Here is a 57671-nt window from a genome sequence, read left to right on the forward strand (position 1 = left end):
AGTTGCGGACCTTTGCGGCTGCGCAAGTCTTTCAATACGTCAACCAGATGCTCGACGTTATGACCGTCCACGGGGCCGGTGTAGCGGAAGCCGAAGTTTTCAAACAAAGACAGCGACTGCCTTGCCAAATCGTTGCCAACGCAGGCGGCGAACCCAGCGTGGTGGTGAACAAAGTGTTGGAAGGCAAAGGCAACTACGGTTACAACGCAGGCTCCGGCGAATACGGCGACATGATCGGAATGGGCGTACTCGACCCTGCCAAAGTAACCCGTTCCGCGCTGCAACACGCCGCGTCTATCGCCGGTCTGATGCTGACGACCGACTGCATGATTGCCGAAATCCCTGAAGAAAAACCGGCTGTGCCCGATATGGGGGGAATGGGCGGTATGGGCGGCATGATGTAAGCAATGCCGTCTGAAACCTTCAGACAACAAGCCGCACGGTCAACGCCGTGCGGTTTTTTTGCGAATAAGTGCGGCTAAGGCGCAAACCTTAAAAGTATAGCGGATNAACAAAAACCGGTACGGCGTTGCCCCGCCCCGGCTCAAAGGGAACGGTTCCCTAAGGCGCCCAAGCACCGGGCGAACCGGTTCCGTACCATTCGTACTGCCTGCGGCCCGCCGCCTTGTCCTGATTTTTGTTAATCCGCTATATTTCCCGCCATCCCAAAAACGAAGAGCGGCAGGAATTTATCGGAAAAACAGCACCTCTCCGCCGTCATTCCCGCGAAAGCGGGAATCTAGGAACTCAAAGCTGCAAGAATTTATCAGAAACAACCGAGACTTAAAAAAACGGATTCCCGTCTGCGCGGGAATGACGGGATTTTAGGTTTTTGTTTTTCTGTTTTTGCGGGAATGACGAATTTATAGTGGATTAAATTTAATCCACTATACTTCAATTCATAAAAGTCTTATATGCCAACAAACAAAAAAATAAAAAATTATATTTCAAAAAAATTAATTTAAATCGAGAAAATTGCCGTTTTGTTTCTGCCCGGCTTTTGTAAAACGCTAAAATGCCGTCTGAAAACGTCGGGCGGATTCGGTATGGTGTGTTAGAATCCGTTAACTTTATATCAAATCGGGCAAAGAATCATGTTTGCTTTCAAATCCTTACTCGATATGCCGCGCGGTGAGGCACTTGCCGTCGTCGTCGCTCTGATTGCCGCGATGGGCTATACCATCATTTCATTGGAGTGGCTGCCGCATATGTCCATTATTGCCGCCATCGTCGTGCTGATTTTGTACGGCTTGGCGCGCGGTTTGAAATACAACGATATGCAGGCAGGGATGATAGGTGCGTTGAATCAGGGTATGGGCGCGATTTACCTGTTTTTCTTCATCGGGCTGATGGTCAGCGCGCTGATGATGAGCGGCGCGATTCCGACGCTGATGTATTACGGTTTCGGACTGATTTCCCCGACTTATTTTTATTTTTCCGCCTTCGCGCTGTGTTCCGTCATCGGCGTGTCCATCGGCAGCAGCCTGACCACCTGCGCTACGGTCGGCGTTGCCTTTATGGGGATGGCGGCGGCGTTTCAGGCCGATATGGCGATGACGGCGGGCGCGATTGTTTCGGGCGCATTTTTTGGCGACAAAATGTCCCCGCTTTCGGATACGACGGGCATTTCCGCGTCCATCGTCGGTATCGACCTGTTTGAGCACATCAAAAACATGATGTACACCACCATCCCCGCGTGGCTTATCAGCGCGGCACTGATGCTTTGGCTTTTGCCGAATGTCGCCGCATACGATATGGGCAGCGTCGAATCCTTCCGCAGCCAGCTTGAAGCCACGGGATTGGTGCACGGCTATTCGCTGATTCCGTTTGCACTGTTGGTCGTTTTGGCATTGATGCGCGTCAATGCCGTCGTCGCCATGCTCTTTACCGTCATGGTTGCCGTTGCGGTAACTTATCTGCACAGTACGCCCGATCTGCGTCAGCTCGGCGCGTGGTTTTACGGCGGCTACAAACTCGAAGGCGAAGCGTTTAAAGACATCGCCAAACTCATTTCGCGCGGCGGCTTGGAGAGCATGTTCTTTACGCAGACCATTGTTATCCTCGGTATGAGTTTGGGCGGGCTGTTGTTTGCGCTGGGCGCGATTCCTTCCTTGCTGGATGCCGTCCGCAGCTTTTTGACGAATGCCGGGCGCGCGACGTTCAGCGTTGCTATGACTTCGGTCGGGGTCAATTTCCTGATTGGAGAGCAATATTTGAGTATTTTGTTGTCGGGTGAAACATTCAAACCCGTTTACGATAAGCTCGGACTACATTCCCGCAACCTATCGCGTACGCTCGAAGATGCGGGTACGGTGATTAACCCGCTTGTTCCGTGGAGCGTGTGCGGCGTATTTATCAGCCATGCGCTGAGTGTGCCGGTCTGGGAATATCTGCCTTATGCCTTTTTCTGTTATTTGAGTTTGGCTTTGACGCTTCTGTTCGGCTGGACGGGGCTGACCTTGAGCAGGAAGTAGCCGGTTGGGAAAATGCCGTCTGAAACCGTATCGGGTTCAGACGGCATTTGTTTTATGGGCAAACTTTATTTTACGCGTGTTGCCATCAGTGTATGCAGGCGGCGGTTGTCGGCGCGGGCGACGGTGAACTGCAAACCGCCGATAAGGACTTTTTCGCCGCGCACGGGCAGATGTCCCAACTCTTGAATGACCAGGCCGCCGATGGTATCGGCTTCTTCGCTGCTGTATTCCGTACCGAAAAAGGCGTTGATGTCTTCGATTTCGGTAGCCGCATGGATGCGCCAGCGTTCGGAAGAAACGGCGTGGATATTATCGGCACTGTCGTCTTCGTCAAACTCATCTTCGATGTCGCCGACGATTTGCTCGATGATGTCTTCAAAGGTAACTAAACCCGACGTGCCGCCGTATTCGTCGATGACGATTGCCATATGGTTGCGCTGTTCGCGGAATTCTTTTAAAAGCGCGTTCAGCGATTTGCCTTCGGGCACGAAGACGGCGGGACGGAGAATGGATTTGAGGTGGAACTGATCGGGGTTGAACATATATTTGAGCAGGTCTTTGGCGTGCAAAATGCCCAAAACTTCGTCTTTGTCTTCGCCGATAACGGGGAAGCGAGAATGGGCGGTTTCGATGACGTAGGCCGTGATGCGCTCGATGCTGTCGTTCTCTTTCAATACGTTCATGCGGCTGCGCGTAATCATCGCATCGCGCACTTCCAGCTCTGCAAAGTCCAATACTTTTTCCAGCCGGGTCAGTGTGTCGGCGTCAAAAACTTCCTGCTCGTGCGCTTGGCGCAGCAGGGTCAATACGTCTTCGGCGGAGTCGGGCTCGCCGGCAAGTCGGGAGATCAGGCGTTCGAAAAACTTGGGTTTCGACTGCGTACCGTCCATTTTAATATTCGTCCTCTTGGTAGGGGTTGGGGAAGCCTGCCGTCAGCATCAGGCGGATTTCTTCGGCTTCCATTATTTCGGCTTCATCGTCTTCGATGTGGTCGTAGCCCATCAGGTGTAAAGTACCGTGTATGGTCAGGTGGGCAAAATGCTGCTCGGGTGTTTTGCCTTGTTCGGCGGCTTCTTTCAAAACCACTTGCGGGCAAATCACCAAATCGCCATACAGGCCGTCTGAAAACTGGTCGGGCAGGATTTCGCCTTCGTTGAGCGCGAAACTCAATACATTGGTGGCGTAATCTTTGCCGCGATAGTCGCGGTTGTAGGCGCGGGCTTCTTCTTCGTCCAGAAGAATCAGGCTGATGTCGGCGCGGCGGTATTCGTTTTTCAAGGCAGACCACGCCCAGCGGTAGAAATCGCGTTCGCTTGGAAGGTTGGCGGCGGAAGAAGCGTTTTCAAAGTTCAGATGAAAACGTTGCCGCTGTAAGGATAAAAAAGGATATTGTTTGGCGCGTTTCATGTTGTCCAGAAAATTGGGTTTTTAGGTGTAAATATAACATATTCACCCTCATGCCGTCTGAAAAAACGCCCAAAATATGATAGACTTCATGCCGTTTTCCATCTTTCAGGCAACCATTATGAACCCGAAAAAACTCGTTATCGCCAGTCGCGAAAGCCTGCTTGCCATGTGGCAGGCAAAGCATATCCAAGGCCGTCTGAAAGCCCTGTATCCCGATTGCGAAGTCGAGATTTTGGGCATGACCACGCGCGGCGACCAGATTTTGGACAGAACTTTGTCAAAGGTTGGCGGTAAAGGCTTGTTTGTCAAAGAGTTGGAACAGGCTTTATATGACGGGCGCGCTGACTTGGCCGTGCATTCGATTAAAGACGTACCGATGGATTTGCCTGAAGGTTTTGCGCTTGCGGCCATCGGCGAACGCGCCAATCCGTTTGACGCGTTTGTGTCCAACCAATACGCGCGTTTGGAAGAAATGCCCAAAGGCGTGATCGTCGGCACATCCAGCCTGCGCCGCGAAGCCCAGTTGCGTGCGCGCTATCCGCATTTGCTTATCAAACCTTTGCGCGGCAATGTGCAAACCCGTTTGTCCAAACTCGATAACGGCGAATACGACGCAATTATCTTGGCTGCCGCCGGTTTGCAGCGTCTGGAATTGGATGAACGCATCCGCATGATTTTGTCGGAATCCGACAGCCTGCCTGCAGCCGGACAAGGCGCATTGGGTATTGAAATTGCAGCGCACCGCGAAGATTTGTACGAAGTTTTGAAACCCTTGAACCACGGCGTTACCAATGCTTGCGTTACGGCCGAACGTGCGTTGGCGCGCGCTTTGGGCGGAAGCTGCCAAGTGCCGCTGGCCGCGTATTGCACGGAAGAAAACGGCTTGCTGACCTTGCGCGGCTTGGTCGGACACCCCGACGGTTCGGTCATTTTGCAGGCGGACGCGCAAGCACCTGCCGAATACGCCGACGCGCTCGGACGCGCAGTTGCTAAGAAATTGGCGGACGACGGTGCGCGGGAATTGATTGAGGCAGTATTGAATACGGAAAATTGATTTTATCGAAAATTTATAGTGGATTAACAAAAACCAGTACGGCGTTGCCTCGCCTTGCCGTACTATCTGTACTGTCTGCGGCTTCGTCGCCTTGTCCTGATTTTTGTTAATCCACTATAAAGAAAATAATATAAGTTATTGTTTTTAATTAGTTTGTTTCATCAGTTTTACTTGCCTTATTTCGTCATTCCCGCGCAGGCGGGAATCCAGTTTGCTCGGTTTCAGTTGTTTTTAATCAATTCTTGCAGCATTGGGTTTCCAGATTCCCGCCTGCGCGGGAATGACGGCGGAAAGGTTTTTGTGGCTTCGGATAATACTGTGGCGTTCAAATTTTGAATTTGAGAATGATGATATTCGTATTTTTTATTTGAGTTCATCATATTGGGTTGATTTTATAGATGTTTTTAGCTTGTTTGAAATTGTTATAGTTTATTGTTTTTTAACAAAAAACAGATGCCGTCTGAACTGGTTAAGGTTCAGACGGCATTTTCATATGGCTGTGCTTTTACAGTACTTTCACGATGCTTTCGCACAGATAATCGATGTTGTCGTCGGTAATGCCTGCAACATTAATTCGGCCGGAGCGGACGGCATAAATGGCAAACTCGTTTTTCAGGCGGTCGACTTGTTCGGGAGTCAGACCGCTGAAAGAGAACATACCGTTTTGTTCTATAATGAAATCAAAGTCTTGGATTGCACCTTTGGTCTTGAGCAACGCAACAAATTTTTGGCGCATGGCTTTGATGCGGCCGCGCATTTCATCGAGTTCGGCAATCCATTGTGCTTTCAAATCATCATTTTTCAACACCAGCGCAATGGTGTTCGCACCGTGTGAGGCCGGATTGGAATACAAGGTACGGATGATGGTTTTGACTTGGCTGTGGGCGCGGGCGGCGGTTGCTTCGTCTTCGGCCACCAAAGTGAACGCGCCGACGCGTTCGTTGTACATACCGAAGTTTTTGGAATAAGAGCTGGCAATCAGCAATTCTGTATTGTGTTTCAAGAACACGCGCAAGCCGTAGGCATCTTCTTCCAAACCGTTGCCGAAGCCTTGGTAGGCAAAGTCAAACAGCGGCAGCCAGCCTTTTTCGGCAGAAAGTTTTGCCAGAGTTTCCCATTGTTCGGGCGTAGGGTCGATACCGGTAGGGTTGTGGCAGCAGCCGTGCAGCAGGACGATGTCGCCTTTTTGCGCCCGGTCCAAGTCTTCAATCATGCCGTCCCAATCCAAACCGTGTTTGGCGGCATCATAGTAGCGGTAAGGTTTGTCTTGGATACCGACCGCTTTGGCAATGGCGTTGTGGTTTGGCCAGGTCGGATTGGAAATCCAGATGGTTTGCGCGTTCAACTGGCGTTTGGCAAATTCGGCCGCAATACGCAATGCGCCTGTACCGCCAAGGCTTTGCGCTGTTTTGGCGCGGCGGCTGGCGATGATTTCGTGGTCTTTGCCGAACAGCAGGATTTGGGTTTGCTCGTTGTAGTCGGCAACGCCGTCGATGGTGAGGTAGTTTTTGGTGGTTTCGCTTTCCAACAGGCGTTTTTCAGCCTCTTTGACGGCTTTGACAATGGGTGTCGCGCCGGATGCGTCTTTGTACACGCCGATGCCGAGGTTGACTTTTTCGGGGCGGGTTTCGGCTTTGAACTCTTCGCCCAAACCGAGAATCGGATCGGCGGGGGCGGCTTCGATGTGCTTGAAGAACATAGCTTGCTCCTTGATGGGGACGGAAGGTTATTCGGGTTTGCCGATTTTACGCTGTTTTACACGGGCTGGAAACAGACGCAATCACGCCTGCCCGATATGGGCGAATGCCGTCCGGTTTGACAGGATGTGTTCTGCAAGCAGGGGCAGGTCTTGTTCGGCGGCTTCGGCAATATCCTTTAGCCTGCCGATGGCGTAAAATAGGCGCACGCCAACCACGCAAAGGAAAATCAAATGGACAATCTGAATCCGCAGGAAATTTCCGTGTTGCCGGAAAATCTGCCGCTGTATTGCTCGGGTCCGGACAACGAGCAGTGGAACGGACATCCGAGAGTGTTTTTGCCTTTGGGCGAAGGAGAATCGGGCAGCGTTTCTTGTCCGTATTGCGGCACGCGCTACCGACTTGACGGCAAGATGCCGCATCATCATTACGCCTGAATGCAAACGGCGGAAAAATGCCGTCTGAAGCCTTTTCCGGTTTCAGACGGCATTTGTTTGGCAGGGTGGGCTGTTCCGGCACCGGGATTCTGCCCGACGCGCCGCTCTGACGGGGAACGGCGGTTTCCGTTCCCCGCGTGCTGCCGCTATGGATGGCGGCGTTTCGCCTAGAGGAAGAAAATCATTGCCGTGACGACGGCAATCACGCCGTAAATCGCCATCGGGATAACGGTTTTCTTGATAATCGCACCTTCGGAATTTTTCACGTCCAATACGGTACATACGGCGATGATGTTGTTGAGGCACACCATATTGCCCATCGCGCCGCCGACGGATTGCAACGCCAGAATCAGGGTAACGGACAGGCCGGTATCCAAGGCGATTTGCTGCTGAATCGGGCCGAAAGTCAGGTTGGACACGGTGTTGGAGCCGGAGAAGAACGCGCCGATCGCGCCCAGATACGGCGAGAAATAAACCCAGTGTTCGCCCGCCATTGCGGCAAATTCCTTACCGATGATTTTCACCATCGAATTATCGCCGCCGACCAGCATCAGCTGAACCATAATCAGCGCGCCCATCAGGGCAAGCAGCGGTTTTTTGGTTTGATTGAAGGTTACGGCATAAATCGTCCAAGCATCTTTGAATTTGGTCTTATACAGCAGGATGCAGATCCAAACGGTAAAGACAAACGGAATCCAAGCGGGGACGTACAGCGTTTGGTAAGACGCGCTGACATCTTGTCCGAAAATATTGCCGAAGGTAATCGTCAGGGAGTCGCTGACGGTAATTTTGGACAAATCAAACGGCAGTTGGAAGCTGAACCATTCTTCTTTGCTGGTCAAAATGCCTTTGATGCCGATCTGTTTGATGCGCGTAACCACCAGCATGCCGATCAGCATACCCAAAGGGGCGAGTGCTTTGGCGACTTGGGCGAACGGCACTTTTTCGGCATTCGGGTCTTTGGCGTGGTCTTTGCTCAAGCCCCAGCCTTTATTAGCTGCAAATACGGAAAACATCAGACCGATTGCGCCGGCAACCAAAGAAGGAAATTCTTCGTTGACCATTGCCAATGCGACATAGGGAAGGGTACAGGAGAAAACGGCAATGGCGACGAAGCCCAAGTTTTTGCGGATTTCAGACCAAGGTACGATAAAACTCAAGCCGATAACGGGGATGACAAAACCTGCGAAGAAGTGCATCACGCCGGTCTGCCTGCCGATGGCGAGTATGTCTTCGGCACTCAGGTTCAGCGGTGCGAAACCGAACCAAGTCGGCGTACCGACCGCACCGAAAGAGACGGGGACGGAGTTCATCACCAAAGTGAAAATCGCCACTTTCAACGGATTGAAGCCCAAGCTCATCAGAATCGGCGCGGCAATCGCGGCAGGCGTGCCGAAACCGGATGCGCCTTCAATCATAAAGGCAAACGACCAGCCGATAATCATCAGTTGCGCTACGGGGTTCGGGCTGATGGTCGCCAGCCATTTGCGGATGACATCGATGCAGCCCGTGGTTTCCATCATACGGTTGAACATAATCGCGCCGAAAATCACGGTAATCGGCGTGAGCGTTTTGACGAGGCCGGAAGCGGCGGTGGCGTTGAGCAGCATTCCCGCATCGCCGAAGTAGAAAAGTTTGATGGCGTAAATCAGCACTGCGGTAATCGGCAGCGCGACGTAGGAAGGCATACTGTTTTTTTTCACCATCAGCCAAATCAGCAGGACGATGGGGAATATGCTGAGGAAAAGTGCCATAACGAATCCTTTTTAGGCATTTGCATCATAAGGCGCGTCGAGGTTTGGAAAGACGTTCAAATCCCGCACACCCGATATTTTGGTTAAAAGATAAATTGGTAAGACCAATTATTATGCGTTTGCACACTTTACGTAATCTTATGTAATCGGTCAAGCATTTTATCGATAATGGTTATTAATGCGGGTTAAGGATGGTGATGATGCGGCGGAGGGAGTGTGGGAAAGGGGCGTGTAAAAAAAGCCGCCCGAAAGGCTTCAGACGGCATTTTCAGCATTTTTCCAGCGGCACGAATACCGCGCCGTCCCCGTCCACGCGGAGGATTGAAGCATAGTCGTTATGCCAGTCGCCCAAAACGATGCGGGTAAAGCCGTTTTCGTGATGGATATGCTCGCGGTGAGTGTGTCCGTGTATCAGCCTTTCCGCACCGAAGGCGCGAACCTGCCGCGCGGTAAAGGCGGCATTGACATCCATAATATCGGCGGGCTTGACCTGTTTTTCCATTTTGCTGACACGCCTGATTTTGGCGGCAAGGCGTGTGCGCCACTTCAGGGGCAGCATCAGGAACAGTTTTTGCAGCCGCTTCCGATGCACGATTTTGCGGAAACGTTGGTATGCCTTGTCGTCGGTGCACAATGTGTCGCCGTGGCAGATGAGGGTTTTGCAGCCGAACAAGTCCAAAACCGAGTAATCCGGCAGTAGCGTCATGCCCGCACGCCGGCAAAAATCCTGACCAATCAGGAAGTCGCGGTTACCCCTGACAAAGAACACGGCAACGCCTTTGTCGGACAATTTCCTGATTTCACGCGCAACCGAAGTATTCAACTCGGAAACTTCGTCATCGCCCACCCAAAAATCAAACAAATCGCCCAAAATATAAACCGCCCGCGCCTGCCCGGCGGCGGCAGAACGTAAAAAACGCAGCAACAGCGCGGTCAGTTCGGGGTGCTTTTCGCTCAAATGCAGGTCGGAAATGAAATAGGCGGGTTTCATAGGTTGCTTTCCAATCGGGCGGATGTAGTGGCGGATTATAACGCGCCCGGCGGCGGGGCAATACGGCAAATGCCGCGCCAAGCATCGGGCGTTGGCGGAACCGGGGTTCGGGCGCGTTAAAAATGCCATCTGAAGGCTTCAGACGGCATCGCGGGTGCGGGATGCGGTAAGGTTTTGCCGAAAAGATATGGGGTGGTGCGGCGGGATTTCCGTTAAAATACGCTTCTTTTTTATTTTTTCCGACCATTATGCGCCTGACCCACATCAAACTCTCCGGCTTCAAATCTTTTACCGACCCGACCACGATTCATGTTCCGGGGCAGCTTGTCGCGGTTATCGGGCCGAACGGCTGCGGCAAGTCGAATGTGATTGACGCGGTGCGCTGGGTGTTGGGCGAGGCTTCGGCGAAGCAGCTTCGTGGCGAGAGTATGCAGGACGTGATTTTTAACGGTGCGGCAACGCGCCGTCCTGCACCGAGGGCTTCGGTGGAGCTGGTGTTTGACAACAGCGACCACAGTTTGCAGGGGGTGTGGGGGCAGTATGCCGAGGTGAGCATCAAGCGGCAGCTGACGCGGCAGGGCGAATCGACTTATTTCATCAACAATCAGACCGTGCGCCGCCGCGACATTACCGATTTGTTTCTAGGTACGGGCGTGGGTGCGCGCGGTTATGCCGTTATCGAGCAGGGGATGATTTCGCGCATCATCGAAGCGCGGCCGGAGGAGTTGCGCGCCTACATCGAGGAAGCGGCGGGCGTGTCCAAATATAAGGAACGCCGCAAGGAGACGGAAGGCCGTCTGAAAGACACGCGCGAGCATTTGCAGCGTTTGGGCGATTTGCAGAACGAGTTGGCGCGTCAGGTGGAAAAGCTGGAGAAACAGGCGGAAACTGCCGAACGCTACCAATCCCTGACCGCGCAGTTGAACCAACAACAGGATTTGCTCGATTACGCCCAATGGCAGCAATCGCTTGCCGCCGCCGACAAGGCGACCGCGCAGCATCAGTCTTTGCAGGCGCAGCAGGACGAAACCGCCGCGCAGGTACAGGCGTTAAACGACGAAGTACACGCCTTGCAGACCGCCGAGCAGTCGCAGCAGCAGGCAGTGCATGAATTGAGCAACAAACGCGGCGTGTTGCGCGAGCAGATTGCCCGTTTGGAAGAACAAATCCGCCATCAGCAAAACCTGCACCAACGCATCGAACGCGACAAGCAGGCGGCGCAGGCGCAGTTGCAGCGTATTCATCAAGAGCAGCAGCAAATCCGCGTGCAGCTTGAAGAAAACGAGTTGCAGGTCGAAGAAAAACAAACCGAGCTGGCGGAATGGGCGATGCAGGTTGCCGAACACGAGGAGCGTCTGCCCGAATTGGAAGAAGCCCAAGCCACGCTCAACGCCGCCTTCCAAACCCAGCAGGACGAGGCAAACCGCATCCGCCGCGAACTGGCGTTGAAGCAGCAGCAGCTTGCCCATGCCGAACAAACCGTTGCCAAGCACGAAGAGCGCAAAGGCCGTCTGAAACAGGAAAACCAAGCCCTGACCCTGCCCGACGAAGCCGAAACCGCCGCCGCGCAGGAGGCCGCTGCCTTGTTGCAAAGCCAGCAAGAGCATTACGAAGAACAAATCATCGCCGCCGAAGAAGCCTTGCATGCCGCCCGTGAGGCGTTTCAGACGGCCTCAAACCGCTTCCAAAGCCTGAAGCAGCAACACATCACCTTGCAGGCGCAGCAGCAGGCGTTGTCGCAAATCCTGTCGCAACAGCAGGAAGCCGCCGACTTCTGGCAGGTAACCGGCCACACCGCCGCGCCGCAACTGTGGCAACACATCACCGCGCCTGCTGAGTGGCAGCACGCCCTGTCCGTCATCCTTGCCGAACGCCTACACGCCCGCAGCGTACCGTCTGGCTTCGTTCCGCCCGCGCCTTTGCCGCAGGGGCGGGCGGCATGGCTTTCAGACGGCCTCTCCGGCGGCATCAAAAAATCCCTGCCCGTACAGGCATTGTTGAACCAAATCCAAGCGCAGCCGCCGTTTCAGACGGCATTGCACCACTGGCTCGACGGCGTATTGTGCGCGCCCGATTTGAGCTACGCCCTCGCACATCAAAACGATTTGGGCGCACACCAAATCTGGCTTACGCCCGAAGGCCATCAGGTCGACAAAGTCAGCGTCCTGCTCTATGCCAAACCGGCGCAGGAAAGCCTGATTGCCCAAAAAGCGCGCCTCGACGGCATCGCGTCCGAACTGGAAAACCTCGCCCCCGAACTCTCCGCCGCCGAAGCCGCGTTCAAACAGGCGGATGCCGCCGTGCGCTCGTCCGAAGTGCAGCACAAAAACCTGATGCAGCAGCAACAGCAGCACACGCGCCAATACAGTCAGGCGCAGCAACGCGCCGCCGAACTTCTAGCGCGCACCAACCAAGGGCAAATCCGCCGCGAACACATCGCCCGTGAACTGGCGCAATTGGCAGAAGAGCAAACCGTGTTGCAACACACGTCCGACGGGCTTTCAGATGACATCGCCACTTTGCAGGAAGCCGCCGCCGAACTCGAACACCAACAGCAAACCACCGCGCACAGCCGCCAAGAGCAGCAAGGTCGTCTGAAACAGGCGCAGCTTGCCCTGTTGGAAGCCAACCGCCAATACGGGCTTGCCGAAGTCGCCGTTCACAAGCTCAACCAGCAAAAACAAAACTACCAACAGCAAATTGCCCAGCTCGAACAGCAAACCCTGGACTGGCAGGAACGCCAGCAAGAGCTTGCCCTAGCCTATGAAACCGAGTTCCAAAACGACGAGCAGCACATCAAGCTCGACGAGCTGACCGAAGTCGTACAAACTTTAGATGAAGAGTACATCGCCGTGCAGGACAAACTCGCGCAGATTCAGGAGCAGGGTAGGGAACAATACGCCCGCGTACAAACCCTGCAAACCAAGCTGCCGCAGCTTCAGGCAGCCACCCAAACCGCCCTATTGCAGCAGCAGGAAGCCTTGATTAACGCCAAACGCTACCATCAAAACCTGACCGAACGTGCCGCCGATTTGGACGCGCTCGAAGCCTTGGCGAAAGAATCGCCGAAAGTATTGAACAACAGCATCGGCAGCCTCACCCAGCAAATCGAAGCCCTCGGCGCCGTCAACCTCGCCGCCCTGCAAGAACTCGAAGAAGCGCGCGAACGCGACGGCTACTACCGCAGCCAAAGCGAAGACGTGCAGGCCGCCATTACCCTTTTGGAAGAAGCCATCGCCCAAATCGACGACAAAACCAAAGCGCGTTTCAAAGAAACCTTCGACGCCGTCAACGGCAAAGTCCAAACCTTCTTCCCGACCCTGTTCGGCGGCGGCGAAGCCACTCTCAAAATGATAGGCGACGACCTACTGACCGCCGGTGTGTCCATCATGGCGCGCCCGCCTGGCAAGAAAAACAGCACCATCCACCTTCTCTCCGGCGGCGAAAAAGCCCTCACCGCCATGAGCCTCGTGTTCGCCCTGTTCAGCCTCAACCCCGCTCCGTTCTGTCTTTTGGACGAAGTCGACGCTCCGCTAGACGATGCCAACACTTCGCGTTTCTGCAACCTGGTCAAAGAAATGTCGGCGCAAACCCAGTTCCTCTACATCTCCCACAACCGCCTGACCATGGAAATGGCAGAGCAGCTCGTCGGCGTAACCATGCAGGAAAAAGGCGTATCGCGCGTCGTTGCCGTGGACATCAAGCAGGCATTGGAAATGGCGGAATCCGTTTGAAAGGCGTATCGGGATGCAAGAAATGCCGTCTGAACAGCGTTCAGACGGCATTTCTATAGATGGTTTAGGCACAATGCCGACTGCAACAGCCGGTCAGTCGAAGCTGGGGCAGGATTGGTTTGTACCGGAAGCGGCAATGATACCGCCGTCGTTGAGTGTAACGACGCAGGTTTCACCGTCGTTGGTGGTGGGATTGGGCGTTGCCTTAAGGGTGAAATGGTCGGGGCTGACTTCGCTTAAAGTGATATCGAAATATTCGTTTTGTTCCAGTTTCGTCTGATTGTAGTGTTCAAACGTTCCTTTTTGGCGGTAGTAACGTTCCATGGTCTGCGCGTTGTGCAGCAGAGTCGTCCTGACTTCCGTCAGTCGGACGCGCCGGGTGTAGGTTTTATAGGAGGGGTAGGCGATGAGCGTCAGGATGCTGAGGATGACGACGGCAATCAGCAGCTCGGTCAGCGTGAAGCCTTTTTGAACGTTTTTCATAGCAATGTGTTTCCATTTGGTTGTTTGCGGACGGCATTATAACGCCGTATCGGAAATGGCGGAATATGTAAATGGATTGAAATTTTAGGGAAAGCAGATTGTATAAGCCATTTAAAACAAATGGTTATTTTTATTGTCGGCAGTTTGCCTCCTTGGATGGGGCAGGGACTTGCGGTAGAATCCGCTTCCGATTTATGAGATTGGCGCATACAGAGAATTGAAAATATGGCAAAAATGATGAAATGGGCGGCTGTTGCGGCAGTCGCGGCGGCGGTTTGGGGCGGATGGTCTTATCTGAAGCCCGAGCCGCAGGTTTCTTATATTACGGAAACGGTCAGGCGCGGCGACATCATCCGGACGGTTTCTGCGACAGGGGAGATTTCGCCGTCGAATCTGGTATCGGTCGGCGCGCAGGCATCGGGGCAGATTAAGAAACTTTATGTCAAACTCGGACAACAGGTCAAAAAGGGCGATTTGATTGCGGAAATCAATTCGACCACGCAGACCAACACGCTCAATATGGAAAAATCCAAATTGGAAACGTATCAGGCGAAGCTGGTGTCGGCACAGATTGCATTGGGCAGCGCGGAGAAGAAATACAAACGCCAGGCGGCGTTGTGGAAGGATGATGCGACCTCTAAAGAAGATTTGGAAAGCGCGCAGGATGCGCTTGCCGCCGCCAAAGCCAATGTTGCCGAGCTGAAGGCTTTAATCAGACAGAGCAAAATTTCCATCAATACCGCCGAGTCGGAATTGGGCTATACGCGCATTACCGCGACGATGGACGGCACGGTGGTGGCGATTCCCGTGGAAGAAGGGCAAACCGTGAACGCGGCGCAGTCCGCACCGACGATTATCCAGCTTGCCAATTTGGATATGATGTTGAACAAAATGCAGATTGCCGAGGGCGATATTACCAAGGTGAAGGCGGGGCAGGATATTTCGTTTACGATTTTGTCCGAACCGGATACGCCGATTAAGGCAAANCTCGACAGCGTCGACCCCGGGCTGACCACGATGTCGTCGGGCGGCTACAACAGCAGTACGGATACGGCTTCCAATGCGGTCTATTATTATGCCCGTTCGTTTGTGCCCAATCCGGACGGCAAACTCGCCACGGGGATGACGACGCAGAATACGGTTGAAATCGACGGTGTGAAAAATGTGTTGCTTATTCCGTCGCTGACCGTGAAAAATCGCGGCGGCAAGGCGTTCGTACGCGTGTTGGGCGCAGACGGCAAAGCGGTGGAACGCGAAATCCGGACCGGTATGAAAGACAGTATGAATACCGAAGTGAAAAGCGGTTTGAAAGAGGGGGACAAAGTGGTTATCTCCGAAATGACCGCCGCCGAGCAACAGGAAAGCAGCGAACGCGTCATGGGCGGCCCGCCACGCTGATAAACGAATATGCCGTCTGAACACGGAAACGGTTTCAGACGGCATTTATCATACTGATTTACGGAATATTATGAGCTTGATCGAATGTAAAAACATCAACCGCTATTTCGGCAGCGGCGAGAACCGCGTCCATATTTTGAAAGACATCAGCCTGTCGATAGAGAAGGGCGATTTTGTCGCCATCATCGGGCAGTCCGGTTCGGGCAAGTCCACGCTGATGAACATACTCGGTTGTTTGGATACCGCCGGTTCCGGTTCGTACCGAATCGACGGCATCGAAACTGCCAAAATGCAGCCTGACGAACTGGCGGCATTGCGCCGCGAACGCTTCGGTTTCATCTTCCAACGCTACAACCTCTTAAGCTCGCTGACCGCAAGGGACAACGTCGCGCTGCCAGCCGTGTATATGGGTATGGGCGGCAAAGAGCGTTCCGCGCGGGCGGAGAAGTTGTTGCAGGATTTGGGTTTGGCAAGCAAAGAGGGCAACAAGCCCGGCGAACTCTCGGGCGGACAGCAGCAGCGCGTCTCCATCGCCCGCGCCCTGATGAACGGCGGCGAAATCATCTTCGCCGACGAGCCGACAGGCGCACTCGATACCGTCAGCGGCAAAAACGTGATGGAAATCATCCGCAGGCTGCACGAAGCGGGGCATACCGTCATTATGGTCACGCACGACCCCGGCATCGCCGCCAACGCCAACCGCGTCATCGAAATCCGGGACGGCGAAATCATTTCCGACACCTCGAAAAATCCCGAAATCCCCACAAGCAAGGTCGGGAGGATTCAGGAAAAAGCCTCGTGGTCGTTTTATTACGACCAGTTTGTCGAAGCCTTCAGAATGTCGGTGCAAGCAGTATTGGCGCACAAAATGCGTTCGCTGCTGACCATGCTCGGCATCATCATCGGTATCGCTTCGGTTGTCTCCGTCGTTGCATTGGGCAACGGTTCGCAGAAAAAAATCCTTGAAGACATCAGTTCGATGGGGACGAACACCATCAGCATCTTTCCCGGGCGCGGCTTCGGCGACAGGCGCAGCGGCAAAATCAAAACCCTGACCATAGACGACGCAAAAATCATCGCCAAACAAAGCTACGTTGCTTCCGCCACGCCTATGACTTCGGGCGGCGGCACGCTGACTTACCGCAATACCGACTTGACCGCTTCTTTGTACGGCGTGGGCGAACAATATTTCGACGTGCGCGGGCTGAAGCTGGAAACGGGGCGGCTGTTTGACGAAAACGATGTGAAAGAAGACGCGCAAGTCGTCGTCATCGACCAAAATGTCAAAGACAAACTCTTTGCGGATTCGGATCCGTTGGGTAAAACCATTTTGTTCAGGAAACGCCCCTTGACCGTCATCGGCGTGATGAAAAAAGACGAAAACGCTTTCGGCAATTCCGACGTGCTGATGCTTTGGTCGCCCTATACGACGGTGATGCACCAAATCACAGGCGAGAGCCACACCAACTCCATCACCGTCAAAATCAAAGACAATGCCAATACCCAGGTTGCCGAAAAAGGGCTGGCCGATCTACTCAAAGCGCGGCACGGCACGGAAGATTTCTTTATGAACAACAGCGACAGCATCAGGCAGATGGTCGAAAGCACCACCGGCACGATGAAGCTGCTGATTTCCTCCATCGCCCTGATTTCATTGGTAGTCGGCGGCATTGGCGTGATGAACATTATGCTGGTGTCCGTTACCGAGCGCACCAAAGAAATCGGCATACGGATGGCAATCGGCGCACGGCGCGGCAATATTTTGCAGCAGTTTTTGATTGAGGCGGTGTTAATCTGCGTCATCGGAGGTTTGGTCGGCGTAGGTTTGTCCGCCGCCGTCAGCCTCGTGTTCAATCATTTTGTAACCGACTTCCCGATGGACATTTCCGCCATGTCCGTCATCGGCGCGGTCGCCTGTTCGACCGGAATCGGCATCGCGTTCGGCTTTATGCCCGCCAACAAGGCGGCCAAACTCAATCCGATAGACGCATTGGCACAGGATTGAGGTTGGAACAAAGATGCCGTCTGAAGCTGCCGGACCGGTCATTTTGGAGCAGAAACTTATCGGACAAAACGGTTTCTTAGATTCTACGTTCTAGATTCCCGCTTGCGCGGGAATGACGGCGGCGTGGGTTTCCGTTTTCCCGATGATTGCACACAACGCTCAAATCCCGTCATTCCCGTAAAGACGGGAATCCGGTTCGTTCGGCTTTGCTTGTTTCGGATAAATCACGGTAACTCAATATTCCGGATTCCCGCCCGCGTGGGAACGGCGGCGGGGTTTCGTATTGTTCGATTCATTATTTTCAATTATTCAATGGGTTAGGATGTGTTTGTTGGCTTTCAGTGCGGATTGGTTTTCAGACGGCATTTTCCGCAAAAAAGGCTTGGAATTTTCCAAGCCTTTTGTTTTGCGGATGGATTATTGGTTTTTGCGGATGATTTCCTCCAGCTGGGGCATCGGGCTGTAGCCGCTTTGAGTGTGTCCGTTGGGGAAAACGACGGTCGGCGTGCCGTTGAAGCCGAACTGTTCGCCCAAGGAAGTGGTTTCCGCAACCGGATTTTCACAGTCGCCGCTACCGTTCGGGAACTGACCCTTACGCATCCAGTTTGTCCATGCTTTGACAGGGTCGGGTTGGCACCAAAGGATTTGTGCTTTGCGTTCCGCATCCGGGTGGAGGCTGGCAATCGGCATCATGAAGTTGTAAATCGTGATGTCGGTCATTTTTTCGAATTCGTGTTCCAGACGCTTGCAGAACGGGCAGTCCGGATCCGAGAAGACGGCAACCTGCAGCTTGCCGCTGCCGCGAACCTCTTTAATCGCTTTATCTAAAGGCAGGGAGGCGAAATCGATTTTGTTCAAATCGGCTGCGCGCATATCGGTCAGGCTCTGGCGGGAATTAATGTCGATAAGGTCGCCGACAATCATATAGTTGCCCTGAGCGTCGGTGTAGATGATTTGTTTGCCGCTGATAACGACTTCGTAAAGCCCTTGAATCGGTGTTTCACCAACACTCAAGACTTTTAGGTCTTGGGCTTCATAGGCTTTTTCAAGGCGTGCTTTGAGGTTTTCGGCAACATTGCCCTGTGCCGGTTTTTGCGCGGTTGCAGGCGTTTGGGCAGCATTGGAAACTGGGGTTTGACCGCACGCCAGCAGCGGGAGGACGGTAAAGGGGGTTAAGATTTTGATTAACTTGGTTTTCATATAAAGATGACTGCGCGTGTTGGAAAAGCGGCATTGTATCAAACCTCTGTTGCGCCTGCATTGCGCCGAGGCTCAATTTATCGTCTGAAAATAGCTTCCGGCTGTTAAAATACGCAAAAAATGATTTGCCTGCTTGTATGATTTACCACCGCATCGCTGTAAATATATGGCTAAGCGGACTTTAGTGCCGCTTGAGGTCGTCTGAAAGATTTGCTGCGGGCAACTGAAAGATTTTATCGACACTTTGAGAAAAATGATGAACCAACAAGAATACGCTGAATATCTGTTTAAGCTGCTGGGCGAAGAGCCGCAGGCAGCAGATAAATATAATGGCTGGGAAGATTATTTCTACGGTTTGTTTCAAGGTTTTATGCCCGACGGAGAAGGCGTGGCTGCGGTGTTTGAACCTTTGGAAAAGGGACAAGAATTGCTGGCGCGCATTATGCCTGTGTATCAAAGCACTACCGAACACAACCAAGAAATCTTCGACGGCGGCTATATTCCCGGCTATTTCTGCCCGCCTGCGCAAGATGAGGCAGAAGTAAGACAGACGGGTGAGCGTTTGTTGGAAGGGTTGCGCGAATTTGCCCGCTTTGTTGAAGACGAAGAGCTGATTGCAGCCTTGGCAGCGATTAAACAGATACGTTTGGGTGAGCCTGCGGAAGAGTTTGACGATACTCGGGATTTGTTGGGAGAGGTATTTGGCGAATGGCAGACGGGCAATACGGATGACAACAGCCCCGAACAAGTGTTGGACGAAGCCTATTATTCTATAAATTGCGATTATTACCTGTCCGCCTATCTGCAATATCCGCTTTACCGCAACAAGCCTGACAGCGATTTTCTCCGTCCTTATTTCGATTTGTGGAAACAGGGTTACGGCTTTACTTTAGGTAAAGACTGTTTGTATTTGTGCAAATAACTTCCGTTTTTTCAGACGGCCTCAAACATTTTTACACACCATGATCTACCACCGCATCGCCGTAAACGTGCCGCTTTCAGACGGCCTTTTGACTTATTCCTATTCCGAGCCGCTGCCGCAGGGAACGCGGGTGCTTGTGCCTTTTCGCAATAAAACTGTTGTCGGGATGGTGTGGGAAACGGATATTGCGCCCGATATGGATGCGGCGCGGATTTTGAGCGTTCAGACGGCCTTTTCGGACGAACCGCCGCTGCCTGAAAGCTGGCGTGATTTGCTCTCGTTTACGTCGCGTTATTACCACTATCCGACGGGGCAGGCGGTGTTTGCCGCGCTGCCGCAGGGTTTGAAGGAAACGCGCGCGGTGGAAATGCCGCAGCCGCCGTTGTTTTACGCNCTGAACGAAGCGGGCAGGGCGCAAACGCCGCCGCCGGCGCGGTTCAACAAAAAAGCGGCTCTGTGGGACGCACTGCTGTCGGGCGGGATGACGATGGCGGCGTTGAAGCAGGTAAACGCGCAGGCGGCGAAATTGATTGAGGATTGGGCTGAACAAGGCTGGATTGAAACGACGGAAGCGGCGAAACCTGTATTGAGATCGTACCACGGGCAGGCTTCGCACTCTGAATTTGTATTAAATGCTGACCAGCAGAAGGCTTCCGATGCCATTCAGACGGCATTGGGACGCTTCCAGCCGTTTCTCCTGTACGGCATCACCGGCAGCGGCAAGACCGAGGTGTATTTCGATGCGATGGCGAAAGTGTTGGCGCAGGGGCGGCAGGTGTTGTTTTTGTTGCCCGAAATCAACCTCACGCCGCAGCTTTTAAAACGGGTGGAAGACCGTTTTGCTGACGTACCGACCGCCGTGTTGCACAGCCAGATGGCGGCAGGCAGGCGCACGCAGGATTATCTGCGCGCTATGTTAGGGCAGGCGAAATTGGTCATCGGCACGCGGCTGGCGGTGTTCACGCCTTTGCCTGATGTTGGGCTGATTGTGGTCGATGAGGAACATGACGGCTCGTTCAAACAAGACAACGAATTGCGCTATCATGCCCGCGATTTGGCGGTGTGGCGGGCGAAGCAGAGCGGCTGCCCCGTCGTGTTGGGCAGTGCCACGCCCAGCTTGGAGAGCTGGCACAAGGCGCAAAGTGGCGCGTACCGCCTGCTGCAACTGACCGAGCGCGCCCATGCTTCAGCACAACTGCCGCAAGTGGAAATCCTCAACGTAGGCCGTCTGAAACTTGACAACGGCTTCTCGCCGCAAGCCTTGCAGCTTTTGAAACAGAATTTTGAAGCAGGCGGCATGTCGCTGGTGTACCTCAACCGGCGCGGCTTCGCGCCCGCGCTGTTTTGCGGCGACTGCGGCCATACCTTCGGCTGCCCGAACTGTTCCGCCAAAATGGTGCTGCACCAACGCTCCCGTCAACTGCGCTGCCACCACTGCGACCACCGCGAACCCATCCCGTACAAATGCCCCGACTGCGGCAATCAAGACCTGACCGCCGTCGGCCACGGCACGCAGCGCGTCGAAGAAACCCTGCGTGCCTTCCTGCCCAAGGCCGCCGTCGTCCGCGTCGACAGGGACAGCACCGCGCACAAAAATGACTGGGCGGATTTGTACCGCCGTATCGCCGACAACGAAATCGACATTCTGGTCGGCACGCAGATGCTCGCCAAAGGCCATGATTTTGCGCGGCTCAACCTTGTTATCGTGTTGAACGCCGACGGCAGCCTGTACAGCGCGGACTTTCGCGCGCCAGAAAGGCTGTTTGCCGAGCTGATGCAAGTGTCCGGCAGGGCGGGGCGTGCCGACAAACCCGGCAAGGTGTTGATACAGACCCAACTGCCCGAACATCCCGTCTTCGCCGCCGTCAAAGCGCAGGACTACGCTGTGTTCGCCGAAAACGAATTGAACGAGCGGCAAATGTTCGCCATGCCGCCCTTTGGTTTTCAGATTGCTGTCCGCGCCGATGCGCCGCGTGTTGCCGATGCGATGGAATTTCTCAACGCCGCCAAAGAAACCCTCGCCCCGCTGTTGCCCGCAAGCGTTTCCCAGTTCGGCGCCGCCCCCATGCTGATGGTGCGCCTTGCCGAACGCGAACGTGCGCAAGTTTTCCTCGAATCGACATCTCGACAGGATTTGCACCGCGCCGTGAGTTTGTGGGTGCAGGTGTTGCAGCAAAACCGCGACGGCAAAATCAGATGGTCGGTGGATGTCGATCCGCAGGAGACTTGATTATTGGCAATCCGATGCCGTCTGAAACCGTTTCAGACGGCATTTTTATTCTGGGTCGCCCGTAAACGCATTCGCCCGAAAGATCGGTACGAACGTCAACAGATAAAGCACGAACACGGAGGCGGTCAGAATCGCGGGGACGGTGATGAAGAATATCGGATTCACGTTCATTAAAACAGCGCGCGAGATGGCGGCGGCGAAGAGGATGGGGACGGCGATGCGGCAGAGNTTAGGGTAGTCGAGCTTGGTAAAGCCGCTGTGCCACAGTCCGGCGGTCAGCCACACCATCATCACGCCGCCCATCATGCCGCCGAGGGTAATCAGGTGCAGGGGCGCGGAGGCGGGCAGGTTTTGCAATTTCGCCGCGCCTGTCCACAAATAGCCTGCGGCGGCAAAGAGTTGGAGCAGGTAATAAGTGCGGACGTAGTGTTTGCGTAAGAGTTCGTGATGGTGAAGCTCACGCAGCTTGGCGAGCAGGATGAAGCCGACGGCGAGCGCGGTAAAACCGGCGGTTTGCGCGGGCAGCCAAAGTTCGGCGGCGGCGTGCAGCAGCAGGAAGGTGATGGCGATGTTTTTATAAACGGCGTTGGGGATGAATACGGGGTCTTTCAGACGGCATTCTTTCAGGGTTTCCGTGCCCAAAAGGACGCTGACGCGGACGGATACGAACATGACCGCCGCCATATTCAGATGCACTTGCGCACGCAACAGGTTCAAATCGCCGCTGACGGCATATGCCGTCTGAAAAACGGTAAACGCGGCAAGCAGCATTAAGAGGGCGAAGTTGTCAGTGTTGCGGTCGAGCCAAATCAGCCAGGCGCAGAACAGCAGCAACACCAGCCAATAGGCGGCAACGAAAAACGAGGCAGTTTGCGGCGAAAAGGGCAGTATGGCGGATGCGGCGAGCAATAATGCCGCCATCAAAGTAGCGACAGGTTTCAGACGGCCTTGATAGCCCGTCCATTCAAGCATAGCGGCAGTCAGAAAACCGCCGTATGCCGCAGGCAGCATGAGGTCTAAGAAGATTTGGCGGTGCAAAATGACGGCACTAGGGCTGATGAAAAACACCAACGCGCCGAGTATGGCAAGCACCGCCGCACCGACGAAAAACGGCCGCATGGGGTGGGTGAAAAATTTATTCATGGNTTGGCTTGATTCTGTATGAAGATGTTTTCGGATATGGATTTATTGGGCGGACAGGTCTGTATCTTTTGTTGAAGAGGCAAGCCTGCGGTTTGCCTGCCCTCTCCCTAGCCCTCTCCCACGGGGAGAGGGCTAGGGAGAGGGCAACGAACCGCAAGATTTGTCAGATACTCAAACTCCCGTATCATTCATATTATTGATATTATTGTTTGAATTGTATTATTTTCAATAATAATAAATAATCCTAAACCAATATAAATAACAGCCATTATCCAACGACTAAACTTCTCTACAATTTCACCAACACCTGAAATATTAGCCAATCTTTGTGCTGTATATACTAAAACAAAAATCAATATTAAAAATACAAGAAGAGTAACTAATAAGTCGACAAGATCTAAAGTCACAAAGTAAGGAACAAAAAGTCCAATATTATCTGCACCACAACTAGCAACTGTAACCAAAGCAACAATACCGACTAATTTTGACAACCCTTTTTCATCCAATTCTTTTTTAGCTCTTTTTTCGCCCTCACAATCGTCGTAAATAGCAACTTTAATACCTAAGTAAATCGGTATTAAACCTAATAAACCCAACACCCATTTTTCCGGAACATAATGCAAAACAAAAGCTAGAAATAAACTAACTAATATTAAAATTACAGAACCTAAATATTGTCCGATATAAATATCTCGATATTCTTTTCTAGTATTTGCTCTAGCAAAAAATATTAATAGTATTACCAACAAATCTACTGCTGTAGCAATATATAAAACAGAAGCAGTAATCACAGTCGAAAACATAAAGCACCTTATAATGAAAATCCCCTGCCCCCTTGGCACCACGGCTTTTTCAAAAACCGAATCGCGTTCGGATAACAGATTCGTATCTTTCGCTAAAGAGGCAAGCCTGCGGCTTGCTTACCCTCTCCCTAGCCATCTCCCGCGGGGAGAGGGAATTGGGCTGTCGAGCCTGAACATTTTCAGGTTTACCTGACATCTGATTCCCAATTCTACGGCTCTCTGATTTTGAGAAACCTGATCCCCTTTCTCCGTGGGAGAGGGTTAGTGAGAGGGCAACGAACCGCAAGGTTTGTCAGAAATTTAAATTCCTATCACTCATAATAATGAATCCCCTGAAACTCTCTTGCCACCACGGCTTCTTCAAAAGCCGAATCGCGTTCGGACAGCGGCGTAGGCAGGGTAATCACGTTTTGCACGTTCATGCCTTTCGGGGAGAGCAACATAATCTCGCGGCTCAGGCGCGCGGCTTCGAAGCGGTCGTGCGTTACCAGCATACAAGCCATGCCCTGCCGCTCGATTTTCTCCACCAGCATGGCAACCAAAATATCGCGCAAATCGCGGTCCAAACCGACAAACGGCTCGTCCAGTAAAGCAAGGTCGCAGCCGCACAGCAGCAGGCGCAAAAACGCCACCCGTTTCGCCATACCGCCGGACAATTCGGTCGGATATTTGTTCAAATCGCCCGCAGTCAGCCCGACTTTCGCCGCCAGTGCGATGATTTCGCCTTCATCGGGTTTGTCCATAAAAATCGCGATATTCTGCATCGCGGTCAGGTTTTCCGGCAGGCGGTTTTCTTGAAACAGAAAACCCGTTTTGCGGAAAGTATTGCGTATCGTGCCCGATTTCGGCGTTTCCAAGCCCGCGATCAGCCGCAAAACCGTCGTCTTGCCGCAGCCGCTCGGCCCGAACAAGGCTTTCACTTCGCCATGTTGCAGGTTCAAACTGAAATCGCGCACGATGGGATCGCGGAGAATTTCAAAACGCACGTTTTCAAGACAGAGCATCATCTTCTCCACGGCATAAACAAAATTTCCAAAGGCTTGGTAATCAGGTATTCAAACAGCGACACAAACACGATAACCAACACCACGTAAGCCATCACCGTCGAAGTCTCCAGCATCGCCCTCGCGTCCGCAATCCGCGCACCCACGCCTTCGCTCGCGCCCAAGAGTTCCGCCATAATCACCACCTTTACCCCCATCGCCACCGCCACGCCGATGCTGGAAATCACATAGCCCGTCAGATGCGGGATATACAGATAACGGATTTTTTTCAGACGGCCTAATTTGTAAGCGTCAAACAACTCCTCATGCTGCTTGTTCACGCTCGCCATCCCGACCGCCGCACTCGCAAACGTCAGCGGCGCAACCAACACAATGATGGTAAACAACACGCTCGGATTGCCGAAACCGAACCAAAACAGAGCCATCACCACCCAAATAATCGGCGGCATCGCCAACAAAACCGTAATCACAGGCTTAAGCAACGCCATCGCCGTCTTAAAACTGCCCGCCACCAGCCCCGCCGCCAATCCCGCTACCAGCGCAACCGAAATCCCCACCACCGACCGCCATAGAGAAATCCCAATTTCGTTTTCCTGAAAATGTTTCAATAAATCAAACGACTTTTGAAACACCTCCACCGGCGCAGGCAGCATAAACTCGCCGAACACGGCACTGCCCCACGCCCATAACGCCACCACCACCATCGCCACGCCCAGACCGGCAAAGCCGCTCCAAAGGTAGTCGATGATGTAAAACACCGCAGGCTGCGGTTTGCGGATTTTGTCGGTTTTAATCATGGTTTGGGTGTTGGTTTGTCGTTATGTCTAAAAATGCAGGTCGTCTAAAAACGGTAGGTCGGATACTTGTACCCGACAGCTTTGTTCAGCTATGCCGTAAAGTCGGATGCCGGAGTCTGCCCCACAGTTACCACCCGCCGTCATTCCCGCGTAGGCGGGAATCCACAAGTTTGACGTTGCTGCAATTTTAAAACATTCCTGCAATATCGAGGACTGGATTCCTGCCTACGTGGGAATGACTGCTTTGGGTGTATTGTTCCGACTGTTATCTGATAGGTCGTCTGAAAAAAGTAGCTACTGCCTTGGTCAGATGCGGGTGGCGGCAGGACGGTTTGTTGCTATGATACGGGAGTTCCGATATACAAAGTCGGATACTCGTATCCGACAGCCCCGTTTAACCGAAATGTCGGATTCAAGAATCCGACCTACGCCACTATAACCACGACGCGTCCTTACGGATGGTTTATCCGTTATTTTTTCAAATAAAGCTCTTGGTGCAAATAGAAACCCACCCGCCGTCATTCCCGCGCAGGCGGGAATCCAGAGGTTTAACGTTGCTGCAATTTTAAAACATTCCTGCAATATCAGAGACTGGATTCCCGCCTGCGCGGGAATGACGGCTTTTTGTGTACTGTTCTAACTATTATCTGATAGGCCGTCTGAAAAGAGTAGGTCGGATACTCGTATCCGACAACCCTTTTAGCTGAAATGTCGGATTCAAGAATCTGACCTACGCTGCTCTGATAATGTCCTGACAGGCCGTCTGAAAAATGATAAATCAGGTATTCATAACTACCATGCCCTTTATCAGATAACCTCTTTCCCTTTAAGCCAAGAAGAACCAGTTATCCGGCAGTTTGCCGCCCAAGAGTTTCAGGTTGAACTGCATCAGGATTTCGTAAAACTTCAAAATCTCGTCCTTCACTTCGCTGCCTTTGGTTACCGTTAGCCGCGCGCCGTCCAAGCCCATGACTAGGGCGGGTTCGGGGGCGGGGAGGTAGTTTTTGCCGATTTTCGCCGCGCTTTGGCGGTTGGTCAGTATCCAGTTGAGCGCGTTTTTCAAATCCTGATGGAAGAGGTCGAACTGTGCTTTGTGTGCGTGGAAATATTCTTCGTTGGCGATGATGCCCGCCATCGGAATCAGCGGTTTGGTGTCAAACGCCTGCCCCCATGCTTTTACCAAATCAAAACCGTGCACGACGTTTATACCTATGGTTTTGCCTTTCAGTAGGCTGGCGGTTGCCATCGGTTCGGGCAGGATGACGGCATGGTAACCTTTACTTGGAAATAGTCCGACTGCTTCGGGCGGTGTGGCAGCGTAGGTAATGCTGACTTTGTGTGCGTCGATTTTCAGTTTTTTCAACAAGGCTTGCAGCACGATGTCGGGCATATCGTTTTTAAACGGTACGAGGATTTTTTTGCCGACCAAATCCTGCGGCGAGGTAATCGCGCTGCCTTTGCACATCAGCTGCGTGATGCCGTTGGTCAAAATATTGACCATGCCGACTTTCTGCCCTTGGTTGCGCAGGTTCACGCCGACATTGCTCGGGCTCATCATTACTTTAAATTGTCCGCTCGCCACGCCCGCGCGCAGTTGGTCGGGCGAACGCCAGATTTTCAGCGACACGTCCGCCTGCTTTGCCAGCTTGCCCTGCAAAGCCGCTACGGCAATGGTTACGCTGGGCATTGCCGGTGCGCCGTACACGGTAAATTGTTCTTTACCGGCAGCCAACAATGAAGGCGAAACGCCTGCGGCTGCCAGCGCGGCGGTCATTTTTAAGAAATCGCGTCTTTTCATATCCATTTTTTATCTCCTAATTCTTAATAAGCCAGTGTAGGCATTTTTTCAGACGGCATGGTTTTAAAATGCCGCATGCAAACTCAACCAATATGTCCTGCCCGGTGCATACACTACGCTGGGGGATAGGGCGAGAACGTGGTCGCCGCTGATGTGTTCGGCGTATTTTTTGTTGAACACGTTGTTCACACCCAAGCGCAAGCCGTATTTGTCTTTGATGTTCATGCCGGCATACACGTCGGCAACGGTAAAGCCTTTGGCGGCTTCGCGTTTATCTATGCCCAGACCGCTTGCCATATCAAAATCACCGCGCGTTTGTTTGGCGACAAAGCGTGTTGCCGCGCCGATGTTGTAGCTGCCGTGGGCAAAGTAGTTTTTGTAGTCGGCTTGGACGGCGGCTTCAAACGGACGGATTTGATAGAGCGGCCTGCCGTCGGTTTCGTTGTGCCCGTAGTTGTAGGNGGCTTTGATGCCTGCCGCCCAATGCGGATTGAAGTTGTAACGCGCGTAGGCCTGCGCGGTAAACAATCGTGCGTCCACGTTGCGTGTGATGATGCCGCTGCCGTTGGNTGAAATACCGCGTTGTCCGCGTGCGCGGTCAAAAATAATCAGGTCTTTGACTTTGTCTGCCACAAGCGTGCCACCTACGTTCCAGCCCGCGCCTGCGAGCGAGTTCATATAGCCGTTGTAGTAGTCGTTGCTGCTGTCGGCGGTGAGCTTGATGCGGTTATGTTTTTCGGTTTTCAGCAGGGGATTGCCTGCGATGGCGGCGGCTGGATTTTGGTTCATGAGCGCGCCGTTCATGCGGTTTTGTACGATGGCGGCAAGTGAGTTGAAGCGTTCGGTGTTGTCGCCAATGCGTTCTAAGTGAGCAAGGGAAACGCTGTATTTTTGCGTTTCAGACGGCGTGAAATCGTATTTGAGTTCGCCTGAGAAGGCATGACGGCGCACTTTGCCGTTGAAGTCGTAGCCGTAATGGGTTTTCCAGATTTGCTGCGCTGAGGCGAAGGCGAGATTGCGGTTCATCGGATGGGCGGGCTGCACTGTATTTTTGCGAATGTCCGCTTCGTTGAGCTCGTAGCTTAAACCCAAGCTCAGTTTGTGTCGGTCGTCAAACTTGTAAGATAAGGTATCGGCAATGCGCCAGCGGTCGATGTGCACATCGGCGAAACGGTAGCCGTTGAGGAAGTCGCGCATGGCGGTGTGGGTGTTGCGCTCGCCGTTTTGGCTGTCGTTGCGGTAGCTGGCTGCGGCCGTGTTGTGGAACTTGCCGAAATCTGCGTCGTGTTTGAGCGAGAAATCATACACTTTGCGGTCAAGCTCTACGAACACTTGCTGCGGCGTATTGTTTTGACGCAGGGAGTAATTGTCGGCGCGGCGTTTGAGTTTGATGATGCCTGCTTCCGCGCTGACTGTATTGCTTAAATCGGCATTGCCCCAACGTGCGTTGAGTTTGGAGATGTGGCGTTCGGTGTCCAATGCGTCGTTGACGAACTGTGGCTGGCGGTCGTTGTTGATGTCGTCGTGCAGGTAGGTAAGGCGGTATTCCTGATTTTCAGACGGCACGAAACCAAGTACCAAAGCCTGATTGAAACGGCTGTATTTCCAATCGGTATCGCGCCCGCCGCCGTCTTTATAGCCGTTTGCCTTGGTGTGATTGAGGTTGGCTACGCCGTATACCTTCGCCCCGCGTGCTTGCGCGGTAACGGAGTTGTAAAAGCTTTTGCCGTAAAAGCCGCTGTTTGCCTTCAGCGGACGGAAGGCTTGGTCTATGTTTTCAGTAACAAAGTAATGATCGCTGCGGTCGGTGCGGTCGAATTGGTTTTCGGGGAAATAGCCTTGCGCTGCGGTCGGTGCAATCGGTTTGGGCGGGGAGAAGGTTTTGACGGATTGTATTTCTTCAGTATTTGCCAGTTGTTCTGCCCAAGATGGAGCAACGGAAAAAACGGTCATCAAAGCCCATGTGAGANTATTTAGTTTCATTTTCTAGCTCATGATAATAATTATTATTTATTATCCTATTAAAAAAAATTTAAGTAAATAAGAAAATGATATAAAAAATTTTCAGATAACCGATACAACAGTTGGAACTTGGGCTTGGGAATATTACGGTAGATGAATTTGGAATCTCTGTCATGCTATGGTCTTTTGTCGCAATTGAAAAAAACGCGAACCGAATGGTTCGCGTTTTTTCAGACGGCATCAATTATTTTTTGTCGTCTTTAACTTCGGTAAAGTCTGCATCGACCACGTCATCGTCTTTCTTTGCAGAAGCATTGGTTTGCGCACTTTCACCTGCTTGGGCTTCGGCTTGCGCTTGAGCGTAAACCATTTCGCCCAGTTTTTGGCTGGCTGCACCCAAAGCTTCGGCTTTGGCATCGATGGCGGCTTTGTCGTCGCCTTTAACTGCTTCTTCAGCTTCTTTCAACGCGGCTTCGATTTTTTCTTTCTCGGCTGCATCGAGTTTGTCGCCGTAGTCGGCCAAAGATTTTTTCACGGAGTGAATCAGGGCTTCGGCTTGGTTGCGGGAAGCGACCAATTCAGTCAGCTTTTTATCTTCCTCAGCATTGGCTTCGGCATCTTTCACCATGCGTTCGATTTCTTCTTCGCTCAAACCTGAAGAACCTTGGATGGTGATGTTGGCTGCTTTGCCTGTGCCTTTGTCTTTGGCAGAAACGTGCAGGATACCGTTGGCGTCGATGTCGAAGGTGACTTCGATTTGCGGCACACCGCGAGGTGCGGGTGCGATGTCGCCCAAGTTGAACTGACCCAAAGATTTGTTGGCAGAAGCGCGTTCGCGTTCGCCTTGCAGCACATGGATGGTTACTGCGCTTTGGTTGTCTTCGGCGGTAGAGAACACTTGCGACGCTTTGGTCGGGATGGTGGTGTTCTTCTGAATCAGTTTGGTCATCACGCCGCCCATGGTTTCGATACCCAAAGACAGAGGAGTTACGTCCAGTAGCAATACGTCGCTGCGGCCGCCGCTCAATACTTCGCCTTGGATCGCTGCGCCTACGGCAACGGCTTCGTCAGGGTTCACGTCTTTGCGCGGTTCTTTGCCGAAGAAATCTTTAACGGCTTCTTGTACTTTCGGCATACGGGACTGACCGCCGACCAAAATCACGTCGTCGATGTCGCTGGTGCTCAAGCCTGCATCTTTCAATGCGGTGCGGCAAGGCTCGATAGAGCGGGCAATCAAGTCTTCAACCAGGCTCTCGAATTTGGCGCGGGTAATTTTCATGGCCAAGTGTTTCGGGCCGGTTGCGTCCATGGTGATGTACGGTAGGTTGATTTCGGTTTGCTGGCCGCTGGACAATTCGATTTTGGCTTTTTCGGCAGCTTCTTTCAGACGTTGCAGAGCCATTACGTCTTGTTTCAAATCAATGCCTTGTTCTTTTTTAAACTCGGCGATGATGTGGTCGATGAGGCGTTGGTCGAAGTCTTCGCCGCCCAAGAAGGTATCGCCGTTGGTTGCCAATACTTCGAATTGTTTGTCGCCGTCGAGGTTGGCGATTTCGATGATGGAAATATCGAAGGTGCCGCCGCCCAAGTCATATACGGCTACTTTGCGGTCTTTGTTGTCGCCTTTGTCCATACCGAATGCCAAAGCAGCTGCAGTCGGCTCGTTGATGATGCGTTTTACGTCCAAACCGGCGATACGGCCTGCGTCTTTGGTGGCTTGGCGTTGGCTGTCGTTGAAGTAGGCCGGAACGGTAATCACGGCTTCGGTTACTTTTTCACCCAAGTAAGCTTCGGCGGCTTCTTTCATTTTACGTAAAACTTCTGCGGAAATTTGAGGAGGAGACAGCTCTTTGCCTTGCGCTTTCACCCATGCATCGCCGTTGTTGGATTTGATGATTTCGAAAGGCATGGATTCGATGTCGCGTTGGACTTCTTTGTCTTCAAATTTGTGGCCAATCAAACGTTTGGCGGCGTAAATAGTGTTTTTAGCGTTGGTTACAGCTTGGCGTTTTGCCGGTGCGCCGACGAGGATTTCGCCACCGTCCAGATAAGCGATAACGGATGGTGTGGTGCGTGCACCTTCTGCGTTTTCGATAACTTTGGTTTGACCGTTTTCAGAGATGGCCAAACAAGAGTTGGTTGTACCTAAGTCGATACCGATTACTTTTGCCATATGGATACTCCTAATTTGATTTTGCTTATTCTAAGAAATATGCTGGAACGTTGTGTCCCGATGCGCATTAAATAGGGCGGGAGTGGGACGGTTTCAAGTTCTTATACAGGTGTAAACATATAAATATATGAAAATATTGGATTTATATTTGAATCTAATATTCAGATTATTAATAAACTTATTCATAGATAATACCGGCGAGCATTTCTTGCTCATTTAAGTTTCCGTATTCCTTTTCCCAGTCATGCGAGGATTCGATGATGTCGCATTCCTTGGATAATGAAATTTGCTTTGAATCCATATTTTTTGCATTCAGTATGCTGAGTTGTTCGCATAGTGAGGAGGATAAAGTAGTTTCCGGCTGTTTGGCTTCCGAATGGCTTTCTGAAAAAGCAAAGCAGGATAAGATAAATGCTGTTGTATAGAGGAAATATTTACCGGATTTTTTCATATTTATGTCCTTTTACCTGTTAAATTGGTGGTTGATTGATGAAAAATCTTAATATTTGGCATTTGTATAAGATAAATCATAGTTTAAATTTAGTTTATCATATTTATTTTATTTTTTGTATAACTAAGGTAAAATATATTTTATGTTTACTTTGCATGATGGAATTTAGGGAAAGGGAAAGATATTTATGGAAACCTTTAAAGATAGATTGATTTTTCTATGGAAAAATGAAGCGAGGCAGGCGAAAATTGCATCTGATATTGAGATGACGATTGCGGGTTTTAGTAGGATATGGAATGAAGGCGGTTTGCCGAAGTCTGAAACATTAAAGAAAATCAAACAATTGAAGGGTTGTAGTATTGATTGGTTGTTGACCGGTGAGGGTGAGCCATTTCCCGGGGGGAATCAGGTAAAGTCTGTTGCCTATGATACTTTTGGCAATGAGGTCAATACAGACGAATTTGTTTTTGTGCCAAGATATGATATCCGTGCGGCTGCAGGGTATGGACAATTTGTCGGTCATGAAGAACCTGTATTTACGATGGCTTTCAGACGGCATTGGATTGAAAATTATGTTACCCGTGATACGAAAAACCTATCTGTGATTTCTGTTAAGGGAGATTCTATGGAGGGGGTTTTAAATGATGGAGATACCATTCTGGTCAACCATGGGGAAAATACGCCAAAGGATGGCTTGTACGTGTTGCGGATTAATGAAAACTTGCTGGTCAAACGTCTGCAAATTGTTCCCGGCGGGATAATCAACGTCATTTCTGCCAATGAGGCTTATCCTGCTTTTGAAATTAATTTGAATAATCTGACCGATGATGTGGAAATTATCGGGCGTGTGGAGTGGTTCGGCAGGATGATTTGAGTTGGGACTTGAAATTGAAGGGGATTAAACTTATTTATGGGGCGATTCCTTTTTAAGGAAAAGTCCTTGCTTGCCTTTGCAAGGGGTTTGAGAGAGAATGCAAAATATTATATTAAGGAATAACACCATGTCGGACGAAAGCCCTATTATCTTTACTGACAGCTGCTGTACAAAAGTTGCGGATTTGATTGCCGAAGAAAATAACCCTGATTTGAAATTGCGGGTTTTTGTCAACGGCGGCGGCTGCTCTGGTTTCCAGTATGGATTTACTTTTGATGAAATTAAAAACGATGATGATTTTGAAATTGAGAAAAACGGTTTGGTCTTTTTGGTCGATCCGATGAGTTATCAATATCTGGTCGGTGCGGAGATAGACTATACGGAAAGTTTGCAAGGCTCGCAGTTTGTTATCCGTAATCCGAATGCGGAAACCACTTGTGGTTGCGGATCGTCGTTTTCTGTATAACCGACCGGTCGGTGCCATGCCGTCTGATTGTTCAGACGGCATTTTTATTTTTGGGAAAATATATTCCCGGGATAAATTCGCATATAATTCGATTTTTAAAGAATAATCTGATTTTTATAAGGAATTGTCGGAGCAGTATTGAATATATTGGTTCCATTATGATTGAGATGAGTAAAAATTACCAAAACGATTTGTACGATATATATGTTTCCTATCCGCCTGGAGTTGATCAGGAGAGGATTCAAGCCTGTCTTCGGGAAAATTTGGATGAGGAGCTGGCAGAGAAAATCATCGATTCGCTTGCTTCTAAACCACAGGTGTTGGTTGAGGAGAAATGCACATGGGAAAAGCGGGGTGAGCTGTATGATTATTTCGGCTATTTGGGTTTGGATATTGTTACCCGAAGATATATGGAGTTGGAAACAATTGAACAGTCGGAAACGGAAGATGAGGTGGTGGAACTGCCGTTTGAGGATTTGGAGACGGATGTAAAAGAAAAGGATAAAACCGTATCGTCAAAGTCCGAGCCTCTATCTCAGAATACTAGGTTGCTGTTTTGGGCATTGTTGGTTGCTTTTTTGGGCTATCTCATTGGTAAGATTTTTTGATTGTCCGATAAATGCTGTATTCGGGATTTTATATATGAAATGGTTGAAACGCCTGACGGTCATTGTCGGGACTCTTTATTACTACCGATTGGCGGGATTGTGTGCTGGATTGGTTCGGCGCGGCTGGATATACGGTTTGCTGAAAATGATGCCGCAATCTTCCAGATTTAAAAATGAACCGCCGCCCGTCCGACTTCGCCTTGCGTTGGAAAGCCTGGGGCCGATTTTCATCAAGTTCGGGCAGGTTTTGTCCACACGCCCCGATTTGATTCCGCATGATTACGCCGTCGAACTGGCAAAGCTGCAGGACAAAGTGCCGCCTTTTGACGCGCAGCTTTCGCGGGAGCAAATCGAAAAATCGCTGGGGCAATCGATCGAAACGCTGTACGCGGAATTTGAAACCGAGCCCGTCGCCAGCGCGTCCATCGCCCAGGTACACAAAGCCCGCCTGCATTCGGGCGAACAGGTCGCAGTGAAAGTCTTGCGCCCCAACCTTTTGCCCGTTATCGAGCAGGATTTGTCGCTGATGCGCTTTGGTGCAGGCTGGGTCGAGCGTTTGTTTTCAGACGGCAAGCGTCTGAAGCCGCGCGAAGTGGTGGCGGAGTTCGATAAATACCTGCACGACGAGTTGGATTTGATGCGCGAAGCCGCCAATGCCAGCCAGCTCGGGCGTAATTTTCAAAACAGCAATATGCTGATTGTGCCTAAGGTGTTTTACGACTACTGCACCAGCGACGTGTTGACCATCGAATGGATGGACGGTACGCCGGTATCCAATATCGCCAAACTCAAATCAGACGGCATCGATTTGCACAAACTCGCCGATTACGGCGTAGAAATCTTCTTCACGCAAGTCTTCCGCGACGGTTTTTTCCATGCGGATATGCACCCCGGCAACATTCTGGTCGCCGCCGACAACCGCTACATAGCCCTCGATTTCGGCATTGTCGGCACGCTGACCGATTACGACAAACGCTACCTCGCCATCAACTTTCTCGCCTTCTTCAACCGCGATTACCACCGCGTCGCCACTGCCCACATCGAATCGGGTTGGGTGCCCGCAGACACGCGCGCGGAAGAATTGGAAGCCGCGGTTCGCGCCGTGTGCGAGCCGGTGTTCAACAAACCGATTTCGCAAATTTCCTTCGGCTTGGTGTTGATGCGCCTGTTTGAAGTCAGCCGCCGCTTCAATGTCGAAATCCAGCCGCAGCTGGTATTGCTGCAAAAAACGCTGCTCAACATCGAAGGCTTGGGACGGCAGCTTGATCCCGATTTGGACTTGTGGAAAACCGCCAAACCGTTTTTGGTGAAATGGATGAACGGGCAGGTCGGCCCTAAAGCCCTTTGGCGCAACCTCAAAAACGAAGCCCCCGACTGGGCGCAAATCATTCCTTCATTGCCGCGCAAAATCAGTGCGTTGATTGATGAAAACCGCCAGCAGGAAATGCGTGATGCCTATATCCATTTGGTCAAAGTGCAGCAGCGGCAAAGCCTGTGGCTGGGGGCAATAGCGTTTGTTTTACTGCTAATCTTGCTTTTGAAATAAGAAATGCCGTCTGAAATAAATTTCAGACGGCATTTTTACGGGTGTTCAGATGATAAAGTCGATTTCGGCAAACTGGATATTTTGATCCAAATCGGCCGACGGTGTTTTGGGTGCGCGTGCCACGGGTTTGGCGGGTACGCCGACAACAGTGATGGACGGCGGAACGTCTGAAACCACAACGCTGCCGGCCCCGATTTTGGCATTGTCTCCGATACGGATATTGCCCAATATCGAGGCGTTTGCCCCAATCATCACGCCGTTGCCGATTTTAGGGTGGCGGTCGCCGCCTTCTTTGCCTGAACCGCCTAAGGTTACGCCGTGTAGAATCGAAATGTTGTTGCCTAAAACGGCAGTCTCGCCGGCAACAAAGCCGGTGGCGTGGTCAAGCATCAGTCCATGTCCGAAATGTGCGGCGGGATGGATGTCCACCCCGAATACTTCAGACATCCGGTTTTGCAGGAAATAGGCCAGCGTTTTACGTCCGTTTAAGTATAGCCAGTGGTTGATGCGGTGTGCCTGAATGGCGTGGAAACCTTTGAAATATAGAAGCGGAAGCGTGTATTCGTCGCATGCCGGGTCACGCTCGTAAATGGCCTTCAAGTCTGCCTCGACGCATTTGCTGATTTGCTCATCGCTGCCCAATGCCTGCTGGTAAATTTCAAACAGGGCGCGCACGTCCATAATCGGGCTGCCGAGTTTGCTGGACAGGTGGTAGGAAAGGACGGAGTCTAGAGATTCGTGCCGTAAAACAGTTTGATGCAGGAAGCTGGCCAGCATGGGTTCGGCTGCGGCTGCCGCTTCGGTTTCCTCCCGTATGGTTTGCCACAAGTTGAAACCGGCTGTGTTTAAATGGTCTTTTTTCATGAGTGATGACGTTTGAAAATCGATATGGTCGGCAGTATCTTACCGTCTATATTATTTTTTCGGTAGGGGATTTGAAAATGAATTTGAAATTCTCTGCTTTTGCTTGAAGTTTCTTGGCAACGTCCTTATCTTACGCCAGGTATAACCAGATTTTGATTTTCAATTTGTTTTAAGGGATACGATATGAGCGAACAGACGCAGCAGCAAAATAGTGAAGAGTCGGTTGAAAATGTGGAAACAGTTGAAACCGCAGAGGCTGCCGAAACAGCAGAAAACGGTGCAGGGGAGCAGGAGCCGGTCTCTGCCGAGCCGACTTATGAGGATTTGCAGGCTCGTATTGCCGAGCTGGAAGCGCAGTTGAAAGACGAGCAGCTGCGTGCTTTGGCAAACGAGCAAAACCTACGCCGACGCCATCAGCAGGAAATTGCCGATACGCATAAGTTCGCCGGACAGAAGTTTGCAGTAGAAATGTTGCCAGTTAAGGATTATCTGGAAATGGCACTTTTGGATCAAAGCGGCAATTTTGATGCGTTGAAAATGGGCGTGCAGATGACTTTGAACGAGCTGCAGAAAGCATTTGATGCCACGCAAATCAAGGAAATTAATCCTAAAGCGGGCGATAAGCTTGATCCCAATATTCATCAGGCAATGCAGGCGGTGGCCAGCGAACAGGAACCCAATACCGTAGTTGGTGTGATGAAGAAGGGCTATACCCTGTCCGACCGTGTGTTGCGTCCTGCAATGGTTACGGTGGCACAGAAGGAAGCCTGAAGGCGCCTAGGGAATAATCTGATTTATTTCCTGAAGCGCGTTTTGCGTATGGGCCGCCTTTAATAAAACGGCAATGCCGTCTGAACCCGCCTGTCGGGCTTCAGACGGCATTTTATAGTGGATTAAATTTAAATCAGGACAAGGCGACGAAGCCGCAGACAGTACAAATAGTACGGCAAGGCGAGGCAACGCTGTACTGGTTTAAATTTAATCCACTATATTCCGGCGTTAACGGTCAACCCGTATGCCGCCTGCCTGTTTTTCTTCATCCAGCTTTTTTTGCAGGGTGTCGCAAGGTGTGTCGCAGTCGCACATTTTTTTCATACCCAAAGCGGTAATGCCGCCGCAGCTTCCCTTGATGGTGCGTTTGGAGAAGATATAGCCGACTGCCATGCCGATGATGACCAGCAGGAAGATGCCGAAGGTAAGGAGCAGGGTTTTCATGGTGTTTCCTAATCGGTTTGTATGTTTAGCGGAGCAGTTTTTCAAATTCGGAAGACATGGCGGTGCGGTAACCGCCCGTATCCCGGACAATCAGGAAAATGGCGAGTTTTTCGCGTTCTGCCAGCTTCAGGGCTTCGGTTTCGCCTAAAACAAATAATCCTGTGGACAAGCCGTCCGCCGTCATTGCACTGTCTGAGACCACGCTGATGGAGGCGAGGTTGTGGCTGATGGGGCGTTTGTTGTTGGGATTGATGATGTGGGAGAGGCGTTTGCCGTTTTTATCGACGTGGAAAATACGGTAATCGCCGGAAGTGGCAAGCGAACGGTTGTTCAGCGGGACGATAATCTGCGTATTGCCGCCTTGGACGATATTGGGTTGCTCGATACCGATGCGCCACGGTTCGCCGCGCGCGTTTTTGCCTTTGCCGTGCAACTCGCCGCCGATTTCGACCAGATAATTTTGAATGCCGTATTTTTCCAGTTCGCCCGCAACTTTATCAACGCCGAAGCCTTTGGCAATCGAAGATAAATCCAAATAGGCCTTGGGGTGGGTTTTGCTTAAGGAGGCGTAATCTTTGTCTTGTTGCAAAATAATTTTGTCTATGCCCGTATAAGATGCCGCCTGTTTGATTTGTTCCGGTGTCGGTTCCCGGGTAACGGATTTGTCGGGACCGAATCCCCAAAGGTTGACCAAAGGGCCGACGGTTACGTCCAGTGCGCCGTGCGTCAGGCGGTTCAGGCGGACGGCTTCGGCGGTAACGTATGCGAAGTCACTTGAAATGCGGAGGGGTTTGCCGGCTGTGGTTTGGTTGAACCGGCTGATTTCAGAGTCGGGCTGATAGGTGGACATCTGCCGGTTGACTTCTTTAAGCGCGTCATCGATGCGCTTTTGTATTTCGGCAGGGGAGGGGAGTTTATCGTGGCCGTCTGAAAGATATTTGACGGTATAGGTCGTGCCCATGGTCTCGCCTTGCAGGGTAACGGTTTGCGCGGTTTGTTCCGAACAGGCGTTTAGGAAGATAAAACTCAGGGCAAATATCAAGGCGCGGATAAAGTTCGGCAGGCGTGTTTCAGACGGCATAGTGTTTGATNGTCTTAGCAAATGGCTTGAATTATATCGCAAAACGGCCGATATGTTTTTATGCTAATGCCGTCTGAAGGGTGTTCAGACGGCATTAGCATAGAAAAAGGAAGAAACCGAGGTTTCTTCCTTTTGTATTTGAAGCCGAATACTCAACCGCCGAAATCGTCCAAGAGGATGTTTTCGTCTTCCACACCCAAGTCTTTGAGCATTTTGATGACGGACTGGTTCATAATCGGAGGACCGCACATATAGAATTCGCAGTCTTCCGGTGCTTCGTGGTTTTTCAGATGGTTTTCGTAAACCACGTTGTGGATGAAGCCCGTGTAGCCGTCCCAGTTGTCTTCCGGCAGCGGGTCGGACAGGGCGACGTGCCATGTGAAGTTCGGGAATTCTGCCGCGAGTTGGTCGAAGTCTTCGACATAGAACATCTCGCGTTTGGAACGTGCGCCGTACCAGAAGGTGATTTTGCGTTTGGAGTTCAAACGTTTCAACTGGTCGAAAATATGGGAACGCATCGGAGCCATACCTGCACCGCCGCCGATGAATACCATTTCGGCATCGGTGTCTTTAGCGAAGAATTCGCCGAACGGGCCGGAGATGGTTACTTTATCGCCGGGTTTGAGCGACCAGATGTAAGACGACATTTGTCCCGGAGGCGCATCGGGTACGCGCGGAGGCGGTGTAGCGATACGCACGTTCAGCATAATGATGCCTTTTTCCTCAGGATACGAAGCCATGGAGTAAGCGCGCAAAATCGGCTCGTCCACTTTGGAAACGTATTGCCACAGATTGTATTTGTCCCAGTCTTCGTGATATTCCTTAGGAATGTCGAAGTCTTTGTAGGCAACAGTGTGAGGCGGAGCTTCAATTTGAATGTAGCCGCCGGCGCGGAAAGGAACTTCTTCGCCTTCGGGAATGGCCAGCTTGAGTTCTTTAATGAACGTCGCTTTGTTGTCGTTGGAAATGACGGTGCATTCCCATTTTTTCACGCCGAACACTTCTTCCGGTACTTCGATGTCCATGTCGGTTTTGACGTTGACCTGACAAGACAAACGGCAGCCTTCGCGTGCTTCGCGTTTGCTGATGTGGGACAACTCGGTCGGCAGAATGTCGCCGCCGCCGCTTTTCACGACAACGCGGCATTGTCCGCANGAGCCGCCGCCACCGCAGGCGGAAGGAACGAAGATACCTTGGCTGGCAAGCGCGCCCAAGAGTTTGCCGCCGGCGGGCATCGTCAGTTCTTTTTCATCATTGATTTTGATGGTGATGTCGCCTTCGCTGACCAACTTGGATTTGGCAAACAGAATCATCAGTGCCAAAGCTAAGACGATGACGGTAAACATCACAATACCTAAAATAATCTCCATACCGTTCCCTTTCTTATAACTGGATGCCGGAGAACGACATAAATGCCATCGCCATCAGGCCGGCGGCGATAAAGGTAATGCCCAAGCCTTTGAGGCCTTTGGGAGCGTCCGAATATTTCATTTTTTCGGTAATGCCCGCCAAAGCGACAATCGCCAACATCCAGCCCAAACCCGCGCCGAAGCCGTACACAACGGATTCGCCGAAGTTGTATTCGCGTTGCGCCATAAAGGATACGGCACCGAAAATCGCGCAGTTTACGGTAATCAGCGGCAGGTAGATGCCCAGCGCGTTATAGAGAGCGGGGACGAATTTGTCCAAGAACATTTCCAAAATCTGCACCAAAGCGGCAATCACGCCGATGAAGGTAATGAATTTCAAAAAGGTCAAATCCACGCCTTCGACAATCGCGCCGTCTTTGAGCAGCGAGTAAACCAATTGGTTGGCGGGGACGGACAGCCCGAGTACGAAAATTACCGCCACACCCAAACCGAATGCGGTGGATACTTTTTTGGATACCGCCAAAAACGTACACATACCCAAAAAGAAGGATAGCGCCATATTTTCAATGAAGACGGATTTGATAAAGAGGCTCAAATAGTGTTCCATAGCTTATTCCTCCGCCTGTTCGGGTTTCCAGGTACGCAGACCCCAAATCAAAAAGCCGATAATGAAGAACGCGCTGGGGGCGAGCAGGAAGAGGCCGTTGGTCTGATACCAGCCGCCGTCCTGCACAGTTTGGAAAACGGTGTAGCCCAAGAGCTTGCCCGAGCCGATCAGTTCGCGGACAGTGGCGACGACAAGCAGCATCATCCCGTAGCCCGCGCCGTTGCCGATGCCGTCGATCAGGCTTTCCAGCGGCGGCTCTTTCATCGCAAATGCTTCGGCGCGGCCCATCACGATACAGTTGGTAATAATCAGGCCGACGAATACGGAAAGCTGCTTGGACAATTCGTAGGCAAATGCCTGAAGCAGTTGGTCGACCAGCGTAACCAGCGACGCGATAATCGCCATTTGCACGATGATGCGGATGCTGTTGGGGATGTAGTTGCGTACCAGCGAAATGAAGAAGCTGGAAAAACCGGTTACCAAACTGACGGAAATACCCATCACGATGGCCGTCTGAAGTTTGGTGGTAACCGCCAAAGCCGAACAAATACCCAAAACCTGCAAGGCAATCGGGTTGTTGTCGATAAAGGGTGAAAACATGAAGTGTTTCAAGCGTTTCATATCAGCCATTATTGCGCTCCTGCTGATTTCAATTTGTTCAGGTAGGGGATATAGCCGTTTTCGCCGAACCAGTAGGCGAACGAACCTTGCACGCCTTTGGATGTCAGCGACGCGCCGGAGAGGGCATCTACGCCGTGTTCTTTGTCCGAACCCGCGCCTTTGCCGACGTGCAGGGCGAGTTTGCCTTGTCCGTCAAACAGTTTTTTGCCGACGAATTTTTGCTGCCACAAAGGATTGCCGATTTCGCCGCCCAAGCCCGGGGTTTCGCCTTGCTCGTAGTAGGTAATGCCGTTGATGGTGTTGCCGTCGGGTTGGATGGCGACAAAACCGTACATAACAGACCACAAACCGTTGCCGTGCATAGGCAGGATGATTTGCCCGATTTTGCCGTCTTCACCTTTTACCAAATAAACCTCGGTGTATTTGGCACGGCTTTTGATGCCTGCCAAATCGTCTTCGGGTTTGATGCGGATGCTTTGCGCGGGGTCTTTGCCTGCGATGCGCGCGCTGAAGTCTTTCGGCGCGTCTTTCACATATTCGCCGGTCGCCAAATCGACCACGCGTTGCTCGATACGCTCGGCAAAGGTTTTGCTGATGTCGGTGTTTTTATCCATCAAACCGGCCACGCTCAAAATATAGCCTTGTTTATCTTGGAGTTTTTGTTTTTCTTGGATGGGTTTCAAGCCGACGACCGCACCCGCCACGATGACCGAGCAAATCAGGCTGACCGCCAACACCACAATCAGCGTGCCGCTGAAGCTGTCTTTATCGAATTTCTTAGCCATTGCTGCGCGCCTTTCTGCGTTTGATGTTCGCTTGTGCGACGAAATAGTCGAAAATCGGGGCAAACAGGTTGGCAAACAGAATCGCCAACATCATACCTTCGGGGTAAGCCGGATTGACCACACGGATCAATACGCACATCACACCGATTAGCGCGCCGTACCACCATTTGCCGACATTGGTAAAGGAAGCAGAAACGGGGTCGGTTGCCATAAACAGCATACCGATGGCGAAGCCGCCGACGACCAAATGCCAGTACCAAGGCATAGCAAACATAGCGTTGGTGTCCGAACCGATGAAGTTGAACAGCGAAGACATCGCAATCATACCGATCATCACGCCGACAATAATGCGCCAAGAAGCGATGCGGGCAAACACGATAAACGCGCCGCCGATTAAGAGCGCCAAAGTGGAGACTTCGCCGATGGAGCCGGGCAGTTTGCCGATACACGCGTCCATCCAAGTGATGGTTTGACCGGTTACGGCGTTTTTCAGGCCGTCTGCACCGTGTGCCGCCCATTGCGCCAGCGCGGTTGCGCCGGAATAGCCGTCAACCGCCGTCCAAACCGCATCGCCGCTCAAGTTGGCGGGGTAGGCGAAGAACAGGAAGGCGCGGCCTGCCAGCGCAGGGTTCATGAAGTTTTTACCCGTACCGCCGAATACTTCTTTCGCAACCACAACGCCGAAAGAAATACCCAAAGCCGCCTGCCACAGCGGCAGCGTGGGCGGAACGATCAAAGCAAACAGAATCGAAGTAACAAAGAAACCTTCATTGATTTCGTGTTTGCGCACGGTGGCGAACAAAACTTCCCAGAAACCGCCGACAATAAATACGGTCGCGTAAATCGGCAGGAAGTAAATCACGCCGAACAGCATTTTGCCCAACACGCCCGCTTCAGACGACATATTGATGCCCAAAGCGTTGGCAAGGGCGTANTGCCAGTCGTTGGCGATGCTTTGTTGCAGCAAATCGGGCGTTAAGGCACCGAATGCCTGCGCGCCGACGTTGTACATGCCGTAAAACATGGCGGGGAACAAAGCCAGCCACACCAAAATCATCATGCGTTTGGAGTCGAGCGCGTCGCGGACGTGCGCCGCTTTGCGCGTTACCGCGCCGGATGTATAGAAAATCGTCGCCGCAGCTTCGTAGAGGGCATACCATTTTTCATGTTTGCCGCCCGGCAGGAAGTGCGGTTCGATTTTTTCCAGAAAATGTTTTAAGCCCATAATCAGCCTTCCTTCTCGATGGTTTCCAGCACCTTGCGCAACAGCGGGCCGTATTCGTATTTGCCCGGGCAGACGAAGCTGCACAAAGCGAGGTCTTCTTCGTCCAATTCCAAGCAACCCAAAGCCTGCGCGCTGTCGGTGTCGCCGACGATTAAATCGCGCAAAAGCAGGGTAGGCAGGATGTCCAACGGCATTACGCGCTCGTAAGTACCAATCGGCACCATGGCGCGGTCGCCACCGTTGACGGCTGTCGTGAACTTGAAGAGTTTGTTTTTCAGGAAATGACCGAGGGTCGTACGCGTAATCGAGTATTTGTCCGGTTGTGGCGCAACCCAGCCGAACAGTTCTTTACTGCGGTCTTCTTCGATAACGGAAATCTGATTGTGGTAGCGGCCGAGGTAATCGTGCGCGCCTTGTGCAATCGCGCCGTTCAATACTGAGCCGGAAATCACGCGGTTGTCTGCGTCAACCAATTCGCCCGCAGTAATTTGCGACACCTTCGCACCCAAAACGGTACGCAAGAGGCGGGGTTTGTTGACTTGAGAGCCACCCAAGGCAATCACGCGCTCGGTGTTCAGACGGCCTGTTGCAAACAAACGGCCAATGGCAATTACATCTTGATAATTGATGGTCCAAACGGTTTTGTTCGCACCGACTGGCTCGATGAAATGAATGTGCGTGCCACTCAAACCGGCAGGATGCGGGCCGCCAAATTCATGTGTTTCGATGTTGGCGGCGTTTTCAGACGGCACATCTGCGCCTGCTGCTTTACACACATGGATTTTATGTTCGGTCAGGCGGCTTAATACCAACAGACCGCGTTTGAAGTCTTCGGCGGCTTCTTTAATCACGACCACAGGGTCTGTCGCTAGCGGATTGGTGTCCATCGCATTGACAAAGATGGCGAACGGCTCGGCATCGACAGCAGGGATTTTGCTGAACGGACGGGTGCGCAGCGCGGTCCACAAACCGGATTGAATCAGGTTGCGGCGCACTTCTTCGCCGCTCAATTTTGCCAGCGCTTCAGGTACGTAGCGTTCGAACTCGATTTCGTCGTTGCCTTCAACGGCAATCACGACTGACTGAAGTACGCGCTTTTCGCCACGGTGAATAGCGGCGATTTTGCCTGAAGCCGGCGCAGTAAATACTACGCCCGGATTCTTTTTGTCTTCAAACAGCACTTGGCCTTTTTTGACGGCTTCGCCTTCCTTGACTTTCATCGAGGGACGCATACCGGCATATTCTTCGCCAAGCAACGCGACTTCGGTAATGGCCGGCCCGTCATAAATGACTTGCTCCGGTCTGCCCGCGATGGGCAGGTTTAGACCTTTTTTGATTTTAATCATAGATTTGCATTACTTGTGATGGTTAAGGTAAAAACGGCGTGTTTTTGATACTGTGTCGCGTGGCATCAAAAGCATTGAATAAATTAATGTAGCAAAGTGTTAGATTTTATCAGGAATTGTACCTGTTTGTCAGATTTGCTGCTTTTTTCCTTGCGGAAGCCGTTTTTATAGTGGAATAACAAAAACCAGTACGGCTTTCCCTCGCCTTGCCGTACTATTTGTACTGTCTGCGGCTTCGTCGCCTTGTCCTGATTTAAATTTAATCCACTATAATTGTCGGAAGGGAAAAATATTGATTTGATTATGCCGGAATTTAAAATGCCGTCTGAATGTTCAGACGGCATAGCGTTTACAGCAGTTTGAAAACGAAAAAGACAAGGGTGTGGATGATGAAGACGGGAATCAGAAAACCCGCCGACCACATCATATAGCCGAAGAAAGTCGGCATCGGTACGCCGCGCTGTTCGGCAATGGCTTTGACCATAAAGTTCGGCGCGTTGCCGATATAGGTCAGTGCGCCCATGAATACCGAACCCATAGAAACCGCCAGCAGGGTATGGAACAGAGGCCCCGTCATCAAGGCTTGGGCATCCCCGCCCGCCATATTGAAAAACACGAGATAAGTGGGCGCGTTATCCAAGAATGCCGACAATATGCCGCTCATCCAGAAATACATCGTATTAATCGGATGACCTGCCGTATCGTGAACCAGCGATACTACCCCGCCCAGCGCGCCTGCCTCGCCTGCTTTCAGAATGCTCAGGACGGGGAAGATGGTGATGAAGATGCCGAGGAAGAGTTTGCCCACTTCGGCGATGGGTTCAAAGTTGAATTCGTTGCCTGCGCGGACTTGTTTGGGCGTGATTGCCATAGATACAGCGGTCAATGCAATCAGGATGACATCGCGGACGAGGTTTTGCAGGGCGTAACGGCTGCCGAGGATTTCAAATCCCGAGTGTTCGGGTTTCCAAAGGCCGGACATCAGAACCGCGCTAACCACGCCCGCAAGCAGGAGGAAGTTCCATTTGCCGAAGATGGCGATTTTTTCGGGTTTTTCCTGTTGTGCCAGCGTATCTTGTGCAATGCGTTCCTGTTTGAAGAAACGGTTGTCGATGAAATAGAAGGCGGTCAACAGGACAGCGGTGCTGATCAGGACAGGGGCGAACATATGTTTGACCGTCCACATGAAATCTACGCCTTTGAGGAAGCCGAGGAAGAGTGGGGGGTCGCCCAAAGGGGTCAGGCCGCCGCCGATGTTTGCAACCAGGAAAATGACGAAGATGACGATGTGCACGCGGTGGACACGGGTTTGATTGGCTTTCAGCAGCGGACGAATCATCAGCATTGCCGCGCCGGTCGTACCCATAATTGAAGCCAGTGCCGTGCCGACGGCAAGCAGGGCGGTGTTGAGTTTGGGTGTGCCGTTCAAGTCGCCCCAAACCAAAATGCCGCCTGAAATGGTGTACAGGGCAAGCAGCAGCAGGATGAAGGGGATGTATTCTTCAACGAGTGCGTGTGCGACGGTATGGATACCGGTTTCTGCTCCAAAAATCAGTGAAAAGGGAATGAGGAACGACAAAGTCCAAAATGCGGTAATCTTGCCGAAATGGTGATGCCAGATGTGGGAAAAAAACAGGGGACCCAGTGCAATAGACAGCAGGATCATGGCAAACGGCAGCCCCCATAAGAGATTGAGTGTGGAGCCGTTCAGGTCGGCAGCCAGGCTGATTGCAGGTAGGGAAAAAAATGTCAGCAGTGTCAGGTGGCGCATGGTGCTTCCTTTTTATTTGGCATTCGGTTTGATAACCATCTGCCGTGATAAATATTCCGGACCGTCCTCAGACGGGCGAACTGCGCTGTGGTTTGTTATATTGCCTGTTTGATTGTAATGTAAAAGCCGTACAGATACCAAGCATCCGTCAGGGAATGGAAAGGGGAAGTAAAGAGGGGGCGCAGAATAATAGGATAAAATATCAATGTAAAACAACATCCTGCCGTATTGAAATAATAGGCTATCGGTAACTTATAATAAATTTATCTTAACAAATGTTTGTAGGTAATCGTTTTTTATAGGCGGGCGGTAGGTATTCCGGTCGGAACATATTTAGAGGAAGGTTTTCAGACGGCATTAAGATTCGGGTCTGCGCCACATCCATATGGCGACAAAGGAACAGAAAACCGATGAAATTGCGCCTACCCACCAACGTTGGGGAAACTGCCAGAACATAAATAGACATGATGCGGTCATCATGCTGATGGCGAAAATCTTGGCTTTACGCGGCACTGCGCCGTTTTGTTCCCAGTTATGAACCATCGGGCCGAAATAGCGGTGTCGGTGCAGCCAGCTGTGAAAACGCGGAGATGCCTTTGCCCAACAGGCGGCGGAGAGCAGCACGAACGGTGTGGTTGGCAACAGAGGTAGGAAAATACCGGCAATCCCCAAGAGGAGGGAGAGGCAGCCGCAAATAATCAATAGATAACGTATCATTTTCCAATCCGGTCTTTATCGGAGACAAACAGGTATTGTAAGAATCCCGCCCGTTTCTATCCGCCGCGTCGGTAGGGAAAATGGGGAGAAAGGTCTTATTCCTACAACAGATGGTTGAGTGGTAGGGATGTGGTATGTTTGATTTCTTTTAAAACGAAACTTGATTGGGCATCCTGTACGCCGTGGTGGGATAAAAGTGTGTCAAGAACGAAATGGGAGAACGCGCCCATGTCGGTAAAAAATGCCTGAAGCAGGTAGTCGGTCTCTCCGGTTAGTGCGAAACAGCTTAAAACTTCGGGCCATTTTTGAACAGAGGCGGAGAAATCCTCCCGTGCGTCTTTTGCTTTGCTGATGGAAACGCGGATAAATGCCTGAAGGCCCAAATTTACAGATTCAGGAGACAGCAGCGCGGCATACTGTCGGACAATACCGGCATCTTCCAACTGTTTCAGACGGCGTAAGCAGGGAGAGGGTGAGAGTGCGACACGTTCGGATAATTCGACATTGGTCAGCCTACCGTTTTCCTGGAGGACCTGTAAGATTTTAATATCTGTCTTGTCTAAAGTGATTTGTGTCATAAATTTGTGTTCCGCTGATGGCATTCGGGCAGGTTGCGATAATCCGTATATATAGGCTTGGTGCATATTAACATATAAAAAGTTGTGTAGTCATCAGAGTTAGTTTTCATTTTTAGGTAGTCGATTTAAAACTCGTGGAGCAGGCCTGTATATGTTCAAGACGGCTTGCCCAAACTGCCTTTTCAAGCCATAATCGCGCCATGTGCAGGAGAGAGCTACACCCGATTACGCGTAGCCGCCGAAGGCGCAGATGCCCTTAAATCGCTCAGGCAACAGGGACTGCACATTGAAATAAAACATCTGGAGAGTGGTGCAATCGCACCCACCGAAGGGGAGAAGGCCGTCTGAACCACCATTCAGACAACCGCGCAAAGCAGTGAGCAGACTGGTTTGCCATCAAGCGGATACGGCCGAAAATCTCAGGTTCAAGGACAGATAGGGTCTTCCGCGCACAGGTGCGCGGGCGGCATCTGAACAAAAAATCCGGAGAAACTTGAGAATGACTGCCCTGAAAACCACCCCATTTCATCAAGCCCATCAAGATGCAGGCGCGAAGCCGGTAGATTTTGCCGGCTGGGAGCTGCCCATCCATTATGGTTCGCAAATCGCCGAACACGAAGCCGTGCGCACCGATGCAGGTATGTTCGACGTATCACACATGCTTGTTACCGACGTAGCAGGCGCAAATGCCAAAGCCTTTTTCCGCAAACTGATTGCCAACGACGTTGCCAAACTCGCCTTCGTCGGCAAAGCCCTTTATTCCGCGCTGCTCAACGACAACGGCGGCGTGATTGACGACTTGATCGTTTACCGCACCAATGAAGCTGAAACCCAATACCGCATCGTGTCCAACGGCGCGACCCGCGAAAAAGACACCGCCCAGTTCCATAAAGTCGGACAAGAGTTCGGTGTTGCCTTCAATCCGCGCTACGACCTCGGCATGCTTGCCGTGCAAGGCCCTAAAGCCATCGAAAAACTCCTGACCGTCAAACCCGAATGGGCGGATGTCGTCCACAACCTCAAACCGTTCCAAGGCGCGGATTTGGGCAACGACTGGTTTGTCGCCCGCACCGGCTACACCGGCGAAGACGGCGTCGAAGTCATCCTGCCCGGCGTCGAAGCCGTCGCATTCTTCAAAGCCCTGCAAGCAGCAGGCGTACAACCCTGCGGCCTCGGCGCGCGCGATACCCTGCGCATGGAAGCCGGTATGAACCTCTACGGCAACGATATGGACGACGACACCAGCCCGCTCGAAGCAGGCATGGGTTGGACGGTTGATTTGAAAGACGAAAGCCGCGATTTTGTCGGTAAAGCCGCCTTGCTGGCATTGAAAGAAAAAGGCGTTGCCGTCAAACAAGTCGGTTTGCTGCTCGACAAAGGCGGCATCCTGCGCGCGCATATGGAAGTGTTGACCGACAAAGGCAAAGGCGAAACCACCAGCGGCGTGTTCTCTCCAAGCCTGAAACAATCCATCGCCATCGCCCGCGTACCGAAAGACTTTGACGGCGATACCGCCAAAGTGCTGATTCGCGGCAAAGAAGCGGACGTGCGCGTACTGAAGCTGCCGTTCGTCCGCAACGGTCAAAAACAGTTTGATTAATATCGGTTCAGACGGCATTTTCATTTCATATGCCGTCTGAAAGCAGGTTTTTAGGAATTGTTGTTTCCTATGAAAGCAAACTTTGGCAGTTTATTGTTGTTATTGATGTTATCGGCTTGCGCTTCGTCTGCCGACGAGCGCGGATTGATGTTTTTCGATACAGAAGGAAAATCCCATACTGCAATATTTATGAAAATCGTTGGCGGCAATGGAAAGATTGCCGGCGAGGTGGTGATAGACGGGGAATATGCTCTTGATATTGTCCGCATGAATGATGATTTGAGTATTGCCGTGCAAGATAATAAGGGTAGAAGCCGTGCTTCCGACCTGGAAGCATTGTCGCAAGCGAAATCATTTACCCTGATTGCGTTCAGCCGTTATGCGGGTACAGTTGAAGTGGATAAAGTATCGGCTGTTACAGGCATTTGTGCGGATTACCGCAGCAAAGGCCTGAAGGTTGCCGTTGCAGACAATATGAGGTCCAAACAAGAAATCGTTGTATTCCGTGCAAGCGGCGTAATGGCAAGTAACAAGCGCAAGATAAACGAAGCATATTTGGATTATTCTGCATCCTCTAAACTGCCTTCCGCCCAAAAGCAAGAATTGGAACAAGATAAAAACAATATGATTGCCGTCCATTATGGACGCTTGGAAGAATTAATCGCACGAGGTATCTGCGTACGCTAAGTTGTGCAGATGCCGTCTGAAAATAACCCCCTACCAATGGAGAATCAAACCATGAGCAACAACATCCCAGCAGAACTGAAATACGTTGCCAGCCACGAATGGCTGCGCCTTGAAGAAGACGGTACCATCACCGTCGGCATTACCCACCACGCGCAAGAGCTGTTGGGCGACATCGTGTTTGTCGAGCTGCCCGAAGTCGGCGCGAACTTTGCCGCTGAAGAGCAAGCCGGTGTGGTTGAGTCTGTAAAAGCTGCATCTGACGTGTACGCGCCGATTGCGGGCGAAGTCGTTGCCGTCAACGATGACTTGCCCAGCGCACCGGAAACTGCCAACAGCGATCCTTACGGCGCAGGCTGGTTCTTCAAAATCAAACCTGCCAATCCTGCCGATTACGACGGTCTGCTGACTGCCGAACAATACGCGGGCGAAGTAGATTAAATTCCTATCTTGATAATAGGATGCCTTATTTAAGGAACTGCACTTTCAGACGGCAAGGATGCGTTTGGAAGTGCAGTTTTTGTCTGTGTCTTCAAGGTCAGTTAGGCTATAATAACGGCCTATATTCATCTTTACCGATTTTTTCATGCAACTTACCGCTGTCGGACTCAATCATCAAACCGCACCTTTAAGCATACGGGAAAAGCTGGCGTTTGCCGCTGCCTGCCTGCCCGAAGCCGTCCGCAATCTTGCCCGAAGCAATGCGGCAACGGAGGCGGTAATCCTTTCTACCTGCAACCGCACCGAGCTTTACTGTGTCGGCGATTCGGAAGAAATCATCCGTTGGCTCGCAGACTACCACAGCCTTCCCATAGAAGAAATCAGCCCCTACCTTTATACTTTGGGGATGCAGGAGACTGTGCGCCATGCTTTCCGCGTTGCCTGCGGCTTGGATTCGATGGTGTTGGGCGAGCCGCAGATTTTAGGACAGATTAAGGATGCCGTCAGGGTTGCTCAAGAGCAGGAAAGTATGGGTAAGAAACTCAATGCCTTGTTCCAAAAAACCTTTTCTGTTGCTAAAGAGGTCCGTACCGATACTGCCGTCGGCGAAAACTCGGTTTCCATGGCTTCCGCTTCCGTCAAGTTGGCAGAGCAGATTTTTCCCGACATCGGCGATTTGAATGTCTTGTTTATCGGTGCGGGTGAGATGATTGAGTTGGTTGCTACTTATTTTGCTGCTAAAAACCCCAGATTGATGACGGTTGCCAACCGGACGTTGGCGCGTGCCCAGGAGTTGTGCGACAAGCTCGGTGTCAACGCCGAACCGTGCCTGCTGTCCGATCTGCCTGCCATTCTGCACGATTACGACGTGGTGGTTTCTTCGACGGCGAGCCAGTTGCCCATTGTCGGCAAAGGCATGGTGGAGCGTGCATTGAAACAAAGGCAGAGTATGCCGTTGTTCATGCTTGATTTGGCAGTGCCGCGCGACATTGAGGCGGAAGTCGGCGATTTGAATGATGCCTATCTTTATACGGTGGACGATATGGTCAATATCGTCCAAAGCGGTAAGGAGGCAAGGCAGAAGGCCGCCGCCGCCGCCGAAACGCTGGTGTCCGAGAAGGTTGCCGAATTTGTCAGGCAGCAGCAGGGCAGGCAGAGCGTCCCCTTGATTAAAGCCTTGCGGGACGAGGGCGAGAAAGCGCGCAAGCAGGTGTTGGAAAATGCGATGAAACAGCTTGCCAAAGGCGCAACGGCAGAAGAGGTTTTGGAACGGCTGTCCGTCCAACTGACCAACAAGCTGCTGCATTCGCCAACTCAAACCTTGAATAAGGCGGGGGAAGAAGATAAAGATTTGGTTCATGCCGTCGCGCAGATTTATCATTTGGACAAATAACGGTGCGCCGGAAAAGGATGCCGTCTGAAGGGGTTTCAGACGGCATATTTTTGTGCTGTCTGACAACATCGTGAAATCCCACATTATAGTGGATTAACAAAAACTAGTACGGCGTTGCCTCGCCTTAGCTCAAAGAGAACGATTCTCTAAGGTGCTGAAGCACCAAGTGAATCGGTTCCGTACTATTTGTACTGTCTGCGGCTTCGTCGCCTTGTCCTGATTTTTGTTAATCCACTATATATCGATGTAATTACAAAGTATTATCCCGTATGCAGATTGGTTTTAAGATTTGTAAATTTGATTTGCATCAAAAAATCGCCGATAGATGATTCATATAATATCAATATTAAAGAGTATCGGTATATCGGGGATAGCTATGTCCTGTTTTTCAATCCGGCGTATGTCTGCGTTTCGGGCGCGGATAACGGCGTTTTTTGCCGCTTTTGTCTTTTTGACGGCGGCACTGCCCGCTTATGCGGAGCGTCTGCCTGATTTTCTGGCGAAAATACAGCCTTCGGAAATTTTTCCGGGGGCGGACCGTTACGGCAAACCGGAAGGTAAGCCCATGGTCGCCCGCGTTTACAAAGGCGACGAGCAGCTCGGTCTGGTCTATATTACAACCGATGTGGTTAATACGCGCGGTTATTCGAGTAAGCCGATTGATACGCTGATGGCGTTGGCAAACGACGGCACGATAGCCGGGGCGAAACTGGTCGATCATCACGAGCCGATTATGCTGATCGGTATTCCGCAGTCGCGTGTCGATAAATTCATCGACAAATATATCGGTCTGAACTTTATTAAAAATCCGCCGACTCCGGGCGTGGCGCCGGGCGACATTATCAGTGGTGCGACTGTTACGCTGATGGTGATTAACGACAGCATCCAGCGTTCGTACAAGGTCATTGCCAACCAATACCGTCTGGGTTCGGACAAGGCTCTTCAGACGGCATCCGCTTCCGATGTTCAGGAAGCCGCGCCTGTGGCAGAAACCCGTCCGCGCCGTATGGCAAATCCCGACAAGCAGGATATTTTGTCTTGGGACGAACTTTTGAAACAAAAGGCCGTCGGTCATCTGCATATCACGCTCGATCAAATCAACAAACTGTTTGAGAAAGGCGGCAAGGCCGGCGTGGCCGATCACGCCGAACAGGGCGATCCTGACGATACCTTTATTGATTTGTATGTTGCCTTGGTCAGCCAGCCTTCCATCGGTAAAAGCTTGCTGGGTGAGGACGGCTGGGCACATCTGCAAAAACGGCTGAAACCCGGGCAGCAGGCGGTTTTGGTTGCCGGAGAGGGCCGTTATTCTTGGAAAGGTTCGGGATATGTGCGCGGCGGTATTTTCGACCGTATCGAGATGATACAGGGGGAGAACAGCTTCCGTTTTACTGATGCCCAACATGAACGCGTCGTCGCACTGTCTGCCGCCGGTTCGCCGCGTTTTAAAGAAGTTTCTTGGTTTACCATCCCTGAAGGCGTAGAGTTTGACGGTGCGGAGCCGTGGCGTCTGCAATTAATGGTTCAGCGCGTATTGAGCGTGAACGATAAAGCCTTCGTTACCGCCGATTTGGATTACGAATTGCCTCAGGGTTATTATGTCGATGATCCTAAAGCGCCGCCCGTAGAAATCAGCGCGCCTGTCGAAGCCGCACCTGCCGCGGCATCCGATACCGCTTCAGACGGTATTGCCGAAGATGCGTCAGCTGAAAACGGTGTATCCAATCAATTATGGAAACAGATTTGGAAAGCGAAACAGGGGCAGATTGTCGTTGTCGGCATTGCACTGACCATATTGTTACTGGTGTTTTTGTTCCAAGACTGGATTGTGCGTTACGAAAAATGGTACGACCGCTTCCGCCTTGCCTTTTTGACCTTCACGCTCTTCTATATCGGCTGGTATGCGCAGGCACAGCTTTCGGTCGTCAATACGCTGACGCTGTTTTCCGCCATCCTTACCGAATTTCATTGGGAATTCTTCCTGATGGATCCGATTGTGTTCATACTTTGGCTGTTCACGGCTGCAACCATGCTGCTGTGGAACAGGGGAACGTTTTGCGGTTGGTTGTGTCCGTTCGGCTCATTACAGGAATTGACTAACCGGATTGCCAAAAAACTGGGTGTGAAACAGATTACCGTGCCGCATATGCTGCATACCCGCTTGAGCGTTATCAAGTACCTGATTTTCTTCGGGCTCTTGGCAATCTCCCTGTATGATTTGGGTACGGCGGAAAAATTTGCAGAAGTCGAACCGTTCAAAACGGCGATTATCTTGAAATTTGTACGCGAGTGGTGGTTTGTCGCATTTGCCGTTGCTCTTCTGGTTGCAGGGCTGTTTATCGAACGTTTCTTCTGCCGTTATCTGTGTCCGTTGGGAGCCGGTATCGCGTTGCCGGGCAGATTCCGCGTGTTTGATTGGCTGAGACGTTATAAAATGTGCGGTAATCCCTGCCAAATTTGTACACATGAATGCCCTGTACAAGCGATTGCCCCGGAGGGAGATATCCATCCGAACGAATGTATCCAGTGTCTGCATTGCCAAGTCATGTACCACCACGATACGCGCTGTCCGCAAGTTGTGGCAGTGAATAAGAAAAAACAAAAACAGGCTGCTGCAAAATCAGGGGAATTGGAAAGTGTCTCCAAGCAGTCGCAGGAACAGGTTGTCCATTTTGTCAAACCCGAAACGGCGCAATCTGAAAAATAAGCATCCGGGGGAAGCCTGAAGCCAAGGTGTCAGGCAGGCAGGGTTTCCCCGGAAGGATAATAAAATTTTTTCCCATCGGCTTGCCGTCTGAAAACCGGTTTGCCGTATTTTATCCAAGGAGTGTTGTATGTCAGACGAAAAATTAGAACAAAACGGCTTGAGCCGTCGTTCATTCTTAGGTACGGCCGCTGCTTCCGGTGCAGGTATTGCCGGTGCGGGCCTGTTAGGTTTGGCGGGTTGCTCTAAAGACGGCGAACAGGCTGCCGCTTCTGGTGCCGCCCCTGCCGCCAAGGAGCATGGTGAAGCCAAACCAGGTCAACTGTCTTCCGAAGTCGGTCCGGGCGAACTCGACCAATATTACGGCTTCCTTTCCGGCGGTCAGTCCGGCGAGATGCGCCTGATTGGTCTGCCTTCCATGCGCGAATTGATGCGTATCCCCGTGTTCAATATGGACAGCGCGACCGGTTGGGGACGTACCAATGAGAGCTTGAAAGTCCTCAACGGCAATATTACCGAAGAAACCCGTAAATTCTTACAAGACAGCGGCCTGCGCTGCTATCCCAACGGCGACCTTCACCACCCGCACTTGTCGTTTACCGACCAAACTTATGACGGCCGCTATGCCTATGCCAACGACAAGGCAAACAACCGCGTCTGCCGCGTGCGTCTGGATGTGATGAAGGCCGACAAAATCATCGACATCCCTAATGCCTCAGGTATTCACGGTCTGCGTCCGCAACGTTATCCGAAAACCGGTTATGTCTTTGCCAACGGCGAACACATTACTCCTGTTAGCGGCGTAGGCAAACTGGATGATGCAAAAACCTGGAATGCCGTGTACACCGCCATTGACGGCGAAACCATGGAGATCGCATGGCAAGTATTGGTTGACGGTAACCTGGACAACGGCGATGCCGACTATCAAGGCAAATATTCTTTTGCCACCTGCTACAACTCCGAGCGCGCGCTGACCGTACAAGGTGCGTCTTCCAACGAGCAGGACTGGTGCGTCGTTTTCGACCTGAAAGCCATCGAAGAAGGCATCAAAGCGGGCGACTTCAAAGAAGTTAACGGTGTGAAAATGCTGGACGGTCGCGCTGAAGCCAAATCCAAATACACGCGTTATATCCCTGTGCCGAACTCTCCTCACGGCTGTAACGCAAGCCCTGACGGTAAATACATCATGCTCAACGGTAAACTGTCTCCAACCGTTACCGTATTGGATGTCAGCAAACTGGACGATTTGTTTGCAGGCAAAATCAAAGAGCGCGATGTGGTCGTAGCCGAACCGCAACTGGGTCTCGGCCCATTACACACTGCATTTGACGGTCGCGGCAATGCTTATACGACATTGTTTATCGACAGCCAAATGGTGAAATGGAATATTGACGATGCGATCAAAGCCTACAAAGGCGAGAAAATCGATCCGATCAAACAAAAACTCGACGTTCACTATCAACCAGGTCACAACCATACGACCATGGGCGAGACCAAAGAAGCCGACGGTCAATGGCTGGTGTCTTTGAACAAATTCTCTAAAGACCGCTTCTTGAATGCTGGTCCTTTGAAACCCGAGTGTGACCAATTGATCGACATCTCCGGCGACGAAATGCGTTTGGTACACGATAATCCGACTTTTGCCGAACCGCATGACTTCTGTCTGGTTTCTGCAGCCAAACTCAATCCGAGCAAAACTTGGGACCGCAAAGACCCATGGTTCTGGCAGGATGCTTTGGAACAGGCGAAAAAAGACGGCGTCGAGCTGGAAAAAGCCGCCAAAGTTGTACGCGAAGGCAACAAAGTACGCGTGTACATGACTGCCGTTGCGCCTGCTTACAGCATCCCTCAATTTGAAGTGAACCAAGGCGACGAAGTAACCGTATACGTAACCAACGTCGAGACCATCGAGGACTTGACTCACGGCTTCACTTTGGAAGGCTACGGTATTGCTATGGAGATTGGTCCGCAAGCCACTTCTTCCGTAACCTTTAAAGCTGTCCGTCCGGGCGTACACTGGTACTACTGCCAATGGTTCTGCCATGCATTGCACATGGAAATGTCCGGTCAGATGATTGTTCATCCCAAATAATGAGCATGATAGCTTGATATAGAGAATGCCGTCTGAAGACAACCGGTTTTCAGACGGCATTTATAGCCAAACCGTTTGAGGTATACATCCAGACGGTTTCGCTATAAAAATAGATCCATTTGAATCATGTTTCATTTTGTTTTGCCATACCGAACGAAACAGAGGAACACCATGCACACATCCGTACTCCGTACATGGCTGATGGCCGTGCTGATACTTGCCAGCGGCAGTATTTTTCAGACAGCATCGGCAGCCGTCGTCCATGTTTCCCCGCAAGACAATCTTGCCGAAATTTTTGCCCGTGCCCATGCGGGCGATACACTTAAACTTGCTTCCGGCGTATATAAAACCAAACTTCATATTGACAAACCGATTACGATTGAAGGGCCTGCCGACCGTTCCGCAACCGTGGAAGGGGACAGGAGCGGTCGTACGATAGCTGTGCATGCGCCGGACGTAACGCTCCGCAACCTGACCGTTACCCGTTCCGGTATGAGCCTGCCAGCAATGGATGCCGGTATTTATCTCGAAAAAGCCGCCCCGCGCGCCCTGGTTGAACACAACAATATTTTTGATAATTCGTTCGGCGTATACCTTCATGGTTCTGCCGATGCGATGGTGCGCGAGAATAAAATCGTCGGCGATGCGACCTTGCGCGTGAATGAGCGCGGCAATGGCGTTACCGTTTGGAACGCNCCCGGCGCGCAGGTCGTCGGCAACGACATTTCCAAAGGGCGGGACGGCATTTTTTCCAATACCAGTACATACAATACCTATAAAAACAACCGCTTCAGCGATTTGCGTTTCGCCGTCCACTATATGTACACCAACGACAGCGAAGTCAGCGGCAATATTTCCGTGGGCAACAATATGGGCTATGTGCTGATGTTTTCCGAACGGCTCAAAGTGTTCGACAATATTGCCGTCGGCAGCCGCGACCAGGGCATTATGCTCAACTATGTCAACTATTCCGATATTCACGACAACATTATCAACAAGGCGGGCAAGTGCGTATTTGCCTACAATGCCAACTACGATAAACTTTTCGCCAATCATTTTGAAAACTGTCAAATCGGCATACACTTTACCGCCGCCATCGAAGGTACGACCCTGCATGACAATTCCTTTGTCAATAACGAAAGTCAGGTCAAATATGTCAGCACGCG

At 51.6% G+C, this 57671-nt stretch carries 49 protein-coding genes, 2 pseudogenes and 1 riboswitch (1 of these 52 running past the window's edge); of the genes and pseudogenes, 22 read left to right on the top strand and 29 right to left on the bottom strand.

The window, feature by feature from the left end; genetic code table 11:
* The coding region (locus ACRPFF_RS03385; RefSeq protein ID WP_432673816.1) for a hypothetical protein at positions 1-71 on the bottom strand (71 nt) is incomplete at its 3' end.
* Positions 72-125: 54 nt separating this feature from the next.
* Here ACRPFF_RS03385 and ACRPFF_RS03390 point away from each other — a divergent pair.
* Together ACRPFF_RS03390 and nhaC are read left to right on the top strand one after the other, a co-directional pair.
* Positions 126-404: pseudogene (locus ACRPFF_RS03390) on the top strand (TCP-1/cpn60 chaperonin family protein); the annotation flags it as partial.
* 690 nt (positions 405-1094) lie between these two features.
* Complete coding sequence (gene nhaC, locus ACRPFF_RS03395; RefSeq protein ID WP_432673787.1) at positions 1095-2474, top strand: Na+/H+ antiporter NhaC; 1380 nt, start codon at positions 1095-1097, stop codon at positions 2472-2474.
* A gap of 65 nt (positions 2475-2539) precedes the next feature.
* On the opposite strand, the gene ACRPFF_RS03400 is transcribed toward nhaC, so the two are convergent.
* Entirely contained in the window at positions 2540-3364 is an 825-nt protein-coding gene (locus tag ACRPFF_RS03400; RefSeq protein ID WP_432673788.1) for an HlyC/CorC family transporter, read from the bottom strand.
* Position 3365: 1 nt separating this feature from the next.
* Positions 3366-3881 (bottom strand): rRNA maturation RNase YbeY, encoded by a 516-nt coding sequence (ybeY, locus tag ACRPFF_RS03405; protein ID WP_196428760.1) that lies wholly within the window; start codon positions 3879-3881, stop codon positions 3366-3368.
* A 118-nt stretch (positions 3882-3999) separates the two neighbouring features.
* Between ybeY and hemC the strand changes: the two genes are divergently transcribed.
* A complete protein-coding gene (gene hemC / locus ACRPFF_RS03410) occupies positions 4000-4935 on the top strand; it encodes a hydroxymethylbilane synthase (RefSeq protein ID WP_432673817.1) in 936 nt (311 codons plus the stop codon).
* Between the two features lie 505 nt (positions 4936-5440).
* On the opposite strand, the gene ACRPFF_RS03415 is transcribed toward hemC, so the two are convergent.
* A complete protein-coding gene (locus ACRPFF_RS03415; protein ID WP_432673789.1) occupies positions 5441-6634 on the bottom strand; it encodes an amino acid aminotransferase in 1194 nt (397 codons plus the stop codon).
* An 81-nt stretch (positions 6635-6715) separates the two neighbouring features.
* On the bottom strand, positions 6716-6865 hold the full coding sequence (locus tag ACRPFF_RS03420) for a hypothetical protein (protein ID WP_019273134.1): 150 nt from the start codon (positions 6863-6865) through the stop codon (positions 6716-6718).
* Between ACRPFF_RS03420 and ACRPFF_RS03425 the strand changes: the two genes are divergently transcribed.
* Positions 6866-7069 carry a zinc-finger domain-containing protein gene (locus tag ACRPFF_RS03425; protein ID WP_118816680.1) on the top strand — a complete coding sequence of 68 codons (204 nt, stop codon included), beginning with the start codon at positions 6866-6868 and terminating at the stop codon, positions 7067-7069.
* Between the two features lie 167 nt (positions 7070-7236).
* On the opposite strand, the gene ACRPFF_RS03430 is transcribed toward ACRPFF_RS03425, so the two are convergent.
* Both ACRPFF_RS03430 and lpxH read right to left on the bottom strand, forming a co-directional pair.
* Positions 7237-8823, bottom strand: coding sequence for an L-lactate permease (locus ACRPFF_RS03430; protein ID WP_096107983.1), 1587 nt, complete (start codon positions 8821-8823; stop codon positions 7237-7239).
* Between the two features lie 268 nt (positions 8824-9091).
* Positions 9092-9814, bottom strand: coding sequence for a UDP-2,3-diacylglucosamine diphosphatase (gene lpxH / locus ACRPFF_RS03435; RefSeq protein WP_432673818.1), 723 nt, complete (start codon positions 9812-9814; stop codon positions 9092-9094).
* Between the two features lie 248 nt (positions 9815-10062).
* On the opposite strand from lpxH, the gene smc reads away from it, so the two are divergent.
* Positions 10063-13548, top strand: a complete 3486-nt coding sequence (gene smc, locus ACRPFF_RS03440) for a chromosome segregation protein SMC (RefSeq protein ID WP_432673790.1) — start codon at positions 10063-10065, stop codon at positions 13546-13548.
* Positions 13549-13641: 93 nt separating this feature from the next.
* On the opposite strand, the gene ACRPFF_RS03445 is transcribed toward smc, so the two are convergent.
* Positions 13642-14031: a type IV pilin protein gene (locus ACRPFF_RS03445; RefSeq protein WP_314169668.1), complete on the bottom strand. Its 390-nt coding sequence runs from the start codon at positions 14029-14031 to the stop codon at positions 13642-13644.
* Between the two features lie 225 nt (positions 14032-14256).
* Between ACRPFF_RS03445 and ACRPFF_RS03450 the strand changes: the two genes are divergently transcribed.
* On the top strand, positions 14257-15429 hold the full coding sequence (locus ACRPFF_RS03450; protein WP_432673791.1) for a MacA family efflux pump subunit: 1173 nt from the start codon (positions 14257-14259) through the stop codon (positions 15427-15429).
* 70 nt (positions 15430-15499) lie between these two features.
* Complete coding sequence (locus ACRPFF_RS03455; protein ID WP_432673792.1) at positions 15500-17434, top strand: MacB family efflux pump subunit; 1935 nt, start codon at positions 15500-15502, stop codon at positions 17432-17434.
* A 417-nt stretch (positions 17435-17851) separates the two neighbouring features.
* On the opposite strand, the gene ACRPFF_RS03460 is transcribed toward ACRPFF_RS03455, so the two are convergent.
* Complete coding sequence (locus ACRPFF_RS03460; protein ID WP_304673557.1) at positions 17852-18634, bottom strand: DsbC family protein; 783 nt, start codon at positions 18632-18634, stop codon at positions 17852-17854.
* Between the two features lie 253 nt (positions 18635-18887).
* Between ACRPFF_RS03460 and ACRPFF_RS03465 the strand changes: the two genes are divergently transcribed.
* The gene (locus ACRPFF_RS03465) at positions 18888-19556 is read left to right on the top strand and encodes a hypothetical protein (protein ID WP_432673793.1); all 669 of its coding nucleotides are present in this window, start codon (positions 18888-18890) and stop codon (positions 19554-19556) included.
* A gap of 40 nt (positions 19557-19596) precedes the next feature.
* Positions 19597-21786, top strand: coding sequence for a primosomal protein N' (locus ACRPFF_RS03470; protein WP_432673794.1), 2190 nt, complete (start codon positions 19597-19599; stop codon positions 21784-21786).
* A 45-nt stretch (positions 21787-21831) separates the two neighbouring features.
* On the opposite strand, the gene ACRPFF_RS03475 is transcribed toward ACRPFF_RS03470, so the two are convergent.
* The 8 genes from ACRPFF_RS03475 to ACRPFF_RS03510 all read right to left on the bottom strand — a co-directional run bounded on the left by ACRPFF_RS03475 (position 21832) and on the right by ACRPFF_RS03510 (position 31917).
* Positions 21832-22929, bottom strand: a complete 1098-nt coding sequence (locus tag ACRPFF_RS03475) for an NnrS family protein (RefSeq protein WP_432673795.1) — start codon at positions 22927-22929, stop codon at positions 21832-21834.
* A gap of 188 nt (positions 22930-23117) precedes the next feature.
* Positions 23118-23732: a CadD family cadmium resistance transporter gene (locus ACRPFF_RS03480; RefSeq protein ID WP_263341071.1), complete on the bottom strand. Its 615-nt coding sequence runs from the start codon at positions 23730-23732 to the stop codon at positions 23118-23120.
* Between the two features lie 311 nt (positions 23733-24043).
* Positions 24044-24736 carry an ATP-binding cassette domain-containing protein gene (locus ACRPFF_RS03485; RefSeq protein ID WP_432673796.1) on the bottom strand — a complete coding sequence of 231 codons (693 nt, stop codon included), beginning with the start codon at positions 24734-24736 and terminating at the stop codon, positions 24044-24046.
* A complete protein-coding gene (locus ACRPFF_RS03490) occupies positions 24736-25533 on the bottom strand; it encodes an ABC transporter permease (protein ID WP_118997717.1) in 798 nt (265 codons plus the stop codon). The genes ACRPFF_RS03485 and ACRPFF_RS03490 overlap by 1 nt, the downstream gene beginning before the upstream one ends.
* An 826-nt stretch (positions 25534-26359) precedes the next feature.
* Positions 26360-27337 (bottom strand): ABC transporter substrate-binding protein, encoded by a 978-nt coding sequence (locus tag ACRPFF_RS03495; RefSeq protein ID WP_432673797.1) that lies wholly within the window; start codon positions 27335-27337, stop codon positions 26360-26362.
* Between the two features lie 57 nt (positions 27338-27394).
* On the bottom strand, positions 27395-29314 hold the full coding sequence (locus ACRPFF_RS03500) for a TonB-dependent receptor (RefSeq protein WP_432673798.1): 1920 nt from the start codon (positions 29312-29314) through the stop codon (positions 27395-27397).
* 223 nt (positions 29315-29537) lie between these two features.
* Entirely contained in the window at positions 29538-31466 is a 1929-nt protein-coding gene (dnaK, locus tag ACRPFF_RS03505) for a molecular chaperone DnaK (RefSeq protein WP_432673799.1), read from the bottom strand.
* A 178-nt stretch (positions 31467-31644) separates the two neighbouring features.
* Complete coding sequence (locus ACRPFF_RS03510) at positions 31645-31917, bottom strand: hypothetical protein (protein WP_250313613.1); 273 nt, start codon at positions 31915-31917, stop codon at positions 31645-31647.
* Between the two features lie 187 nt (positions 31918-32104).
* Between ACRPFF_RS03510 and ACRPFF_RS03515 the strand changes: the two genes are divergently transcribed.
* The 4 genes from ACRPFF_RS03515 (at position 32105) to ubiB (ending at position 35411) form a co-directional block, all read left to right on the top strand.
* Entirely contained in the window at positions 32105-32791 is a 687-nt protein-coding gene (locus ACRPFF_RS03515) for a S24 family peptidase (protein WP_432673800.1), read from the top strand.
* Positions 32792-32918: 127 nt separating this feature from the next.
* Positions 32919-33257, top strand: coding sequence for an iron-sulfur cluster insertion protein ErpA (erpA, locus tag ACRPFF_RS03520; protein ID WP_002233615.1), 339 nt, complete (start codon positions 32919-32921; stop codon positions 33255-33257).
* A gap of 158 nt (positions 33258-33415) precedes the next feature.
* Complete coding sequence (locus ACRPFF_RS03525; RefSeq protein ID WP_304670645.1) at positions 33416-33865, top strand: peptidase; 450 nt, start codon at positions 33416-33418, stop codon at positions 33863-33865.
* Between the two features lie 34 nt (positions 33866-33899).
* On the top strand, positions 33900-35411 hold the full coding sequence (gene ubiB, locus ACRPFF_RS03530; protein ID WP_432673801.1) for a ubiquinone biosynthesis regulatory protein kinase UbiB: 1512 nt from the start codon (positions 33900-33902) through the stop codon (positions 35409-35411).
* Positions 35412-35456: 45 nt separating this feature from the next.
* Here ubiB and cysE read toward each other — a convergent pair whose 3' ends face one another.
* Entirely contained in the window at positions 35457-36275 is an 819-nt protein-coding gene (gene cysE, locus ACRPFF_RS03535) for a serine O-acetyltransferase (protein WP_432673802.1), read from the bottom strand.
* Positions 36276-36458: 183 nt separating this feature from the next.
* Between cysE and grpE the strand changes: the two genes are divergently transcribed.
* On the top strand, positions 36459-37046 hold the full coding sequence (gene grpE / locus ACRPFF_RS03540; RefSeq protein ID WP_107862682.1) for a nucleotide exchange factor GrpE: 588 nt from the start codon (positions 36459-36461) through the stop codon (positions 37044-37046).
* A 110-nt stretch (positions 37047-37156) separates the two neighbouring features.
* A pseudogene (locus ACRPFF_RS03545) lies at positions 37157-37267 on the top strand (IS5/IS1182 family transposase); the annotation flags it as partial.
* Between the two features lie 7 nt (positions 37268-37274).
* Here the strand turns inward: ACRPFF_RS03545 and nqrM are convergent.
* The 11 genes from nqrM to ACRPFF_RS03600 form a co-directional block, all read right to left on the bottom strand.
* A complete protein-coding gene (gene nqrM / locus ACRPFF_RS03550; RefSeq protein ID WP_002231930.1) occupies positions 37275-37490 on the bottom strand; it encodes a (Na+)-NQR maturation NqrM in 216 nt (71 codons plus the stop codon).
* A 25-nt stretch (positions 37491-37515) separates the two neighbouring features.
* Positions 37516-38571 (bottom strand): FAD:protein FMN transferase, encoded by a 1056-nt coding sequence (locus tag ACRPFF_RS03555; protein WP_432673803.1) that lies wholly within the window; start codon positions 38569-38571, stop codon positions 37516-37518.
* Positions 38572-38723: 152 nt separating this feature from the next.
* Positions 38724-39941 carry an NADH:ubiquinone reductase (Na(+)-transporting) subunit F gene (gene nqrF / locus ACRPFF_RS03560; protein ID WP_411712477.1) on the bottom strand — a complete coding sequence of 406 codons (1218 nt, stop codon included), beginning with the start codon at positions 39939-39941 and terminating at the stop codon, positions 38724-38726.
* Between the two features lie 13 nt (positions 39942-39954).
* Positions 39955-40548, bottom strand: coding sequence for an NADH:ubiquinone reductase (Na(+)-transporting) subunit E (gene nqrE / locus ACRPFF_RS03565; RefSeq protein ID WP_002223986.1), 594 nt, complete (start codon positions 40546-40548; stop codon positions 39955-39957).
* Between the two features lie 3 nt (positions 40549-40551).
* Positions 40552-41178, bottom strand: a complete 627-nt coding sequence (locus ACRPFF_RS03570; protein ID WP_432673804.1) for an NADH:ubiquinone reductase (Na(+)-transporting) subunit D — start codon at positions 41176-41178, stop codon at positions 40552-40554.
* The gene (locus ACRPFF_RS03575) at positions 41178-41954 is read right to left on the bottom strand and encodes a Na(+)-translocating NADH-quinone reductase subunit C (RefSeq protein ID WP_003753877.1); all 777 of its coding nucleotides are present in this window, start codon (positions 41952-41954) and stop codon (positions 41178-41180) included. The genes ACRPFF_RS03570 and ACRPFF_RS03575 overlap by 1 nt, the downstream gene beginning before the upstream one ends.
* On the bottom strand, positions 41947-43179 hold the full coding sequence (locus ACRPFF_RS03580; RefSeq protein WP_432673805.1) for an NADH:ubiquinone reductase (Na(+)-transporting) subunit B: 1233 nt from the start codon (positions 43177-43179) through the stop codon (positions 41947-41949). The genes ACRPFF_RS03575 and ACRPFF_RS03580 overlap by 8 nt, the downstream gene beginning before the upstream one ends.
* Before the next feature lie 2 nt (positions 43180-43181).
* Positions 43182-44525, bottom strand: a complete 1344-nt coding sequence (locus tag ACRPFF_RS03585) for a Na(+)-translocating NADH-quinone reductase subunit A (RefSeq protein ID WP_432673806.1) — start codon at positions 44523-44525, stop codon at positions 43182-43184.
* Between the two features lie 349 nt (positions 44526-44874).
* On the bottom strand, positions 44875-46296 hold the full coding sequence (locus ACRPFF_RS03590; protein WP_432673807.1) for a sodium:proton antiporter: 1422 nt from the start codon (positions 46294-46296) through the stop codon (positions 44875-44877).
* A 357-nt stretch (positions 46297-46653) separates the two neighbouring features.
* Positions 46654-47013, bottom strand: a complete 360-nt coding sequence (locus ACRPFF_RS03595) for a YbaN family protein (protein ID WP_411712482.1) — start codon at positions 47011-47013, stop codon at positions 46654-46656.
* Between the two features lie 101 nt (positions 47014-47114).
* Complete coding sequence (locus tag ACRPFF_RS03600) at positions 47115-47591, bottom strand: Lrp/AsnC family transcriptional regulator (RefSeq protein ID WP_314170037.1); 477 nt, start codon at positions 47589-47591, stop codon at positions 47115-47117.
* Between the two features lie 195 nt (positions 47592-47786).
* Positions 47787-47883: riboswitch (glycine riboswitch) on the top strand.
* 207 nt (positions 47884-48090) lie between these two features.
* Between ACRPFF_RS03600 and gcvT the strand changes: the two genes are divergently transcribed.
* From gcvT to ACRPFF_RS03635, 7 genes are all read left to right on the top strand, one after another.
* Positions 48091-49191: a glycine cleavage system aminomethyltransferase GcvT gene (gene gcvT, locus ACRPFF_RS03605; protein WP_432673808.1), complete on the top strand. Its 1101-nt coding sequence runs from the start codon at positions 48091-48093 to the stop codon at positions 49189-49191.
* A gap of 147 nt (positions 49192-49338) precedes the next feature.
* Positions 49339-49878 carry a hypothetical protein gene (locus ACRPFF_RS03610; protein ID WP_003693702.1) on the top strand — a complete coding sequence of 180 codons (540 nt, stop codon included), beginning with the start codon at positions 49339-49341 and terminating at the stop codon, positions 49876-49878.
* A gap of 51 nt (positions 49879-49929) precedes the next feature.
* Positions 49930-50316 carry a glycine cleavage system protein GcvH gene (gene gcvH, locus ACRPFF_RS03615; protein WP_308031404.1) on the top strand — a complete coding sequence of 129 codons (387 nt, stop codon included), beginning with the start codon at positions 49930-49932 and terminating at the stop codon, positions 50314-50316.
* 145 nt (positions 50317-50461) lie between these two features.
* On the top strand, positions 50462-51709 hold the full coding sequence (gene hemA / locus ACRPFF_RS03620; RefSeq protein ID WP_002241216.1) for a glutamyl-tRNA reductase: 1248 nt from the start codon (positions 50462-50464) through the stop codon (positions 51707-51709).
* Positions 51710-52109: 400 nt separating this feature from the next.
* Positions 52110-54416, top strand: coding sequence for a 4Fe-4S binding protein (locus ACRPFF_RS03625; protein ID WP_432673809.1), 2307 nt, complete (start codon positions 52110-52112; stop codon positions 54414-54416).
* Positions 54417-54543: 127 nt separating this feature from the next.
* The gene (gene nosZ, locus ACRPFF_RS03630; protein ID WP_432673810.1) at positions 54544-56505 is read left to right on the top strand and encodes a TAT-dependent nitrous-oxide reductase; all 1962 of its coding nucleotides are present in this window, start codon (positions 54544-54546) and stop codon (positions 56503-56505) included.
* Positions 56506-56676: 171 nt separating this feature from the next.
* Positions 56677-57671: the 5' portion of a nitrous oxide reductase family maturation protein NosD gene (locus ACRPFF_RS03635; RefSeq protein ID WP_432673811.1), read on the top strand. It continues 361 nt past the right edge of the window; 995 of the gene's 1356 nt are visible here — the first part of the coding sequence; its start codon is at positions 56677-56679; its stop codon lies beyond the right edge, outside the window.

Source organism: Neisseria sp. SLRRB23, from assembly GCF_050896295.1.
In the GTDB taxonomy this organism is placed as follows: Bacteria; Pseudomonadota; Gammaproteobacteria; order Burkholderiales; family Neisseriaceae; genus Neisseria.

Bases quoted from the DNA above. Each gene is read 5' to 3' on its own strand.
- ACRPFF_RS03590 (WP_432673807.1), bottom strand. From the start codon at position 46,296: ATGCGCCACCTGACACTGCTGACATTTTTTTCCCTACCTGCAATCAGC.
- ACRPFF_RS03460 (WP_304673557.1), bottom strand. From the start codon at position 18,634: ATGAAAACCAAGTTAATCAAAATCTTAACCCCCTTTACCGTCCTCCCG.
- ACRPFF_RS03525 (WP_304670645.1), top strand. From the start codon at position 33,416: ATGATTGAGATGAGTAAAAATTACCAAAACGATTTGTACGATATATAT.
- ACRPFF_RS03575 (WP_003753877.1), bottom strand. From the start codon at position 41,954: ATGGCTAAGAAATTCGATAAAGACAGCTTCAGCGGCACGCTGATTGTG.
- ACRPFF_RS03585 (WP_432673806.1), bottom strand. From the start codon at position 44,525: ATGATTAAAATCAAAAAAGGTCTAAACCTGCCCATCGCGGGCAGACCG.
- smc (WP_432673790.1), top strand. From the start codon at position 10,063: ATGCGCCTGACCCACATCAAACTCTCCGGCTTCAAATCTTTTACCGAC.
- ybeY (WP_196428760.1), bottom strand. From the start codon at position 3,881: ATGAAACGCGCCAAACAATATCCTTTTTTATCCTTACAGCGGCAACGT.
- dnaK (WP_432673799.1), bottom strand. From the start codon at position 31,466: ATGGCAAAAGTAATCGGTATCGACTTAGGTACAACCAACTCTTGTTTG.
- ACRPFF_RS03400 (WP_432673788.1), bottom strand. From the start codon at position 3,364: ATGGACGGTACGCAGTCGAAACCCAAGTTTTTCGAACGCCTGATCTCC.
- ACRPFF_RS03415 (WP_432673789.1), bottom strand. From the start codon at position 6,634: ATGTTCTTCAAGCACATCGAAGCCGCCCCCGCCGATCCGATTCTCGGT.
- ACRPFF_RS03570 (WP_432673804.1), bottom strand. From the start codon at position 41,178: ATGGCTGATATGAAACGCTTGAAACACTTCATGTTTTCACCCTTTATC.
- ACRPFF_RS03515 (WP_432673800.1), top strand. From the start codon at position 32,105: ATGGAAACCTTTAAAGATAGATTGATTTTTCTATGGAAAAATGAAGCG.
- hemC (WP_432673817.1), top strand. From the start codon at position 4,000: ATGAACCCGAAAAAACTCGTTATCGCCAGTCGCGAAAGCCTGCTTGCC.
- ACRPFF_RS03555 (WP_432673803.1), bottom strand. From the start codon at position 38,571: ATGCCGTCTGAAACACGCCTGCCGAACTTTATCCGCGCCTTGATATTT.
- ACRPFF_RS03495 (WP_432673797.1), bottom strand. From the start codon at position 27,337: ATGGATATGAAAAGACGCGATTTCTTAAAAATGACCGCCGCGCTGGCA.
- nosZ (WP_432673810.1), top strand. From the start codon at position 54,544: ATGTCAGACGAAAAATTAGAACAAAACGGCTTGAGCCGTCGTTCATTC.
- ACRPFF_RS03490 (WP_118997717.1), bottom strand. From the start codon at position 25,533: ATGATTAAAACCGACAAAATCCGCAAACCGCAGCCTGCGGTGTTTTAC.
- ACRPFF_RS03455 (WP_432673792.1), top strand. From the start codon at position 15,500: ATGAGCTTGATCGAATGTAAAAACATCAACCGCTATTTCGGCAGCGGC.
- grpE (WP_107862682.1), top strand. From the start codon at position 36,459: ATGAGCGAACAGACGCAGCAGCAAAATAGTGAAGAGTCGGTTGAAAAT.
- gcvH (WP_308031404.1), top strand. From the start codon at position 49,930: ATGAGCAACAACATCCCAGCAGAACTGAAATACGTTGCCAGCCACGAA.
- gcvT (WP_432673808.1), top strand. From the start codon at position 48,091: ATGACTGCCCTGAAAACCACCCCATTTCATCAAGCCCATCAAGATGCA.
- ACRPFF_RS03465 (WP_432673793.1), top strand. From the start codon at position 18,888: ATGATGAACCAACAAGAATACGCTGAATATCTGTTTAAGCTGCTGGGC.
- erpA (WP_002233615.1), top strand. From the start codon at position 32,919: ATGTCGGACGAAAGCCCTATTATCTTTACTGACAGCTGCTGTACAAAA.
- ACRPFF_RS03485 (WP_432673796.1), bottom strand. From the start codon at position 24,736: ATGCTCTGTCTTGAAAACGTGCGTTTTGAAATTCTCCGCGATCCCATC.
- ACRPFF_RS03600 (WP_314170037.1), bottom strand. From the start codon at position 47,591: ATGACACAAATCACTTTAGACAAGACAGATATTAAAATCTTACAGGTC.
- ACRPFF_RS03480 (WP_263341071.1), bottom strand. From the start codon at position 23,732: ATGTTTTCGACTGTGATTACTGCTTCTGTTTTATATATTGCTACAGCA.
- ACRPFF_RS03425 (WP_118816680.1), top strand. From the start codon at position 6,866: ATGGACAATCTGAATCCGCAGGAAATTTCCGTGTTGCCGGAAAATCTG.
- nqrM (WP_002231930.1), bottom strand. From the start codon at position 37,490: ATGAAAACCCTGCTCCTTACCTTCGGCATCTTCCTGCTGGTCATCATC.
- ACRPFF_RS03595 (WP_411712482.1), bottom strand. From the start codon at position 47,013: ATGATACGTTATCTATTGATTATTTGCGGCTGCCTCTCCCTCCTCTTG.
- hemA (WP_002241216.1), top strand. From the start codon at position 50,462: ATGCAACTTACCGCTGTCGGACTCAATCATCAAACCGCACCTTTAAGC.
- lpxH (WP_432673818.1), bottom strand. From the start codon at position 9,814: ATGAAACCCGCCTATTTCATTTCCGACCTGCATTTGAGCGAAAAGCAC.
- ACRPFF_RS03430 (WP_096107983.1), bottom strand. From the start codon at position 8,823: ATGGCACTTTTCCTCAGCATATTCCCCATCGTCCTGCTGATTTGGCTG.
- ACRPFF_RS03510 (WP_250313613.1), bottom strand. From the start codon at position 31,917: ATGAAAAAATCCGGTAAATATTTCCTCTATACAACAGCATTTATCTTA.
- cysE (WP_432673802.1), bottom strand. From the start codon at position 36,275: ATGAAAAAAGACCATTTAAACACAGCCGGTTTCAACTTGTGGCAAACC.
- ubiB (WP_432673801.1), top strand. From the start codon at position 33,900: ATGAAATGGTTGAAACGCCTGACGGTCATTGTCGGGACTCTTTATTAC.
- nhaC (WP_432673787.1), top strand. From the start codon at position 1,095: ATGTTTGCTTTCAAATCCTTACTCGATATGCCGCGCGGTGAGGCACTT.
- ACRPFF_RS03625 (WP_432673809.1), top strand. From the start codon at position 52,110: ATGTCTGCGTTTCGGGCGCGGATAACGGCGTTTTTTGCCGCTTTTGTC.
- ACRPFF_RS03445 (WP_314169668.1), bottom strand. From the start codon at position 14,031: ATGAAAAACGTTCAAAAAGGCTTCACGCTGACCGAGCTGCTGATTGCC.
- ACRPFF_RS03610 (WP_003693702.1), top strand. From the start codon at position 49,339: ATGTTTTTCGATACAGAAGGAAAATCCCATACTGCAATATTTATGAAA.
- nqrE (WP_002223986.1), bottom strand. From the start codon at position 40,548: ATGGAACACTATTTGAGCCTCTTTATCAAATCCGTCTTCATTGAAAAT.